This is a genomic window from Cobetia sp. Dlab-2-AX (assembly GCF_024124625.1).
GTDB lineage: Bacteria > Pseudomonadota > Gammaproteobacteria > Pseudomonadales > Halomonadaceae > Cobetia.
Genome location: NZ_JAMXRV010000011.1, coordinates 1 through 57,671 on the forward strand (window position 1 = coordinate 1; position 57,671 = coordinate 57,671).

Annotated in this window: 53 protein-coding genes and 1 tRNA gene (1 of these 54 running past the window's edge); 15 read left to right on the forward strand and 39 right to left on the reverse strand. The window is 61.6% G+C overall.

The features are described from left to right. Nucleotides 1–260: hypothetical protein (locus tag NH396_RS14955; RefSeq protein WP_253064734.1), on the forward strand; the 260-nt coding region annotated here is incomplete at its 5' end. Between the two features lie 85 nt (nt 261–345). Here NH396_RS14955 and pssA read toward each other — a convergent pair. Continuing rightward, nucleotides 346–1,197, reverse strand: coding sequence for a CDP-diacylglycerol--serine O-phosphatidyltransferase (gene pssA, locus NH396_RS14960; RefSeq protein WP_253064735.1), 852 nt, complete (start codon nt 1,195–1,197; stop codon nt 346–348). Nucleotides 1,198–1,405: 208 nt separating this feature from the next. Continuing rightward, nucleotides 1,406–2,422 carry a ketol-acid reductoisomerase gene (gene ilvC / locus NH396_RS14965; protein WP_043337232.1) on the reverse strand — a complete coding sequence of 339 codons (1,017 nt, stop codon included), beginning with the start codon at nt 2,420–2,422 and terminating at the stop codon, nt 1,406–1,408. A gap of 320 nt (nt 2,423–2,742) precedes the next feature. Here ilvC and ilvY point away from each other — a divergent pair, with 320 nt between their 5' ends. Further along, on the forward strand, nt 2,743–3,672 hold the full coding sequence (ilvY, locus tag NH396_RS14970; protein WP_176678127.1) for an HTH-type transcriptional activator IlvY: 930 nt from the start codon (nt 2,743–2,745) through the stop codon (nt 3,670–3,672). Between the two features lie 91 nt (nt 3,673–3,763). Here the strand turns inward: ilvY and ilvN are convergent, their stop codons facing one another. The 5 genes from ilvN to rluD all read right to left on the reverse strand — a co-directional run bounded on the left by ilvN (nt 3,764) and on the right by rluD (nt 11,281). Continuing rightward, the gene (gene ilvN / locus NH396_RS14975) at nt 3,764–4,255 is read right to left on the reverse strand and encodes an acetolactate synthase small subunit (RefSeq protein WP_176678128.1); all 492 of its coding nucleotides are present in this window, start codon (nt 4,253–4,255) and stop codon (nt 3,764–3,766) included. Beyond that, nucleotides 4,255–5,979: an acetolactate synthase 3 large subunit gene (locus NH396_RS14980; protein ID WP_176678129.1), complete on the reverse strand. Its 1,725-nt coding sequence runs from the start codon at nt 5,977–5,979 to the stop codon at nt 4,255–4,257. Before NH396_RS14980 ends, ilvN begins: the two co-directional genes overlap by 1 nt. Before the next feature lie 578 nt (nt 5,980–6,557). After that, nucleotides 6,558–9,206: an ATP-dependent chaperone ClpB gene (clpB, locus tag NH396_RS14985; protein ID WP_176678130.1), complete on the reverse strand. Its 2,649-nt coding sequence runs from the start codon at nt 9,204–9,206 to the stop codon at nt 6,558–6,560. Between the two features lie 305 nt (nt 9,207–9,511). Further along, the gene (gene pgeF / locus NH396_RS14990) at nt 9,512–10,288 is read right to left on the reverse strand and encodes a peptidoglycan editing factor PgeF (RefSeq protein WP_176678131.1); all 777 of its coding nucleotides are present in this window, start codon (nt 10,286–10,288) and stop codon (nt 9,512–9,514) included. A 39-nt stretch (nt 10,289–10,327) separates the two neighbouring features. Further along, complete coding sequence (gene rluD, locus NH396_RS14995; protein WP_054556942.1) at nt 10,328–11,281, reverse strand: 23S rRNA pseudouridine(1911/1915/1917) synthase RluD; 954 nt, start codon at nt 11,279–11,281, stop codon at nt 10,328–10,330. A 106-nt stretch (nt 11,282–11,387) separates the two neighbouring features. On the opposite strand from rluD, the gene NH396_RS15000 reads away from it, so the two are divergent. Beyond that, nucleotides 11,388–12,179: an outer membrane protein assembly factor BamD gene (locus tag NH396_RS15000; protein WP_107335861.1), complete on the forward strand. Its 792-nt coding sequence runs from the start codon at nt 11,388–11,390 to the stop codon at nt 12,177–12,179. A gap of 147 nt (nt 12,180–12,326) precedes the next feature. Here the strand turns inward: NH396_RS15000 and NH396_RS15005 are convergent, their stop codons facing one another. Then, nucleotides 12,327–13,961, reverse strand: coding sequence for an NAD+ synthase (locus tag NH396_RS15005; RefSeq protein WP_253064736.1), 1,635 nt, complete (start codon nt 13,959–13,961; stop codon nt 12,327–12,329). A 180-nt stretch (nt 13,962–14,141) separates the two neighbouring features. Between NH396_RS15005 and NH396_RS15010 the strand changes: the two genes are divergently transcribed. Next, nucleotides 14,142–14,405, forward strand: coding sequence for a PP0621 family protein (locus tag NH396_RS15010; protein ID WP_176678133.1), 264 nt, complete (start codon nt 14,142–14,144; stop codon nt 14,403–14,405). A 94-nt stretch (nt 14,406–14,499) separates the two neighbouring features. On the opposite strand, the gene thiO is transcribed toward NH396_RS15010, so the two are convergent. The 10 genes from thiO to NH396_RS15065 form a co-directional block, all read right to left on the reverse strand. After that, nucleotides 14,500–15,645 carry a glycine oxidase ThiO gene (gene thiO / locus NH396_RS15015; protein ID WP_176678134.1) on the reverse strand — a complete coding sequence of 382 codons (1,146 nt, stop codon included), beginning with the start codon at nt 15,643–15,645 and terminating at the stop codon, nt 14,500–14,502. Nucleotides 15,646–15,777: 132 nt separating this feature from the next. Continuing rightward, nucleotides 15,778–16,239: a type IV pilin protein gene (locus tag NH396_RS17105; RefSeq protein ID WP_290441809.1), complete on the reverse strand. Its 462-nt coding sequence runs from the start codon at nt 16,237–16,239 to the stop codon at nt 15,778–15,780. A gap of 83 nt (nt 16,240–16,322) precedes the next feature. Beyond that, a complete protein-coding gene (locus NH396_RS15030) occupies nt 16,323–19,760 on the reverse strand; it encodes a PilC/PilY family type IV pilus protein (RefSeq protein WP_253064737.1) in 3,438 nt (1,145 codons plus the stop codon). Nucleotides 19,761–19,771: 11 nt separating this feature from the next. Further along, nucleotides 19,772–20,293: a pilus assembly protein gene (locus tag NH396_RS15035; RefSeq protein WP_176678136.1), complete on the reverse strand. Its 522-nt coding sequence runs from the start codon at nt 20,291–20,293 to the stop codon at nt 19,772–19,774. Further along, nucleotides 20,290–21,246 carry a hypothetical protein gene (locus NH396_RS15040; protein ID WP_253064738.1) on the reverse strand — a complete coding sequence of 319 codons (957 nt, stop codon included), beginning with the start codon at nt 21,244–21,246 and terminating at the stop codon, nt 20,290–20,292. Before NH396_RS15040 ends, NH396_RS15035 begins: the two co-directional genes overlap by 4 nt. Further along, a complete protein-coding gene (pilV, locus tag NH396_RS15045) occupies nt 21,243–21,716 on the reverse strand; it encodes a type IV pilus modification protein PilV (protein WP_366071740.1) in 474 nt (157 codons plus the stop codon). The genes NH396_RS15040 and pilV (NH396_RS15045) overlap by 4 nt, the downstream gene beginning before the upstream one ends. Continuing rightward, a complete protein-coding gene (locus NH396_RS15050) occupies nt 21,709–22,287 on the reverse strand; it encodes a GspH/FimT family pseudopilin (RefSeq protein WP_176678139.1) in 579 nt (192 codons plus the stop codon). Before NH396_RS15050 ends, pilV (NH396_RS15045) begins: the two co-directional genes overlap by 8 nt. A 203-nt stretch (nt 22,288–22,490) precedes the next feature. Then, nucleotides 22,491–23,780, reverse strand: coding sequence for an ISL3-like element ISPpu12 family transposase (locus tag NH396_RS15055; RefSeq protein WP_004574636.1), 1,290 nt, complete (start codon nt 23,778–23,780; stop codon nt 22,491–22,493). Nucleotides 23,781–23,801: 21 nt separating this feature from the next. Continuing rightward, nucleotides 23,802–24,314 carry a signal peptidase II gene (lspA, locus tag NH396_RS15060; RefSeq protein ID WP_253064739.1) on the reverse strand — a complete coding sequence of 171 codons (513 nt, stop codon included), beginning with the start codon at nt 24,312–24,314 and terminating at the stop codon, nt 23,802–23,804. Nucleotides 24,315–24,317: 3 nt separating this feature from the next. After that, the gene (locus tag NH396_RS15065) at nt 24,318–25,214 is read right to left on the reverse strand and encodes a cation transporter (protein ID WP_004364974.1); all 897 of its coding nucleotides are present in this window, start codon (nt 25,212–25,214) and stop codon (nt 24,318–24,320) included. A 95-nt stretch (nt 25,215–25,309) separates the two neighbouring features. Between NH396_RS15065 and cadR the strand changes: the two genes are divergently transcribed. Beyond that, complete coding sequence (gene cadR / locus NH396_RS15070; protein WP_007148576.1) at nt 25,310–25,717, forward strand: Cd(II)/Pb(II)-responsive transcriptional regulator; 408 nt, start codon at nt 25,310–25,312, stop codon at nt 25,715–25,717. A 153-nt stretch (nt 25,718–25,870) separates the two neighbouring features. On the opposite strand, the gene NH396_RS15075 is transcribed toward cadR, so the two are convergent. The 19 genes from NH396_RS15075 to rplU all read right to left on the reverse strand — a co-directional run bounded on the left by NH396_RS15075 (nt 25,871) and on the right by rplU (nt 45,626). Next, nucleotides 25,871–26,356 (reverse strand): type IV pilin protein, encoded by a 486-nt coding sequence (locus tag NH396_RS15075; RefSeq protein WP_176678140.1) that lies wholly within the window; start codon nt 26,354–26,356, stop codon nt 25,871–25,873. Next, nucleotides 26,356–26,694, reverse strand: coding sequence for a hypothetical protein (locus NH396_RS15085; protein ID WP_176678141.1), 339 nt, complete (start codon nt 26,692–26,694; stop codon nt 26,356–26,358). The genes NH396_RS15075 and NH396_RS15085 overlap by 1 nt, the downstream gene beginning before the upstream one ends. A 10-nt stretch (nt 26,695–26,704) precedes the next feature. Then, on the reverse strand, nt 26,705–30,331 hold the full coding sequence (locus tag NH396_RS15090) for a PilC/PilY family type IV pilus protein (protein WP_176678142.1): 3,627 nt from the start codon (nt 30,329–30,331) through the stop codon (nt 26,705–26,707). A 13-nt stretch (nt 30,332–30,344) separates the two neighbouring features. Then, on the reverse strand, nt 30,345–30,923 hold the full coding sequence (locus NH396_RS15095) for a hypothetical protein (RefSeq protein ID WP_176678143.1): 579 nt from the start codon (nt 30,921–30,923) through the stop codon (nt 30,345–30,347). Continuing rightward, entirely contained in the window at nt 30,923–31,912 is a 990-nt protein-coding gene (locus tag NH396_RS15100; RefSeq protein WP_176678144.1) for a prepilin-type N-terminal cleavage/methylation domain-containing protein, read from the reverse strand. Before NH396_RS15100 ends, NH396_RS15095 begins: the two co-directional genes overlap by 1 nt. Continuing rightward, nucleotides 31,909–32,475 carry a type IV pilus modification protein PilV gene (gene pilV, locus NH396_RS15105; protein ID WP_176678145.1) on the reverse strand — a complete coding sequence of 189 codons (567 nt, stop codon included), beginning with the start codon at nt 32,473–32,475 and terminating at the stop codon, nt 31,909–31,911. The genes NH396_RS15100 and pilV (NH396_RS15105) overlap by 4 nt, the downstream gene beginning before the upstream one ends. Then, nucleotides 32,472–32,972, reverse strand: coding sequence for a GspH/FimT family protein (locus NH396_RS15110; RefSeq protein WP_176678500.1), 501 nt, complete (start codon nt 32,970–32,972; stop codon nt 32,472–32,474). Before NH396_RS15110 ends, pilV (NH396_RS15105) begins: the two co-directional genes overlap by 4 nt. Nucleotides 32,973–33,046: 74 nt before the next feature. Beyond that, nucleotides 33,047–33,535 (reverse strand): type IV pilin protein, encoded by a 489-nt coding sequence (locus NH396_RS17110; RefSeq protein ID WP_176678146.1) that lies wholly within the window; start codon nt 33,533–33,535, stop codon nt 33,047–33,049. Nucleotides 33,536–33,757: 222 nt separating this feature from the next. Continuing rightward, nucleotides 33,758–34,726, reverse strand: a complete 969-nt coding sequence (gene ispH / locus NH396_RS15125) for a 4-hydroxy-3-methylbut-2-enyl diphosphate reductase (RefSeq protein ID WP_176678147.1) — start codon at nt 34,724–34,726, stop codon at nt 33,758–33,760. 60 nt (nt 34,727–34,786) lie between these two features. After that, on the reverse strand, nt 34,787–35,230 hold the full coding sequence (fkpB, locus tag NH396_RS15130; RefSeq protein WP_176678148.1) for an FKBP-type peptidyl-prolyl cis-trans isomerase: 444 nt from the start codon (nt 35,228–35,230) through the stop codon (nt 34,787–34,789). 20 nt (nt 35,231–35,250) lie between these two features. Then, nucleotides 35,251–35,778, reverse strand: coding sequence for a signal peptidase II (lspA, locus tag NH396_RS15135; protein WP_054556926.1), 528 nt, complete (start codon nt 35,776–35,778; stop codon nt 35,251–35,253). 118 nt (nt 35,779–35,896) lie between these two features. Then, entirely contained in the window at nt 35,897–38,728 is a 2,832-nt protein-coding gene (gene ileS, locus NH396_RS15140) for an isoleucine--tRNA ligase (protein ID WP_176678149.1), read from the reverse strand. Between the two features lie 11 nt (nt 38,729–38,739). Then, entirely contained in the window at nt 38,740–39,873 is a 1,134-nt protein-coding gene (gene ribF / locus NH396_RS15145; RefSeq protein WP_176678150.1) for a bifunctional riboflavin kinase/FAD synthetase, read from the reverse strand. A gap of 134 nt (nt 39,874–40,007) precedes the next feature. Continuing rightward, entirely contained in the window at nt 40,008–41,546 is a 1,539-nt protein-coding gene (gene murJ / locus NH396_RS15150) for a murein biosynthesis integral membrane protein MurJ (RefSeq protein WP_366071744.1), read from the reverse strand. 237 nt (nt 41,547–41,783) lie between these two features. Beyond that, nucleotides 41,784–42,050, reverse strand: coding sequence for a 30S ribosomal protein S20 (rpsT, locus tag NH396_RS15155; RefSeq protein WP_077373420.1), 267 nt, complete (start codon nt 42,048–42,050; stop codon nt 41,784–41,786). A gap of 267 nt (nt 42,051–42,317) precedes the next feature. Then, a complete protein-coding gene (gene proB, locus NH396_RS15160) occupies nt 42,318–43,499 on the reverse strand; it encodes a glutamate 5-kinase (RefSeq protein ID WP_176678152.1) in 1,182 nt (393 codons plus the stop codon). Nucleotides 43,500–43,701: 202 nt separating this feature from the next. Continuing rightward, nucleotides 43,702–44,898: an Obg family GTPase CgtA gene (cgtA, locus tag NH396_RS15165; RefSeq protein WP_176678153.1), complete on the reverse strand. Its 1,197-nt coding sequence runs from the start codon at nt 44,896–44,898 to the stop codon at nt 43,702–43,704. Between the two features lie 125 nt (nt 44,899–45,023). Further along, nucleotides 45,024–45,281 (reverse strand): 50S ribosomal protein L27, encoded by a 258-nt coding sequence (rpmA, locus tag NH396_RS15170; RefSeq protein ID WP_043335969.1) that lies wholly within the window; start codon nt 45,279–45,281, stop codon nt 45,024–45,026. A 33-nt stretch (nt 45,282–45,314) separates the two neighbouring features. Then, complete coding sequence (gene rplU / locus NH396_RS15175; protein ID WP_043335971.1) at nt 45,315–45,626, reverse strand: 50S ribosomal protein L21; 312 nt, start codon at nt 45,624–45,626, stop codon at nt 45,315–45,317. 283 nt (nt 45,627–45,909) lie between these two features. Here rplU and ispB point away from each other — a divergent pair, with 283 nt between their 5' ends. The 3 genes from ispB (at nt 45,910) to NH396_RS15190 (ending at nt 47,559) form a co-directional block, all read left to right on the forward strand. Continuing rightward, entirely contained in the window at nt 45,910–46,899 is a 990-nt protein-coding gene (gene ispB, locus NH396_RS15180) for an octaprenyl diphosphate synthase (protein ID WP_107335841.1), read from the forward strand. Nucleotides 46,900–47,129: 230 nt separating this feature from the next. Next, nucleotides 47,130–47,206: transfer RNA gene (locus NH396_RS15185), tRNA-Pro, on the forward strand. A 122-nt stretch (nt 47,207–47,328) separates the two neighbouring features. After that, nucleotides 47,329–47,559 (forward strand): hypothetical protein, encoded by a 231-nt coding sequence (locus tag NH396_RS15190; RefSeq protein WP_077373415.1) that lies wholly within the window; start codon nt 47,329–47,331, stop codon nt 47,557–47,559. 14 nt (nt 47,560–47,573) lie between these two features. On the opposite strand, the gene NH396_RS15195 is transcribed toward NH396_RS15190, so the two are convergent. Next, the gene (locus NH396_RS15195; protein WP_176678154.1) at nt 47,574–47,834 is read right to left on the reverse strand and encodes a hypothetical protein; all 261 of its coding nucleotides are present in this window, start codon (nt 47,832–47,834) and stop codon (nt 47,574–47,576) included. 197 nt (nt 47,835–48,031) lie between these two features. Here NH396_RS15195 and NH396_RS15200 point away from each other — a divergent pair, with 197 nt between their 5' ends. The 3 genes from NH396_RS15200 to NH396_RS15210 all read left to right on the forward strand — a co-directional run bounded on the left by NH396_RS15200 (nt 48,032) and on the right by NH396_RS15210 (nt 52,964). After that, on the forward strand, nt 48,032–48,889 hold the full coding sequence (locus NH396_RS15200; protein WP_176678155.1) for a TlpA disulfide reductase family protein: 858 nt from the start codon (nt 48,032–48,034) through the stop codon (nt 48,887–48,889). A gap of 138 nt (nt 48,890–49,027) precedes the next feature. Beyond that, nucleotides 49,028–51,970 (forward strand): RNA polymerase-associated protein RapA, encoded by a 2,943-nt coding sequence (gene rapA, locus NH396_RS15205; RefSeq protein ID WP_176678156.1) that lies wholly within the window; start codon nt 49,028–49,030, stop codon nt 51,968–51,970. A 232-nt stretch (nt 51,971–52,202) separates the two neighbouring features. Continuing rightward, the gene (locus NH396_RS15210) at nt 52,203–52,964 is read left to right on the forward strand and encodes an RluA family pseudouridine synthase (RefSeq protein WP_176678157.1); all 762 of its coding nucleotides are present in this window, start codon (nt 52,203–52,205) and stop codon (nt 52,962–52,964) included. Nucleotides 52,965–52,984: 20 nt separating this feature from the next. On the opposite strand, the gene NH396_RS15215 is transcribed toward NH396_RS15210, so the two are convergent. Next, a complete protein-coding gene (locus NH396_RS15215; RefSeq protein ID WP_176678158.1) occupies nt 52,985–53,920 on the reverse strand; it encodes a TIGR01777 family oxidoreductase in 936 nt (311 codons plus the stop codon). A gap of 163 nt (nt 53,921–54,083) precedes the next feature. On the opposite strand from NH396_RS15215, the gene NH396_RS15220 reads away from it, so the two are divergent. The 4 genes from NH396_RS15220 to phrB all read left to right on the forward strand — a co-directional run. After that, complete coding sequence (locus NH396_RS15220; protein ID WP_176678159.1) at nt 54,084–55,298, forward strand: FAD-dependent oxidoreductase; 1,215 nt, start codon at nt 54,084–54,086, stop codon at nt 55,296–55,298. Nucleotides 55,299–55,337: 39 nt separating this feature from the next. Continuing rightward, nucleotides 55,338–55,724 carry a CbiX/SirB N-terminal domain-containing protein gene (locus NH396_RS15225; protein ID WP_175090323.1) on the forward strand — a complete coding sequence of 129 codons (387 nt, stop codon included), beginning with the start codon at nt 55,338–55,340 and terminating at the stop codon, nt 55,722–55,724. Nucleotides 55,725–55,990: 266 nt separating this feature from the next. Next, complete coding sequence (locus tag NH396_RS15230) at nt 55,991–56,902, forward strand: MerR family transcriptional regulator (protein WP_043335996.1); 912 nt, start codon at nt 55,991–55,993, stop codon at nt 56,900–56,902. A gap of 49 nt (nt 56,903–56,951) precedes the next feature. Beyond that, nucleotides 56,952–57,671 carry the beginning of a deoxyribodipyrimidine photo-lyase gene (gene phrB, locus NH396_RS15235; RefSeq protein ID WP_176678160.1) on the forward strand. The gene runs 777 nt beyond the window's last position, so only the first 720 of its 1,497 coding nucleotides appear in the window; it begins with the start codon at nt 56,952–56,954; its stop codon lies beyond the right edge, outside the window.

Sequence of the window (57,671 nt, forward strand, 5' to 3'; positions counted from 1 at the left end):
AATTGTCAATCGATGGTTTCGAAGCGGACTTCAAAAACATCAAGCAAAACAATCACCTGCAAACCTCTTTCACCGCTGGTGACGCCATGCGTCCCCGGCAGCGGATGCGTACTTTACGCAGGAATCGCCGTGAGGGCAAGGGCTTTTTGAAGAGATTGTCATTCTCGGGACATACGGGTGACATCTCTGAAATGCCTTTCTCTTCTCTCCTCATTCTGCTTCTCTTTTCTTCTTATCCTCGTCTTGCCGTTGCTTGCTGACATCTTCCCCCGGCCAGAAACACATTCGGCCCCGCCAGGAATGGCGGGGCCGAATATCGATCATCACACTGCTGACAGCTGACGCCTACTTGTTTCCGCGCAGCTTGCGACCCAGCGCCATGATCGGGCCACTGGCGACATAGCAACCGAACAGGCCCAGCAGCATCACGGACGGCTCCAGCGAGATGACCACGAAGGCCAGCACGATGGCGAGCAGCGCCACAAAGGGCACCGGCCCCTTGAGGTCGATCTCCTTGAAGCTGTAGTAGCGAATGTTCGACACCATGAGGATACCGGCAGCCGCAACCACGAAGACCATCAGCGACTTGAAGGCGAAGGTCTCGGCGTCGAAATTGTGCATGGTCCACACGCAGCCGGCCACAAGTGCCGCCGCTGCCGGGCTCGGCAGGCCGATGAACCACTTCTTGTCGGTGGAGCCGATCTGGACGTTGAAGCGTGCCAGACGCAGCGCAGCACCCGCCACGTAGACGAAGGCGGCGATCCAACCGATCTTGCCGACGTCCTGAAGAATCCAGCTGAAGGTGACCAGCGCCGGCGCTACACCGAAGGACAGCATGTCCGCGAGGCTGTCGTACTCGGCACCGAAGGCACTCTGGGTGTTGGTCAGGCGAGCTACACGACCGTCCAGACCGTCGAGCACCATCGAGACGAAGATGGCGATGGAGGCGTTGGCAAATTCCCCGTTCAGCGCACACACCACGGCGAAGAAGCCGGAGAACAGCGCCGAGGTAGTGAACAGGTTGGGCAGCAGGTAGATGCCACGCCGGCGAACGGGCTTGCCGTCCTCGATGGCCTCTTCCACGACTTCACTGTCGTCGGTGAACTCCTCCACCACCTTGTCCAGCACTGAGCTGCTACGGCGCGCCTCTGCTTCGGCGCCGCCTTCTACTCCGGGATGTCGATTTTCGTCAGTCATGGGATTCCTTGCATAATGCCTCATCGTGGCAGGGTAGCCACATTCTACACCTGCCAGTGAGCGCGAATAGTGGTGACACCCTAGCGACCTCACCGTCGACTGTCACTCCCTCCCCCATTCGATAGCGCTTATGAATCAGCAACGCAAGCGGGGCGCCCTCCTGATGGAGAGCGCCCCGCTCATTTCACGCCAGATCCAATAGGCAGGATCAGTTGCGCGACTTGTCGACCAGCTGGTTGGCCGTGATCCACGGCATCATGCCGCGCAGCTTCTCACCAGTCTGCTCGATCGGATGCTCGGCGTTCTGGCGACGACGGGCCGTCATGGACGGGTAGTTGGTGTTGCCTTCCTGGATGAACATCTTGGCGTATTCACCGCTCTGGATGCGCTTGAGTGCATTGCGCATGGCGACACGGGACTGCTCGTTGATGACTTCGGTACCGGTCACGTACTCGCCATACTCCGCATTGTTGGAGATGGAGTAGTTCATGTTGGCGATGCCGCCTTCGTACATCAGGTCGACGATCAGCTTGAGCTCGTGCAGACACTCGAAATAGGCCATTTCCGGTGCGTAGCCCGCTTCGGTCAGGGTCTCGAAGCCCATCTTGACCAGCTCGACCGCGCCACCACACAGGACAGCCTGCTCACCGAACAGATCGGTTTCGGTCTCGTCCTTGAAGGTGGTCTCGATGATGCCGGTACGACCGCCACCGACGCCTGCCGCGTAGGAGAGTGCGATGTCCTTGGCCTGGCCAGTCGCATCCTGATGGATGGCGATCAGGTCCGGGATACCGCCACCCTTCACGAACTCGGAACGCACGGTGTGACCCGGTGCCTTCGGCGCGATCATGATGACGTCGAGGTCAGCACGCGGCACGACCTGGTTGTAGTGGACGTTGAAGCCGTGAGCGAAGGCCAGGGTCGCGCCCTGCTTCAGGTTCGGTTCCACCTGGTTCTCGTAGATGGCCTTCTGGTTCTCGTCCGGCGCCAGGATCATGACCAGGTCAGCCGCCTTAACCGCTTCCTCGACTTCGGCAACCTTCAGGCCCGCCGCTTCGGCCTTGGCCCAGCTGGAGGAAGAACGACGCAGGGCGACAGTGACATCGACGCCGGATTCCTTCAGGTTGTTCGCGTGGGCGTGGCCCTGGGAACCGTAACCGAGGATGACCACTTTCTTGCCCTGGATGAGGGAGAGGTCACAATCCTTGTCGTAATAGAGTTTCATCGTCATTGCTCCTGGCGGCTCACCCCGTCAGCGGGATGGCGTGAGATCTTGAAAGAGTGTCTGTTGTTCTTGCGACCCCTCCCGCAAGGGAAAGGCGTATGACAGTGTCCAGCGCCGACGGCCATCTGTCTCGGCCGCTCTGCGTCCTGGGGAGGTCGTGCGCCTTGGATCAAGGTCTGCCGCCCTCCTCCTGCGCGGCGATGAGTCCACCTTACCTGCACCTCGACATTGCGTAAAATGCTATATTTGCACCATTATATGCCATATTGCGCAATACAAGGCATTTCCCTCTACAGCACTCACCGACAGTGGACTCCGGCATGGACAATCGCCAGCTCAAGCAATTCCTGACCCTCGCCGAAACGCTACATTTCGGGCGCGCCAGCACTGCCTGCCACCTGAGCGCCTCTGCCCTGTCACGAGCCATCCGGGCCATGGAGGAAGAGCTGGGCGTCAGCCTGTTCGAGCGCGACAACCGCAGCGTCGCGCTGACACCGGCGGGTGAACGCTTCCGTCGTCATGCTCGCGAACTCCTGAGTCAGTGGGATGACATTCGCCAGTCACTGCTGGAAGACAGTGATGAACTGCGTGGCGAGCTCTCCCTGTATTGCTCGGTGACTGCCAGCTACAGCTTTCTTTACGAGATTCTGGCCACCTTCCGCGCCCGCCACCCGCACGTGGAGCTCAAGCTGCATACCGGTGACCCTGCCGTGGCACTGGAGCGTGTGCTGATGGGCCATGAGGACCTGGCAATCGCCGCGCGTCCGGATGTGCTGCCTTCCCGCCTGGCCTTTACCGACTTCGCCGAATCGCCGCTACGCTTCATTGCGCCGCGACATGATGGCCCCGGCCAGCGGCTGGAAGGCATCGGGGAGGCCGATGATTCAGTGGCGGGCGACGGTCACATCGACTGGGCCCGCGTGCCGATGATCCTGTCGGAGACCGGCCTGGCACGTGAGCGCTTCGATGCCTGGTGCCACGAGCGCGGCATCAAGCCACGTCTGTATGCTCAGGTTGCCGGCAATGAGGCCATCGTCAGCATGGTCGGGCTGGGCTTCGGGATCGGTGTGGTGCCACAGATCGTGCTCGACAATTCGCCGCTGGCCGATCAGGTGCGCATCCTTGAGGTCGATCCTCCGCTGACCCCCTACAAGGTCGGCCTGTGCGTACAGGAAAAACGCCTGCGTCATCCGCTGGTGCGCGCGTTATGGGAGCAACTGCCCGGCTCGCCGCAGCGACCCGTTGATTGATGCCTGATAGCGAGCCAACAAGAATGGCGCAGCAACGAAAACGGCGCCCCGAGGGGCGCCGTTCTTGTGTTGCGATTCCACTACCACCGTCTTACAGGCTCAACACCTTTTCACCGCGTGCGATGCCGGAGACACCGGTACGTGCCACTTCCATCACGCCCACCGGCTGCATCGCCGCCAGGAAGGCATCCAGCTTGCCGCCGTCACCGGTGATCTGAATGGTATAGAGGCTCGGGGTGATATCGACGATCTGGGCACGGAAGATGTCCGCCGTGCGCTTGATCTCGTCACGCTGGGCGCCCAACGCCTTGACCTTGACCAGCATCAGCTCGCGCTCGATGTGGCTGCCCTCGGTGAGGTCCACCAGCTTGACCACATCCACCAGCTTGTTGAGCTGCTTGGTGATCTGCTCGATGACACGATCTTCACCGACCGTGGTGACGGTCAGACGGGACAGGGTCGCGTCTTCGGTCGGCGCCACGTTGAGGGTCTCGATGTTGAAGTTACGCTGTGAAAACAGGCCGACGACCCGTGACAGCGCGCCCGGTTCGTTTTCCATCAGAATGGAGATGATATGGCGCATCAGGTCCGCTCCGTCTTCGTAAGCAGCATGTCACGCATGGAGCCGAGAGGCACCTGCATCGGGTAGACGTGTTCACGCGGGTCGACATAGATGTCGAGGAACACCAGCTCGTCCTTGTTGCGGAAGGCGTCTTCCAGCGCAGGCTCGAGCTCCTCCACCGTGTGCACCTTGATGGCGCGGAAGCCATAGGCACCCGCCAGCTGCACGAAGTCAGGCAGCGACTCCATATAGGAATGCGAGTGACGGGACTTGTAGTTCAGGTCCTGCCACTGACGCACCATGCCCAGCGACTGGTTGTTGAGGTTGATGATCTTGACCCCGATCCCGTACTGCTTACAGGTCGAGAACTCCTGCATCATCATCTGGAAGCTGCCTTCACCGGTGAACAGCACCACATCGTCTTCCGGGTAGGACATCTTGATGCCCATGGCCGCCGGGAAGCCGAAGCCCATGGTGCCCAGACCACCGGAGGTGATCCAGCGGTTGGGGCGCTGGAACTTGTAGTACTGGGCAGCGAACATCTGGTGCTGACCGACATCGGTGGCGACGAAGGCTTCGCCACGCGTCGCACGGTGCACGGCTTCCACCACCTGCTGCGGCTTGAGCGGCTCACCCGGGGCGGACGGCTCGTACAGCTTGCCTTCACGCTCGGCACGCCAGCCATCGATCTGGGACCACCAGGCCTCCAGTGCATCGGGGTTGGCCAGCTCGCGGCCCTGCACGAGGCTGATCATCTCGTTGATCACGGCATCGGCCGGACCGACGATCGGCACATCGGCGCGCACGGTCTTGGAGACCGAGCTCGGGTCGATGTCGACGTGGATGATCTTGGCCGTCGGGCAGAACTTCGAGGTGTTGTTGGTCACGCGGTCATCGAAGCGCGCACCGATGCAGATGATCAGATCGGCGTGGTGCATGGCATTGTTCGACTCGTAGGAGCCGTGCATGCCGGGCCAGCCCAGACACTGCCGATCGCCCTGCGGGTAGGCACCGATGCCCATCAGCGAAGTGGTGATCGGGAAGTTGAGGCGGCGTACCAGGTCAGTCAGCGCTTCGCTGGCACGCCCGGACACCACACCGCCACCGGTGAAGAACAGCGGGCGACGTGCCTTGAGCATCAGCTCCACGGCTTTCTTGATCTGGCCACTGTGGCCACGGGTGACCGGGCTGTAGGAGCGCATGCGTACCTTCTTGGGGTAGCTGTACTCATAGCGTTCGGTCGGGGCGGTCATGTCCTTCGGGATATCGATGACGACCGGCCCCGGGCGACCACTGGAGGCCAGATAGAAGGCCTTCTTGATCACCTCGGGAATCTCGCTCGGGTGCTTGATCGAGAAGCTGTGCTTCACGATCGGGCGAGTCACGCCGACGATGTCGGTTTCCTGGAAGGCGTCTTCACCGATCAGGTGACTGGCGACCTGACCACACAGCACGACCATGGGAATCGAGTCCATGTAGGCCGTGGCGATACCAGTGACGGCATTGGTCGCGCCCGGGCCTGAGGTGACCAGCACCACACCCGGCTTGCCGGAGGCGCGCGCGTAACCATCGGCGGCGTGGGTCGCGGCCTGCTCGTGACGGACCAGAACGTGCTGGACCTTGTCCTGGCGGAACAGGGCGTCATAGATATGCAGCGCCGCTCCACCGGGATAGCCGTAAATATATTCCACGCCCTCGTCGTGCAGGGCGCGGGCGATCATGTCAGCGCCGGAAAGCAATTCCACTTGGTTATTCTCCCCTGGAGGTCTCGAGTGCGTCCGGCGGCAATGCGCAAGCCGGATCGAGTGCGACCTGAATGTCGCTACCGCAGAAATTGCGGCACCTGATGCCAAACCCTGGCGTCTGCGGCCCGGTTAGGGCCTGCACTCTTGTCGCATCGGTTGGATGCGGTCGGGGCTGATGGCCGGTCGGTACGGTTGGCGTACCCGGACCGGCGTATCCTTTGACAGGCGGACAGCGACTCAGCGTCTGTCCTTCACGCGGCGCTTCGAGGGTCGCCCGAATGGCCGCGCCCGCAATCAGGAATGGTCAAGAGTCCAACAGCCGCAAGGGGCTGTCAACTCAACCTTACGCCAGTGTGCGCCGCCTGCGCCAAATGCCACACCGATAACAACGAATCCGGCCATAAGCGTGCGTAAAACCTCACCAATGGCGATAAATTCGCAATTTTCTGCTTCGTGAATTTCAGCCTGCCTCACGCCGGGTTGTCTTTTTGCGCCCGGACGGCAGACACGAAAACGCCCCACCGCAAGCGGAAGGGCGTGCTTCCGTCACGGTGGGGCGTCACTCATGGGCGCGCGAATCAGCGCGTGAAGGTCAGTTCCCCGCCCTCTTCGTCGACACGGATCACATCACCGGGCACGAAGTCGCCACCCAGCAGCGCCTGGGCCAGCGGATTCTCGATACGACTCTGGATGGCGCGCTTGAGCGGACGAGCGCCATAGACCGGATCGAAGCCTGCCTTGGCCAGCAGCGCCATCGCGGCATCGGTGATATCGAAGCCGAGATCGCGATCGGCCAGGCGCGCCTTGAGACGTTCAAGCTGGATGCCCGCGATGGAAGCAATCTGCGCCTGCCCCAGCGCGTGGAACACGACCACTTCATCGATGCGGTTGATCAGCTCCGGTCGGAAGTGATTGCCGACGACTTCCATCACCGCCGTCTTCATGTCGTCGTACTGGAAGGCCGCCTTGCGCTCGGCACGCTCGTCGGCACTTTCCGTACTGCCATCGTCTTCCGCCAGCTCGCCATTGAGGCCGCTCATGCGCTGGATCATTTCCGAGCCCAGGTTGGAGGTCATCACGATCACGGTGTTGCGGAAATCGACGGTGCGCCCCTGACCATCGGTCAGGCGGCCATCTTCCAGCACCTGCAGCAGGATGTTGAAGACATCAGGGTGCGCCTTCTCGACCTCGTCGAGCAGCAGCACGGAGTATGGCTTGCGGCGCACGGCCTCGGTCAGATAGCCGCCCTCTTCATACCCGACATAGCCGGGAGGCGCGCCGATCAAGCGGGCCACGGAGTGCTTCTCCATGAACTCGGACATGTCGATGCGCACCATCGCCTCTTCGGTGTCGAACAGGAAGCTGGCCAGTGACTTGCAGAGCTCCGTCTTGCCGACGCCGGTCGGACCAAGGAACAGGAAAGAGCCGTTGGGACGATTCGGATCCGACAGCCCCGCGCGTGAGCGACGTACCGCATTGGACACCGCGATCACCGCCTCGTCCTGACCGATCACTTTCTCGTGCAGCGCCTCTTCCATGCGCAGCAGCTTGTCACGCTCGCCTTCGAGCATCTTGGCGACCGGAATGCCGGTCCAGCGCGAGACGACCTCGGCAATCTCCTCCTCGGTGACATTGGAGCGCAGCAGTACGTGGGCAGAGGTATCCGCCTCGCCTTCGCCGGCTTCGCTGATCTGCTTCTCGAGCCCCGGAATCACGCCGTACTGCAGTTCCGACATACGGCTGAGGTCACCGGCGCGGCGCGCCTGCTCCAGATCGATACGCGCCTGTTCCAGCTCCGCCTTGAACTGGGCCGCGCCCTGGATGCTGGACTTCTCGGCCTTCCAGACTTCATCGAGGTCGGCGTATTCACGCTCCAGCTCCGATATCTGGTCCTCAAGCGCGCCGAGGCGCTTGAGCGCCGCCTCATCAGTCTCCTTCTTGAGCGCTTCCCGCTCCATCTTGAGCTGGATCAGGCGGCGATCGAGGCGGTCCATCTCCTCAGGCTTGGAATCCAGCTCCATGCGGATGCGTGACGCGGCCTCGTCGATCAGGTCGATCGCCTTGTCCGGCAGCTGGCGGTCCGTGATGTAACGCGAGGACAGCCGTGCAGCGGCGATGATGGCACTGTCGGTGATGTCGACCCCGTGGTGTACCTCGTAGCGCTCCTTCAGGCCACGCAGGATGGCAATGGTGTCTTCCTCGCTGGGCTGGTCGACCTGCACCTTCTGGAAGCGGCGCTCGAGTGCGGCGTCCTTCTCGATGTACTGGCGATACTCGTCAAGCGTGGTGGCACCGACACAGTGCAGCTCGCCACGCGCCAGCGCCGGCTTGAGCATGTTGCCGGCGTCCATCGCGCCTTCGGCCTTGCCCGCGCCGACCATGGTGTGCAGCTCGTCGATGAACAGGATGACCTGGCCCTCTTCCTGCGCCAGCTCCTTGAGCACCGACTTGAGGCGCTCCTCGAATTCGCCGCGGAACTTGGCCCCCGCCAGCAGCGAGCCCATGTCGAGAGACAGCACGCGCTTGTTCTTGAGGCCTTCCGGCACCTCGCCATTGACGATACGGCTGGCCAGCCCCTCGACGATGGCGGTCTTGCCGACACCAGGTTCACCGATCAACACCGGGTTGTTCTTGGTGCGACGCTGCAGCACCTGGATCGTGCGCCGAATTTCCTCGTCACGCCCGATCACCGGGTCGAGCTTGCCATCCCGCGCGCGCTCGGTGAGATCCAGGGTGTACTTGTTGAGCGCCTCGCGATTGTTCTCGGCATCGGCATCGCCCACGGCTTCGCCACCGCGCAGTGCATCGATGGCGGAGGTCAGGGCGGGCTTCTTGATGCCCGAGGAGGTGAACAGCTTGCCGAGATCACCGCCCAGCTCCAGCGCGGCCAGCAGCGCGAGCTCGGAGGCGATGAATTGATCGCCGCGCTTCTGCGCTTCACGATCGGCCAGATTCAGAAGCTTGCCGAGGGCCTGCGAGGGCGCGACATTGCCGTCGAACTGGGACACGGTCGGCAGGTCATCCAGCTGGCGCTTGAGGCCACTCATCAGACTGGTGGCATCGCCGCCCGCCTTGTTGACCAGTGCCTTGAGACCGCCATCGCGGTCCTCCAGCAGCGCCAGCAGCAGATGCTGTGGGTGAATTTCATTGTGGCCTCGCCCGACGGCGAGCGACTGGGCATCCGCCAGAGCGTTCTGCAGCTTGCTGGTGAGTTTGTCGATGCGCATGGTGCTGTCTCCTGAGAGTCATGGCGGTACTCCTTTTCTCAGGAGCTTCGCCTGTAACTTTTCGTATCTGACTCTCAAGATGGGGACTGGTGCACGGCTTTCAAGGCAGGATTCGCCGCACTGCAGCATGTTGTGCCATTCGCCTGATCCAGGTCAGTTTCCCGCCCTGCCGGCCATCACCTTTGCCACACAGAAACGCTCCGCCGACCTGGAACATCAGGTCAACGGGGCATTTGTGGGTACTGAATGTCGAGCTTGTGGAATGCGCAGACCAGAACCCTGGACAGTGATTTCTGCTCAGCGCCTCAGCGCAGCCAGATCACCGTGGCGAGGCGCCCGGTCACGCCATCATCACGACGATGGGAGTAGAAACGCGACTCCGAGGCGGTGCAGAAGTGGCCGCCACTGACATGACCGACTCCGGCACGCTCGAGACGCAGACGTGCCAGCTTGTAGAGGTCGCACATGTAATGACCAAGCCGGTAGGGACTGGCCTCGAAGGCATCATCGGCCTCAGGCAGGTCCGCGATGAAGGCGTCACGTACCTCGGGGCCGACCTCGAACTGCGCATTGGAGATCGCAGGACCCAGCCAGGCCATCAGCTCGCCGGGGGCATCGCCGAGACGCTCGATGGTGGCTTCCAGCACGCCTTCGACCAGCCCGCGCCAACCCGCATGTGCCACACCGACACGCGTGCCCTGCCGATCACAGAACAGCACCGGCAGGCAGTCCGCCGTCATCACCACACAGGCCTGCCCGGTGCCGGTACTGATGCAGGCATCCGCCCGTGGCGGTGCACCCGGCCGGCCCTCGGCGTGGCAGACATCGAAGGCATCCACCACCTGAGTGCCATGCACCTGGTCCAGCCATGCCAGCGGACGCCCGTCATCGACCTCTGCCGCAAGCAGCTCACGCACCTGCGCTACCATCGCCGGGTCATCGCCGACGTGCAGCGCCGGATTGAAGCCAGCATACGGCCCCTGGCTGGGGCCGCTCTCACGCGTGGTCACGAAGGCCTGCACCGGGCTCGGCGCGGGCCAGTCCGGCAGTATCAGGGTCGGGCGTAGACTCTCGTCGTGCATAACCTCTCCTTGTGCGGCGTGTCGCGCGAGCCTGCCGCCTCAGCGAGCGATGTCTTCCTTGAGATAGTCGATCAACACCAGCATGTCGCCCGGCATCTCGGCGCGGAATTCGACTTCCTTGCCCGTGATCGGGTGGATGAAGGCGAGACGGCGGGCATGCAGTGCCTGACGCGGGAACTGGCGCAGCAGCTCCTTGAGCGGGTCACTGGCCCCAGGCGGCAGCTTCAGACGCCCGCCGTAGACCGGGTCTCCAACCAGCGGATAGCGCTGGTGCGCCATGTGCACGCGAATCTGGTGGGTACGCCCGGTTTCCAGCTTGCAGCGGATATGGGTGTGGCCTCGGAAACGCTCCACCACGCGGAAGTGGGTGACCGCCGGCTTGCCACTGTGAGTGACGGCCTGACGCTTGCGGTCCTTGGGGTGACGCCCGATGGGCGCATCCACGGTGGCACCGGAGGTCAGCACGCCCGTGACGACGGCATCATACTCCCGCGATACGGTACGGGCCTGCAGCTGCTCGACCAGGTCCGCCTGGGCGGTCAATGACTTGGCCACCACCATCAGTCCGCTGGTGTCCTTGTCGAGACGGTGCACGATACCGGCACGCGGCATCATGGAATTGCCCGGGCAATGATGCAGGATGGCGTTGAGCAGCGTGCCATCGTGGTTACCCGCGCCCGGGTGCACGACCATGCCGTGTTCCTTGTTGATGACCAGCACGTCGTCGTCTTCATAGACGATCTCGAGCTCGATATCTTCCGGCTCGTGGCTGACTTCCTCTTCAAGCTCGGCGGTCAGGGCCAGACGTTCACCGCCATAGACCTTCTCGCGGGGTTTGACGGCGGCACCGTCGAGGGTCAGCGCACCGGTCTTGATCCAGTGCTTGAGACGCTCGCGGGAATAGTCGGAGAAGATCTCGGCGCAGGCCTGATCAAGGCGCATGCCAATCATCGCCTCCGGGATCCGCTCTTCGCGGTTGATGGTGTCTGCCATATTGCTCTCTGAGGCCGTTTCGCACGAAAGGGCCTTTGCTTTATAGTGAGTGCGGATCGGCGGATTCTAGCATGCCCGCCATGGATTGCCCGAGATGAGGAAACCGATGCGCGCCCTTCCCTTGACTGCCCTCGCCCTGGCCAGCACCTTGCTGGCTGGCTGTGCGTCCAACGAGCCGGCACCGGATCTTCAGGAGCAGGACCTGTATCGTCAGGCCCAGGTTTCTCTGGATACCAGCCGCTTCAACTCCGCTGTGCAACAACTTGAAGCCCTGGATACTCGCTTCCCGTTCGGCAGCTACGCCGAACAGTCGCAGCTGGAGCTGATCTACGCCTATTACCAGGTCGACAACTGGGAGGCGGCACGCGCCGCGGCCAGCCGTTTCATTCGCCTGCACCCCGATCACCCGCAGGTCGATTATGCCTACTACATGCGTGGACTGGCAGCGTACAGCGCGGGCCGTTTCAGCCTGGAATCCCTCGATCTGATCGATATTTCCAAGCGTGACCTGGGCGCGACACGCGATGCCTACGTCGACTTCGGTGAGCTGGTACGTCGCTTCCCCAATAGCACCTACGCGGCAGATTCCCGTCAGCGCATCATCTATCTGCGCAACGTACTGGCACGCGGCGAGCTGCAGACAGCCGATTTCTACCTGCGCAAGCAGGCCTATCTGGCTGCCGTGAAGCGTGGCGAGTGGGTCATTGAGCACTACCCTAACACTCCTGCCACCCGCGATGCGCTGGCCGTGATGGTCGAGGGCTATCTGGGCCTCGGTCTGCGTGACCGTGCCAGCGAGACGCTCAAGGTGCTGATCCAGAATGATCCGGACAATGAACGTCTGGATGGCCGTACCTTCGAGCCGCGTTACGTGAAGGCTGACGACCTGACGGTCTGACGACCGGCAGGCGTCACCATCGAAAAGCCCGTGATCGATGATCACGGGCTTTTTCGTGCTGCCAGCATGGCCAGAATCGTCGGATTCAGGCGCTTTCAGCGTCTTGCGCAAAGAATCCGCAATCCCTGACACCGGACATGAGTTGCCTCAATCGCCGGCCACCCAGCCATTGACGATCGGGTAACGACGATCCCGCCCGAAGCCACGCGGCGTGACGCGCACTCCGACCGGTGCCTGACGACGCTTGTACTCGGTACGGTCGACCAGACGCACCACGCGATAGACATCCTCTTCCTCGAAGCCTGAGCGGATGATCGCCTCGGCGCTCATGTCACCCTCGATATAGTGGGTGAGAATCGCATCCAGGGTGTCGTAGTCGGGCAGCGAATCGCTGTCGAGCTGATCCTCGGCAAGCTCGGCGGACGGCGGGCGCGTGATGACGCGTTCCGGAATCGCCGGACCCATGGTGTTGCGCCAGTTGGCGAGGCGGAATACCCAGCTCTTGTAGACATCCTTGAGCGCGTTGTAGCCACCGACCATGTCGCCGTAGAGCGTGGCGTAACCCACCGCCATCTCGCTCTTGTTGCCGGTGGTCAGCACCATCAGGCCCTTCTTGTTGGAGATGGCCATCAGCAGCACGCCACGACAGCGTGACTGCAGATTCTCTTCGGTGGTATCGCGCTCGCTGCCCGCGAAGCTCTCCGCCAGCGTCTCGGTGAAGGCTTCGACCATCGGCGCGATGGGCATCACCTCGTAATTCACGCCCAGCAGTTTCGCTTGCTCGGCGGCGTCTTCCTTGGAGATGTCCGCAGTGTAGTGATACGGCATCATCACGGCATGCACTCGGTCCGCGCCCAGCGCATCGACGGCGATGGCCAGCGACAGGCCGGAATCGATGCCCCCGGAAAGCCCCAGCACCACCCCCTTGAAGCCGCTCTTGTTGACGTAGTCACGCAGCCCCGTGACCAGCGCGCAGTAGAGTGACTCCTCCGGCGACAGCAGCTCGGCGATCTCGCCACTCTGCGGCGCCCAGTTGCCACCCTCTGCCTTGAGGAACTGCACCGGCATCAGGCCGACATCCCACCACGGCGCCTGCACGCAGGTCTTGCCGTCGGCATCGATGGCGGCAGAGCCCCCATCGAAGACCAGCTCATCCTGACCGCCGATCTGATTGACGTAGACCAGCGGGCAGTTGACCTCGGCGGCCCGCTCGGCGAACAGTCGATTGCGCTCGGCCGGCTTCTCCAGGTGATAGGGCGAGGCATTGAGGCTGACGAGAATCTCGGCTCCGGCATCGCGCGCCTGACGGATCGGCGCGCCGTCCCACAGGTCTTCGCAGATGACGATGCCCAGACGGGCACCACGGCATTCCACCACACACGGCTCGCTGCCCGGCGTGAAATAGCGCTGCTCATCGAAGACCTGATAGTTGGGCAAGGCCTGCTTGGCATACTCGGCGATCCACTCACCATCCTTGAGCACGCCGGCCAGGTTGTAGCGCTTGCCGTCACGCATGCCGGGGTAGCCGACGATGACCATCACACCCGGCGCGACCTTCTTCGCCATCTGGGCCCGCGCCTCTTCCAGGCGGGATTCCATGGACTCGCGCAGCAGCAGGTCTTCCGGCGGGTAGCCGGTCAGACACAACTCGGGCAGCACTACGACATCGGCCTTGTGCTCAAGACTCGCTTCACGCACCGCTTCGATGGCACGTGCAGTGTTGCCGGGGATATCACCGACCAGCGGGTCGAGCTGGGCCATCACCAGAGTCAGATCTTGCATGCGGTAAGGATCTCTCGATTGGCGGTTCGATAAGGGGCCAGTACACTGTGGCCTGACATCTGGCTCAGATCACTGAGCCGTGCACCGGCCCACCTGTCATCATGTTGGCCGCCATTGTCCCGCAAGGTCGCGCCGCTGGCAAAAGCCACGCGCGCCGCCTCATCTGGGAGTCATATAGGAATGAGCCTGTTGATCATCCGTCTGCTGGTCTTCGCCGCCCTGTTCTGGGCCGGCCTGCGCCTTTACCGCATGTATCGCCAATGGAAGCTGAGCCAGGACGACTACGGCAACGGAAACCCCGCCGAACGCGAGGCGCAGAACATGGTGCGCTGCGCCTACTGCGACCTGCATCTGCCGGAAAATGACGCCATTCGCCACGAGGCGCTGCACTTCTGCTGCCAGGAACACCAGCAACACTTCCTCGACGAAGGGCCGCGCAAGTAACGGCTATCTCCCACCTTCGAGACGCAGGGTTTGAGGGTGGGAGATACAGGGCTTGAGGGTGGAGACGAAGAGGCTGGATGGGAGATGGCGAGGCTCAGGCCCAGCGGGTCTCGACGGCATCTGATGATGTATCCAGAGCAGCGATCTCGGTCAGCAGGGCCTCGGGCTGATAGGGGGCTGGGTCGATGATCGGTGTACGCCCGAGCAGTTGATCCGCCAGCAGCCGGGTCGAGGCCGGCGCCAGTACCAGCCCGTTGCGGTAATGGCCGGCATTGACGTGCAGGTGGCGGCGTTCAGGCACGGCACCGATGAAGGGCGTGCCGGTCGGCGAACCGGGGCGCAGTCCCGCCCAGTGGTGCTCGACCTCACACTGCGCCAACTCGGGGATGATCTCGCAGGCGCTCTTGATCAGTGACTCGCGCGCCTCAAGGGTGGTCGCCTTGTCGAAGCCGACCTCCTCCAGCGTCGAGCCGGCCACGATGCGACCATCGCCCCGCGGTATCACGTAGCGACCATTCTTGAGCACTACGCGCTCCACCAGCCCCTTGGGGGCCTTGAACAGCACCATCTGGCCGCGCACCGGCCGCACCGGCAGCGCAAGCCCCGCCTCACTCAGAATCTCTCGACTCCAGGCACCACCGCAGACCACGACCTGGCCAGCAGCCAGCACCGAATTGGCAGTCTGTACGCCAATGGCGGTGCCGTCCTGCAGCAGGATGCCCTGCACCGCGACATTCTCCAGCAGGCGCACGCGCGGGTGAGCGTCGAGCGCGGCGCGCAGTGACTTGCCCAGACGCGGATTGCGGATGCTGCCCAGCGTCGGCATCCACAGCGCCGACTCGCAACCGGACGCGACCGCCGGAGCCTTGTCATAGACGAAGTCGGCGTCCACGCGCGTCAGCGGCTTGGTATATTCCCGGGACCAGGCCAGTGCCTGCTCGGCATCCTCGACATTCAGATACAGCAGACCCTGCTGGCGATATTCGGGGTCGATGCCGGTGGTCTCGATCAGGCGCTCGGCCAGCGTGGGATAGAAGCCTTCCGACCAGGCAGACAGGCGCGAGATCGGCGCGCGATAACGCCACGGATACAACGGCGAGACGATACCGCCACCCGCCCATGACGCCTCACGCCCACACTGGCCTCGCTCGACCAGCGTAACCTCGGCACCGCCATCCGCCAGCTCCAGCGCAGTCAGCATGCCGATCACGCCACCGCCTACCACCACAAAGTCATTCACGCCTGTTCGCTCCTGCCATCAGCCCGGGAAAGGGGTCAAGAATACGCCGCCCGCAAGGCGGTGCAAGCGAGCCGCAGGCAATCCAGCATTGCGCCGAGTCTCCAGCATTGGCCACAGCCGAGCGATTCACGGCTACCAGCAGTCGCCGTCGCCTTCAGCCGTACGGCGCCCGGTACTACTCAAGCTCAAGGACTTGCACTCAGTATCGCGAGCTTGGACACCTGTCGCCGTCGCCTTGACAGTAAAAGCAGTTGCATTGCCATCAAGACCCAATGTGTAAAAGCCATCAGGCGACGTGGTCGCACGCCCCAAACCGTCATCATCACAGCTCGCGTCACCCCCGATACTGGATGAGTATTCACCACAGCGCGCCATGTAGCGCTCCTGCGCCTGTGCCAGCGACACCAGCGCGACATGAGCGTCCTCGCGGTGGGTACGTAGAACATGATTCTGGTAACTGGGATACGCGATGGCAGCCAGAATGCCGACGATGGCAACCACTATCATCAACTCGATCAGGCTGAAGCCTCGCCCTCTTGGATAAGCGCTTGACTGACTGTCCATGCGCTCATTGGCAATGACTTGTTCAATCATGGGCATGTCCTGTCGTGAAACAGCCACCGCGGCAAGTTGCGGTGGCTGACATAAGCAATAAAAGCACACGCTTTACCGAGGCCTCAGCGCAGCTGGTACCAGGAGACACGGCCAGAGGTCGCAGATGTCTGTACATTGAGTTCAAACGGAGTAACCGTACCGGAGGCGTTGCCACTGGCCCCTGTAGCGACAAAGACATGATTGCCGATGCTGGCCAGGCCGCCAGGTTCACCTGACAGCTTGATGCTGATGAAAACCTCATCTGCAGCGGTGCCGTCCTGCGAAGTGGCAAGCGGAATATCGCCTGAATCGAAGGCACCATCCTCATTGAGATCAAAGACCGGCACATAACTTGAGTTGCCACTGTCATAGGAGGGCAAGCCTGTCTGAGAATCTACCGCGATCAACCAACCACTGCTATTGGCTTCACAGAAGTTACTGCCGCCCCCGTCAGTGCGTGTTGCGACGACCAGCAGATTTCCCAGCAGACTGGCAGGCTGGACGACCTCCTCGCCATCATCGATGAGATCCAGATACCAGCCATAGCGGGAATCCTCGTCAACCAGTTGCTGCCCATAGTCGAAGCGCTTCCCATTCAACGTGCGCCCGATAATCTCACCCTCATGATATTCCAGCCCAGTGAACGCTCGCCGCTCAAGCTGTTCACGTCCCAGACCGAGATGCTTGCCATCATCCAGTACGGTATACAGACTCTGCTGGCTGGCCACGTCATCATCAATCGGGGTGTAGAGCTGCTCGCCCGTCCCGAATGAAATCAACAGATTGGGTTTGTCCATGGTATGCGTTGCGCCTGAAAGTCGACTCAATGTCGGCTTGACCGTGATCGGCTGGACACTTCCGTCAGCACAACTCCCACCAGCACTTGCATCACACTTCGCTGTGAAAAGCAGGCTAGCCTTCCATTTGGAAGGGTCTTTCTCACTGAGATTGAACTTCCATAACCGCCCATTCATATCGCCGCCGTAAGCGAAATCAATCGTCCCGTTACTGTCGATATCCGCCACCTGAATACTGGTCAACTCTCCAGCAGCAGTGCCTCCAGCAAGCTTGGCGATACCCATGCCACTCTTCAGGTCACGCAGGAAAAGTGTGGCTGGAGCCAGATCGTTGTCAGGCTTCAAGCCATTGGGCACCAATAACGCCTGCTGACCATTGTTGAGCTTTCCGATATGCACATCACCATACACATGGCCGATATCCTTGTCCTTCAAGCCGCTGCCGGCAACGTCAGGCCCCAGCTCCCAACCAGCCAGACCAGCGGCAGAGACCTCACGCCCCTTGACGACATCGGTGACATTGAGCACGAAGACCCCACGGCCACCACCACCCAACCCGGAGGCTAGCCAGGTATTACCCTCGGACAGGGTCGTCACACGCGGTACGGCATCAACATAATAACGATGCTGGTAACCGGTACTTGCCAGATAACCGAGTCCTTCTCCATCTTCCTGGCTGAACAACAGCTCAGGAATATACGCGAACTGCTCATCACCAGATTCGAGATCAAAGGCATGCAACATGCCGTCATTGGCTCCCACAAAGACACTGCCCTGATCATTTCTGCCCTCGCGAGTCACAACGACGGGCGAAGATCCAATGATATCTCCCAGCACACTACTCTGACGGGCACGCAGGCCCTTGCCCTCGAGTGCGCGACTCCCTTTGAGCCAGGCGACCACCGCCTCGCGTCCCTCACTATTGCTCAGATCATCGGGCGCATAACGCTCCAGATCCTTCTGCTGAGCACTGGTGAGGTTGTCCGCTGAAAACACGACTGTGGAACCGTTACCCGCGGTATAGACCTTGCGGCTGGCGATTCCTGACTTATTGAGATTGGCCGTCAGCCTGTCCGATGCATTCCATCCAGGGGCCTCCTGATTTGCCTCGAATGTTTCGCTATCCACTACCTCGGCATCGGAACCTCCCTGAGACACTGCCGATACCGCCGTGACTTCACCCGACCAGCTGGCCGGCGAATAACTGGCCTGAAGCACCATGCCACCAGCTTCCACCTGCGCGGTACTCAGATTGGTCGCCACACCGCTGACACTCTCACCACGTGCCACGATATCTCGTGATATGGCTGCCAGCGCATCAACCAGCGCCGCAGGATCTGCAGCATTGAAGTAGAGGCCACCTCCATCTTCCGCAGCTTGCTTGAGGTCATCGATGGTGCTGGAAGTCGATTCCTGCACATATCCAGGTATGTCGCTATTCAGTCGAGTATTCCACCTGTCATCATCAGCTTCGACACCAAATGCGACGGTATAGGTCGTCATCACCTGGTTTTCATAACTACCACTACCCAATGATTCCTTGAGGTCCTTGTTCGCGTAGTAATAGGCAACATCCGCTAATGTCGTTTTGCCTCCATATCCACCATTGGAGTAATACCAACGTCGCCCATCATTATTTGCATCTCCGATCGACTCAACACGAGTACGATCGCCACTGGTACTCTCGCGATTCCAGAAGCCATCCGTAACCAGGATAGTGAAATTTTGCTGACACATACCGCCCAAATCAGCACTCAAGATAGGTGAAGCATTACCGCTATAATATTCACCAGCACGGTAAAGTGCTTCACGTAATGGTGTGCCGCGGTAACTATTGATACTGCTAATTACACTGGTAGCAATGGCATCACGTATCTTGTCAAAGTGCGAATTGGTATTGACTGAAACTCCGCCCAGAAGCGAATTCAGCAGACCCCCGACCGTATTCAGAAGCCTGGTAACGATGTCATCAACAGCCACCTGCTGAGCTGTCCTGGCATCAGGGTTTATCGTCACGAAACCAGTACGATATTGTGTTCCTGTCAACAGTTCCAAGCTGGCAGCTTTACCCACACTCAAACGATCACGATAATAAGTAAACCAATTGGCATAATTATTCTGCTGCGAAGGTGTCAGATTCGCCACACGGTTTGCCACACTGCAGTCGCTACCCGAATAATAAGTGAAGCCTCGCTTGACATCTGTCAAGTCAACGCGATTGCTAGAGATGTTACCCTTTGCATAATCAATCAATGCCCTTTTCGGGTTAATCTGAGGTGCTCTTTCACCCTCCGATGTCAACTTCCAAGGCTCATACACCATATTTGGATTATAAGCCTGTGAGTTTTTCGAAGAGCAAAAATATTTTCCCGATAGCTTCTCGACATTCAGGTACCCATACCGACTGTAACTATAGTAATACTCATACTGTCCATATGAGACATATCTTTTACAACGTGTACGCCCACATAATCCTTCTGGCCTTGTACCATATAATTTGGTATAGCCTACTCCTGACTCCCCTCCCTCGAAGGTATCTTCAAAAGACATCGAGCCAGAATCGTCCAATAACAATAAGACATTGGGAGTCACGCCCACATTCTGGGTAATCGGAAGCTGAGAGAGAATGCGCGCATCATCCGCGGAAGCCGTGTCATTGGCTGTGGTGAAAAGCACCAGTCCATATACAGGCAACAGACAATAACGAAGGGAACGAGAGTCCATATAAAGCATCCTTACTGTGCCAGTACGATTTCGCTCTGCACGACTGACAGAGCCTGGCGATCACTACCGCTCCAACCTGCTGCAGTAATGCGATATCCATTTTCAGGCAAGGCATTGTTCATATTATCGGCATTGAGAATGCCCTGAACCGTACTGCCCAGGTACTCGATGATGTAATTCCCGTTCTCGTCATCCGTCAAATGACCGATACCGGCCCAGTCATCTGGAGCCAGCAGATCACTCGGCGCATCAACACCCGATACCGTCAGGTCGTAGAGTCCGTTGCTCTCTCCTGTCGAAAATTCGCCCAGTGAAATGCCACCACTTTCCAGCTGTTCCTCAGCCTCTTTCAACAATCCTTCAGCCCGTGCATAAGCAGTGTCATATTGCTGCACATTGACCGTCATACGGGTTTGCAACTGAGTATTTTCACTGCCCGACACAGCCATCATGCCCACGACTACCAGCATGACCAGGACCATCAGCAGCACCATACCACCTTGCTGGTGGGCCGAAGCATAACGAGGACTCATAAGCCAAGGTTCCGTGGGCTGAACGTCATGGAGAAGGTACGTTGCATGGTGCCACCAGCTTCGCCTTCAATCTGAAGTGAAGGCGGAGTGCTGAGCACCAGATCAAGGTGGATACGCCGAACTTGATCCCAACGGCCGGCGACTTCGCTGGCCGTCTGGTCAACGGCATAGCCGCTGCCTACGGCAAGGTCAAAACGAAGTTGTATCCCATTCACGTAACTGGCCAGCTCCTCTGCACATCCAGCTGCGGGACCATCACCTGATGCATTGTCCGAACTCAGGCAGAGCCGTTGCGGGTCGCTGCCGGTCGAGGCAAGCATTACCAGATACCAACGCTCGAAAGGGTAGACAAAAGGACGGGTTTGTTGATTGCCCCCATAGCCGTGTTGCAAGCCACTCGATAACGACAATTTGCCATCCTCACGACTACTGATAGTGTCAATGTCACCACTTTCGCAATCACTGATCATGACATAACTGCCCGGCGCCAGCTGATCGCCACTGAAGTTCTTCACGTCAAGGGAGCGATCTCCTTGGGCTGCCGAAGAAGACAACTGCCAACCACGTTGACCGTCACTGGCCAGAGCCAAGGCGGGAATCTGCATGGCAAGGCGATCATAGCTCATCCCGTCCTCAGTCACCGACTCAACGGCCAGTGGCTGAGCGTGAGTTCCCGTGTTGTCACTGACACTCGACCAGGGCGTACACCCCGAGAAGCCAATGTTACGCATGACTGGCTGCAGGCGATGTGAAACATGACGAGTACTTTCCTGAAGATAGGACAGTGCTTCTTGGGTCGTCGCGGTAGCGCGTGTGGTCAAGAAGTACTGAAGCGCCATACCAGTGATGAATAGTCCCAGCACCAACCCTAGCATCAACTCGACCAGGCCAATGCCTTGCTGGCGTCGGGGACTTCGCTGTCGGAACTGATGGTGACCGAATGATGGCTTCATGGGGTAACCCGGATCTGAAGTGTCTCAGTGAGTGTTTGGCTATCCCCACCTCCGGCACTCCCCTTGTCGGCTGCCGCTTGCCAGGAAAGGGAGAGATCAAGTTGGCCGCCACGTTCAGTGATAGTGCCTATGGATTCGGGTAAACGACTATTGGCAAGTCTTTGCTGCCACGACCAGACGTCATGGGCAGCCAGCGCATCATCGCTTGTCACGGCCTGCTGCTCCGTGGCGGTTTTCGTATTTCTCCCCGAATATTGGCCTTCAGGGTTCGCCTGAATGCGCTCAGCCATACCCACCAGCAAAATGCGCGCTTCAGTGCGAGCGAAGCTCTCATTATTCGCCTGCAGAGTTTCCATCTGCATCAATGCAAACCCGAGCAGTGCAAGCCCCATCAACAGCACGGCAATCAATGCCTCGATCAAACTAGCCCCGTGCTGGTTAGGACGTACTGGCCAGCATGCCTTATCCACAACTCATTCCTCCGGCGCCATACGCCTCTGGCACCAGGCGGCCGATGATAGACAACCCCAGCTGACGATGAGCTTGTGATGCTGCATGGCCGCATATCAGAAGACGTGTTGTGCTGTTCACCGCGCCCTGGCTATCAAAGGAAATGTTTTTGCTAGCGATCTGCACTGAAGCACTGCCGGCATGTTCGCGCAGAACCTCAACCTTGTCGGAGTTGAAGTTGCTCATTGCATCTGCGGGGCTCCCCAGTACCACTGCCCAGCCATTGTTCCACGCAGTCGTATCTTCACAGCGACTACCATCACCACTGAGCGGACACACGGAAACCTGGCGCCCTCGAGTCACGGCGGTGCTCCGCGCATAGTTGAGAGCAGTGGTGAGTGTCTCGGTCGTGCTTGCAACCTCCTGACGAGTAATGAATCCCTGCCAGGCAGGCACAGCGACGGTCGAGATGATGGCCAATACCGCAATGGTGACCATCAGCTCGACAAGGGTAAAGCCATGCATCGCACGGCCCCACTTGCCATAAAGTCCGGCAGCAGCCAAGAGGGGTTGCTTCGTTGACTCTTCCATTGGAATGATCCGAAAGATGACTAAAATGCAAACATTCGCAGTTAAGCAGTTGCGCATTCTCACTCAGTCGATACTTAACAACAAGATCAGGGGGCATGCACTCAAGAGTGCGTGCCCTGAAATACCATCACATGGTCAAAAAAAGGGGTATACGGATTTAATGGTTGATGGGGCACCTTCACCCCATCAATCTGATACCACCCTCAGATGGTTGATAGATCGACTCCGTAGTTGAGTTCCTCTGCGAAGTCCGGCAGTCCGTAACCGATGGTTTTCTTGTAGAAAGGAGAGACCTTCGCAGTCGGTGCCTTCTTCTTGTGCTTCGTGGTGTAGAGCATTCGTGCCCGCATCACCTCGAAGGAGTAACCGCGCCCTTCACGGTTCTTGTCCTTGGCCAGTCGGTTGATGGACTCCGTGTAAGCGTTGGTGACGGGCATGTCCGTCTCGAAGTAGGTCATGGTCTCTTCGCGCCAGTTTCCCACTGCCCTGACCAGATCGCTCCAGACTTCCTTTTGGCCCTTCGGGATGGTGGCTATCCACTCGTCCAGGGCGGCTTCTGCCTGGAGCCGTGTGGTGGCGTCCCAGATGCCGTAGAAGCGCTCCTTGTGCTCGTAGGCGGCCAGCAGTTGCGGGAACGCGCCTGTCCAGGTCTCCATGATGAGGCGCTCCCGGTCTGAGACTTCGTGAGCGCGTTTCAGCAGGATTTTCCGGTCTCCCTTGAGAGTCCGGCTCTGGGACGGTTTCAGCTCCTTTCTGAGGCCCTTGCGCACTCTCTCTAGGGCATCGTTGGCCATGCGCACCACATGGAACTTATCGACCACGATACGGGCCTGGGGCAGCACAGCCTTGACCGCTGCCCGGTAGGGGTTCCACATGTCCATGCTGACGATCTCGACCTTCTGCCGGTCTTTCAGCTTCATCAGGTAGTTGGTCACCACGTCCTGGCGGCGGGTGGCCAGCAGGTCGAGCAGGGTTCGCTCCTCAATGTTGGTCAGAATGCAGCGGTAGCGCTTGTTCAGGTATAGCTCGTCAATGCCCAGGATGCGGGGCGTCTCGAAGCGGTGCCAGCGCCCCAGGAACTCGGCGCGGGCGTTGAAGATGTCGCGCACCGTCTTCTCGTCCAGGCCGGTCTGTGCCGCCACAAAGGTGTAGGGGTGGTTGAAGGATTCCTTCTCCACGTACTCATGCAGCCGCAGTGTCATACGGAATCCGTCCACCATCTCCGGTAGCTGGGGCCTGAATGTTGTCTTGCAGGCCCGGCAGGTGTATCGGCGGCGGACCACCCAGAGAGTGACCCGCTTGCCGTGGATGGGCAGATCACGATAGGGAACGTCACGCTTGCCGAACCGTACGAACTCACCCTGCACGCCGCATTCCTCGCAGGCGATGGGATCGGGCACGTCCACCTGGAAGTGCATTTCGTCGTCGGTTGATTTGCAGCCCAGTACTTGGTATTGCGGCAGGTGAAGGATGTTGTCGGGAAGTTCGGTCATGGTGTTGTATAGGCGTAGGTGTCAGTCAGATCCATCCGACTCGGCATTGGTGTTTGCTTTTTTACCCAACAAGCTGCTGGAAACGAAAAGTAAGGCACCGAGGACAATTGCAATATCAGCCAGGTTGAAGGCCGGCCAATGCCAGTCTCGCCAATAGAAATCAAAGGAATCCACAACATAGCCGCGAAAGACCCGGTCAATCAGGTTGCCCATGGCGCCACCGAGGATAAGACTGTAAGCGATGGCTTCTCCTTTATGACGATTTTCAAGGATCAGCTTGATCAGAAAAATCGAGACCACTACCGCGATTCCGATAAAACAGTAGCGCTGCCAGCCTCCACCATTCGCAAAAAGACTGAATGCGGCACCGGTGTTCCATAGGTGCACCCAGTTAAAGAACGGGGTCACCGAAACATACTCGCCATAGGCCATTGATTGCTGCACCAGCCACTTTACAGCCTGATCAGACGCTGCCAGCAGGCCCGATATGGACAATAGGGCATACGGCGAGAGCTTTTTGCCAATAATGAGCATTATTTAACCCTTCAACGCCAAAATGCGTCTGGCACCGTTAAGTACAATGCCCCCCGCGATGGTGCCGATAATCAGATCCGGATAATTGGAACCGGTCCACGCGACCAGGGCGCCGGCGGTGATGACCCCCAGGTTGATCACCACGTCGTTGGCCGAGAATATCCAGCTTGCCTTCATGTGCGCCCCGCCTTCCCGATGTTTGGATATGAGCAGCAGACAACTGGTATTGGCAATCAATGCGACGAATGCGATAGCCATCATCACCAGCGATTCAGGCTCACTACCGAATACAAAGCGTCTCACCACCTCTACGAGCACGCCCACAGCCAAGATCAGTTGCAGTACACCAGCAAGATGCGCGGCACGTACCTGCATTTTCACGCTATGTCCAACCGCATAAAGGGCAAGCCCGTACACCGCCGCATCGGCAAAATTGTCCAGGGATTCTCCAATCAGGCCGGTGGACCGGGCGATCAGACCGGCAGTCATTTCCACCACGAACAGAAGTGCATTGATGCCGAGCAACCAGCGCAGGGTCCCGGATTCTTGCTTAGCAGAAGCTGCCGAAAACTCGGCGGCCTTGATGGTCTCCGGATTTGCAGCGACGGTTTCCTGAAGCGAGGCGCCTAGCCCCAAGGTCTTCAGTTTCGAGGTGACGGGCTCGACCTCGCCGTCATGCACGACCTTCAGCCGGCGGTTCGACAAGTCGAAGGACAGCGCCCGAATCTCCTCAAAGCCGTTCAGGGCTAGGCGAATCATTCGTTCTTCTGATGGACAGTCCATCTTCGGCACGGCATAAACACTGACCCATCTCCCTGGCGCCTCGGAGGAGGCCTGTATATCGGTATCCGCTGCGGACGTTGCATCACCGCCACAGGCGCCACCACAGGATTTGCTCATGATACGACTCCACTTGAACAATGTTGTGGTACCATTTAAAACTATAAAGCTACTATAAGGTCAATAGAGTAAAGAATCCGTTGGGGAGGAGGCTGATGCGCATTGGTCAGTTGGCGCAGTTGGTAGGGGTCGAAACACAGACGATCCGCTTCTATGAACAGCAGGGCTTGTTGCCGCCGCCTGATCGGCAGGACAACGGTTACCGTGTCTATACCGAGAAGCATGGTGAGGGGCTGGCCTTCATCCGTCGCTGCAGAATCCTGGGCCTGTCACTGGCTGAGATTCACGAACTACAGAGCTATCAGGACGACCCTCATCAGCCTTGTACCGCCGTCAACACCTTGCTCGATGATCACATCTCTCATGTGCGGTCGCAGATAACCGCTCTGCAAGCGCTTGAGAAACAACTCGTTTCACTGAGAGCGAGTTGCAACGATGACCGGGAAGTTGAGGCGTGTGGGGTTCTTGCTGGAATTAGCGAAGGAAACATGCACCAGCAGTAGGTGAAGCATCAACCAGATAATCCGATGAGATGCCGGTCTGTCTCACTCTCATGCAAAGGTAAGATCAACCATTTAATCCGCTTACCCAAAAAAAGCCCCGATCATCGAAGATCGGGGCTTTGGGGCTTGGAATGCAATGTCGGCTGTCAGTGCTTACCAGCAATCACTGCTGTCAGTGCCTTCCGAGTCGGCGAGAACTGCCGCGCCCTTCACTCCCAGCTCCGTGAGTGTAAAGGTGGCGCAGTCCTCATCATTGGCCTGACTGCCGGTAGCAGTGGCAGTCAGGGTATAGCTGTCTGCATCCCCTGCGACGGCGAGATTGTAGAAACCTTCCTCACTGACCGCATCTGCCTGACCCAATCCGATACCGCCACCACCGCCGCCGAGCGCATCTCCACAGCTGGTCGCCGCTGTCACGCTGGCCGTCGCGTATTCACCGCAGGTTGCCATGATGCGCTCCTGGGTCTGGGCAAGCGCCAGCAAGGCGGTGGTGGCATCGGTACGACGTGAACGCTCCACCTGGTCCTGATAGCTGGGATAGGCGATCGCCGCCAGAATGCCGATGATGGCCACCGCAATCATGAGCTCCAGCAGACCGAAGCCGCCTTGTGCTCGAGAACCTCCAGTTCGCCTGATCATCAGCGCCCCCTACGTAGTAGCGTGATCTCGATGACCTGCTTCGGCTCACCACGTGGGTCGAAGCGCACCTCGACCTCCTGCCCCGGCGTGAGGTGGAAGGCCTTCAGCTCGCGCCCATTGCGATTGAGTATCCGGCTCTCCGGCTGAAGCACGAACCCCATGTCGTCGACGAGCAGCTGATCCCCCTCTCGCTCGTCGATGACGCCGGTGACGCTCTGCTCCATGACCAGCGGAATCAGGGCATCTTCCGCCAGGGCCTGGGAGCTCCAGCTCGTGAAGAGCAAGCCCGCCGCCAGCATCAGTCCACTACCAGTCAGCTTGAGTCGTGATGTCTTCATGGTCTCTCTCCTAGCGCAGCTGATACCAGGCACTACGGCCTTCCAGCCCATCGATCCCGAAGTCCATGGCCATTTCGACCACCTGATTGGTGCCACCCTGACCGACATACTGGGTATCACCCAGGAATTTCGGTGAGGTGGGCTCGCCTTCTGTCTTGATCGAGAGTACGACCTGACTGTTGACGTTGTCGCTCGCGTTGACCTCGCCATCACCGTTGTAATCAAAGACCTGCTGCACATTGTTGTAACTGCGTACCGGCTGCAGACCGTTGCGCAAGCTGAGCGCATTCAGCCAACCACTGGCACCGCCAGTACAGGGGCCATTGGAGCCCGGGATGGTGGTATTGAAGACAATCAGATCACCACGGACAGCCGGGATGGTCACCAGACGCTCACCGGAGTCCGGTAGCTCCAGATACCAGCCGTACTGCATACCATTGTTGTTCTGATTGGAATAATCGACGCCTACCCCCGTGACCGTCCGCGCGTCACTCACGCCGCTGATATTGGAGAAGCTCTGCTTTTCCAGCTGGCCATGATGACGACGAGTCGAGGACCCTGTATGCAGCACGCTGTAGAAGGATTGCGTCGAGGTATCGACCGCATCCTGCAGCGTCAGCAATTGCCCGGTGCCCCAGTACACATTCAGGTACGGCGTATCGACGGTGCTGTTGAAGACACCGCTGCGTGCCACGGCTACCCGCGATGTGATGGGCTGACGGTAAGCCGCCGGACAGGTCGATGACGTGCTGTTCAAGGCAACGGCACATGACTGGAACAGACGCGACATCTCGCTGCTGCCGATGTTGCTCAGCGAGAACTCGCGCATGTCGAATACCCAAACATTGCCATGCAGATCGCCGGCATAGACCCAGTCGGTGATGCCATCGGCGTCGATGTCGGCCAGCTCAGGACTCGACATGCCATTGCAGTCACTGCTGGCAGAGGTGCAGGAACCACCAGCATTGCTGCCCTGTTGAGAATCAAGCAGCGCATAGTTGTCGGGGTCTTCCAGGTCCACGATGAACAACTTGGCACGTCCATCGCTGTCGGCGTTGTAGCCATTGCCGAAGATGGCATACCACTTGCCGTCATCCAGACGCGCTACCTGAATATCACTGAAGGTATAGCCGAGATCCTCGTGCGTGAATTCCCACTGCACTATCTCGGCCGGCGAGGTGCCGTCGGATTCACCCAATGATTCGAAGCCTTCAGGATCGGTGATATCCAGCATGTAGACCGCCTTGCCACCAGCGCCCAGCCCACCCAGCAGAACCGAGTGCCAACCGGGCGCATCCTCATCGCCCAACTGGACATGTACGTCACGCGCAACTGGCGTGGCATCGACATAGTACTGGTGGACATAGTTCTGATCAGCGAGCTGGCGAATACCACGCCCGTTCTCAATGCTGAAGGCGGCGTACGGCATGTAGGCGAACTTCTCTTCACCGGTCTCCATGTCGATGGCGTGCAGCATGCCGTCATTGGCACCGATGTAGATCATGTTCTGGCGGTCCTCATACAGCGTCTTGAAAGAGCGGTACGAAGACACTTCCATGTCATTGCGATAGCTGGCCGAAGGCGGACCGACGATCGCCGGCGAGGCATGCACGATATCCCCGAGATAGTTGTCGTCACGCTCGCGGAACAAGGTACCCTCGTAGGCATCGTCACCCTTGAGGTAGCCGATCAGATTCTCGAGATCCGACGTTCTGACGCCAAGATTGGCGCCATCCAGCTTCAGGAAAGTACCGGTAGTGTCCAGGACGCGCCCCGTCAGCTGAGTCACGCCACTGGCGACACCTCCTACCACTGAGCCGACACTGCCAAGAATGCCATCATCATCGTCGTCGTCATCGTCATCGTCGTCGTCGTCGTCGTCGTCGTCGTCATCATCCCGGACGGTTCTCCGCAGCGTTGCCAACAACGTGTCTGACAGAAGTGTTTCATCGAGGAAACCCACGAGGTCCAGTACCTGTTCGGCCTCCAGTGATCCGGCCTCCTCGATATTGAAGAAGAACGCCTTCTCATCCACCTCGGTGATACCCGGGTTGTAGGTGATCACCTTGCGGCTTGTGCTACGACTGGCATCCTCACGTAACCACTCCGCGACGGACCATTCCGAGGTCTGACTCAAGGTGCCATTGCTGCCAATCTTGCGTGCCACGACATCGCCCGACCAATCAGCGGGGTCATAGATGGTCTGAATCACGTATGCGCCGCTGGTCTGCCCCCCACTACTGATGTCCAGGCTACCGGTACTGGCCGCGCGCCCTGCGATGGACTGCGCGATATTGTTCAGCGCATCAATCAATGCCTGCGGATTGGCGGCGCTGAGATATTCACCACGTCCGTTCCAGGCCGCATGGCGCAGATCATCAATGGTGGTATTGGCATTGGCGGAAGGCTGCGGCCAGGTAAAGGCAGATTCAAGATCAGCAGGGTTCTCGGACAGCGAGCCATCCACACCAAAAGCGACGGTGTAGGTCACCATGTGCTGAGCGGAGTTTTCATCCACTCCCGGTATGGTAGGCACGCTGTTGATCAAGTCAGTCCGCAGGTCCTCGCGATAATATTTCATCGCGACATCGCCAAGCGTATTGGAATAGCTGTCACGATGACTGGCACTGATGAAGTCGCCACTGCCACCATCGACGTTTCCGACACTGGGGCTTGAACCATTCCAGTAGCCGTCAGTCATCAGGATGGAATAGTTCTGCTGGCACATGCCGCCTGCATCGGCACTCAGAATGGGGGCTGAACGACCAGTGCTGGAGTAATACTCACCGGCATTCTTGAGCGCGGTACGCAGAGGGGTGCCACCGGAGGGATAGGCGGTGAACAGCTCTTCCATCAGATCATCACGCTCATCTGAGTCCGTCATGTCCGCGACGTTGCGGTTGTTGCGACCCTGGATGGTGCGTAGCCCGACCCGGGACTCATTGGCATTGATTACACCGGCCATGGCGGATTTGGCAACCAGCATGCGGTCGCGATAGTAGGTGAACCAGTTGGCGAAGTTGACTTGCTGAGCCGCGGACAGGTCATCCACCTCTACGACATGATCGTCGTCCAGATACAGGCGCCCCGCACCATCCCGGTAGAGCCCGCATTCACCATAGTCATAGTCCCCATCGCCATTGTCGTCCCAGCGCACATAGTAGACATCGCTGTTCAGCCTGGCCCAGCTGGTAGGCTCGTAGGGGTCATCCCGGACGTACGACAGGCGCATGTTCTGATAGGCGATACCCGCCTTGTCCACTCCTGCCCAGGGGGTGTAGGTCAGCGCAGGATTGTAGGCCATGACATTGAAACCCATGCAGGCACCGACGGCCCCGCCAAGATCCGTATAGCTGAAGATACGATCATCGGCATCATGATTGTTTCTTACCGTGACAAGGCTCTTGGAATACACCCCGGTGTATCCCATCAGTGAGGAAGCCGGCTGGAGGCTCCAGTGTTCCACCCCCTTGTTGAGCGTATCCTCCCAGGCCATGCTGCCCGAATCATCCAGAATGAACAGGATATTTGGCTGAACCCCGGTCGCTTCCGTGACCGGGGCGCGGGCGATTTCCCCGGGGGCCGCCAGACAGGGCAAGGCGACAAGGCATAGGGCACCACTCAGCAGATAACGCATGTTCATGCTCCTCTCAGAAGTAAGGGCCCAGTTCCATCTCGCTTTGCACTACTGTCCAGGAGGCACCATTGCCGCCTCCTGTGCCCATCGCGTTGATACGGAAGGCATCCAGGCGCGTACCTACCGCATTCACTTCGTTGCTGGCATTCAGCGGCGGCTCGCCGACCTTGCCCAGATACTCGATCACATAGGCTCCGATGACCGCACCGGTATCATTGTCCAGCGTCTGGATGCCGTTGGCTTGCCAATCCGCTTCCGAGAGCGGGTTGATCGGCGGTGCATTCTCGGGCAGCGCCAGCATCAGCCCGGCGGAATCATCGAAACTGTTCAGGTTCCAGGTACCATCCTCCAGGCCTTCCTGCAGTGCGCGCTCGCCGATGCTCAGACTGGTTTCCGCGTTGTAATAGGACTGCTCGAAGTTGCGGCTGTTGACGGCCATACGTGTCTGCAGCTGACTGTCCTCGACTCCCGTGACGGCCAGCAGTCCGATCACGACCAGCATGATCAACACGATCAGCAAGGCGATACCTTGCTGACGTGCTGCCCCCCGAGTGACCGCGCAGACTCTGGACGTTGAAGACGATGTATTCATCAGCTGCCCCTCAGTTGCAGATTGCGCGGTGTGAACGTGAGATTGAAGGTTCGCGTCAAACGCCCATCATTATCCCCGCCCGGCACCACTCCCGGCAGGCTCTCGAGCGTCAGGGCGATCTCGATACGACGCACCTCATCCCAACGGCCCTCGCTGCGCACCGTGGCGGCCGGCACCTTGACGCGATCGACACTGCCATTGCCGGTGGTATCCAGGCTGAAACTGACATCGAATCCCTGTACGCCGGAGGCCAGTTCTTCCCGTGCGAAAGCAGCATCGATACGGTCGAGATACAGTGCACGCACCGAGGAATCGTTGGCCTGGTCATCCAGCCGCAGCTCCCAGGCCTGCACCGGGTAGAGATAGGCATTCGAGGACTGAGAGCTGCCATAGGAACGTGACAGGGTGTCGTTGGTTTCCACATTACCTTGGGTGGTGCCTGACACCCTGAAGACATCGGTGCTGCTGCAATCACTGACCAGCGCATACTCGTTGGTCACGAAGGCAGCTTCGCTACCGTTGCGCACGGACAGTGGACCACCCAGCGACGTCATGCTGCTGGTCAGCGTGGTTTCATCGCCGTCCTTGCTGGCAGCGACGAACGTCAGATTGAAATAGCTGAGGCCCCGCTGGGTACGCTGCTGCCCCCCGAAGGGCGCCGTGAGATCGTGAGAGGCATCCACTGAGCTGGCATTGGTGATATCGCGGCTATTGGCACAGCCTGCGTAGCCCACATTGCGCATCAGCGGCTGAAGCCGGAAGGACACGTAGCGGGCTGACTCCTGCAGATAGGAAAGCGCTTCCTGAGTACTCACCGTGCTGCGTGAGGTCGAGAACATCTGCACGGCCATGGCCGTGATCAGCAGTCCCAGTACCAGGCTGATCATCAGCTCGACAAGCCCGATACCCGCCTGGCGCTTCGGGCCATGAGGTCGGACGGTGTCGGGGGCGGCACGTCGGCGGGCCGCTGCAGGGGAACAGCGGTTCATGGCTCTACCTCGAAACGATAGGTCTGCTGGTCAACTCCCCCGCTGATGGGGTCACTCCACTGTACCTGGACACTGACGTCGTGAACGCCGATGCCGGCCCCGCCGACGACACGCTCGTCGACTTCCACGCTGCCGACGCCGCTGGTCAGCGTGGAGCCGATGATGGCGTCACGCCAATCAATGATGTCCTGGTCTGCCAGCTCTGCGGGCGCGCAGTCCGAGCTGCATCCATCCACCGGCGCATTGGCGGTGTCGGCATCGTCATATTGATCGATAGCCTCAAGGTTGGCGCGGATACGTTCAGCCATGTCCAGCGACAGCAGCTGTGCCACGGTATTGCTGTAGCTGACGCGCTGATGCTGCAGCGTCTGAACTTGCAACAACCCCAGCCCCAGCAGGGAAACCCCCAGCAGCATGACCGCGACCAGCGCCTCGATCAGGCCGACGCCGCGCTGAGAATGCCGAGCGGAACGGCGCCGTTGCAGGCGAGACAGCACTGTTTTCCTCAGCACTCTCGGCTGCAGGGCTTTCTTGAGGGATGTGGTCATCAACAATGCTGTCATGAGCAGTCCCCTCCTGATTCAAGGCGTACGCGACCCGAAGGTGCCACGACGACAGAGGTCGCATCGGAGGCCGCACAGAACACCAGCGTACTGTTGCCACTAGTCAACGTGCCGCGATCGTTGTAGGTGATCCTGGAGGCGCCCCCCGACTGGGCAACCGCATTGCTGTCCTGATGAATCCACAGGCGGTCGTCGAGGGTGAAATTGGAAGTACTTCCAACATAGACGACCCAGCCATTCGCCCAATCATCGTCGCAGGTCGTGGGATTGGGGGTGGCAACGCTCGGCGCATAGGGACAGACACTCACATCCACACCGCGCGTGGTGGCGGTGCTGCGCGCCATGCCGAGCGCATGGGTCAGTGCACGCACATCGGACTCCACCTGAGAGCGCTGCACCAGGCCTTGCCAGGCCGGCACCGCCCAGGTCGCGATGATGGCAATGATCGCCACCGTCACGACCAGCTCGATCAGGGTGAAACCACGGGATTGGCGCATGAGAGATACGTCTCCTTGCCGCTAAGGGTCGACCGGCCATGCCGGACTCGCGTCTGCCTTCTAGGGGCCCACCATCACCAGCACCGACCTCCTCCTTCGGCACCAGTATTCATGTCCTGGTCCATCCACAGTATGCCGCAGTCGTCATTGAGTTGTGCCCCTTGAGGCGTCGCCTGCAGGACGAAGGCCGAGGCAGACAGACTGCGATACGTGATCAGGTAGCGAAGATTGCCACCGCTGTCCTCTATACGGCTGACGCCATCCATCGGCTGGTCATCATCCCCCACGGGGGCCTCGGAGAAATTCTGGGAGTAGAAGCCACGCAGCTGTCTGGCCTGCTGCCCCAGCGCTTGCTGGGCATGCGAGCGCCAGCTGCGCTCCACATAACCCAGATAGGAGGGAATGGCGACCGCCGCCAGAATGCCGATGATCGCGACCACCATCATCATCTCGATCAGGGTGAAGCCCTGAGCCCGACGCCTGCCAGCTGCCCCGCGCCCCGGTTTCGGCTTGCGGCGTGCACCTGCACTGCTGACACCGATGACCGAGAACAGTCGTGGCATGGGAAAGTCTCCAGAATACGAACTATACCTCCATTATGTATCATTTTGGTAACTGGGTATTACATTTTTTTTCAATACACACCAGGTTGATCAACGATCGTGCTCAAGAATGCCATTGCTTATACAAGAAAATACTGAATTTAATGGCAAACCACGAAGGACGCGCACAAAAAAAGCCGCGACAGGGTCGCGGCTCCTTCACTGGCAGAAATTTACAAGGCGTTACAGCTCGCGGATCTGGTCCGAGGCGATCAAGCGCTCCTTGAGCTCCTTGGGCATGGAGAAGACGATATTCTCCTCCTGACCCTCAAGCTCTTCGGGTGCCGAGGCTCCCAGCGCCATCAGGCGATCGATCACGCCCTGCACCAGCACTTCGGGGGCGCTGGCCCCGGCGGTAATACCGATGCTGCCGATCCCCTCGAGCCAGCTGGCCTCGATCTGCTGCGCATCGTCGATCAACCAGGCGGGGGTCTGCATGCGCTCGGCCAGTTCGCGCAGGCGATTGGAGTTGGAGCTGTTGGGGCTGCCGACCACCAGCACCACATCGCAGGCTTCTGCCAGCATGCGCACGGCATCCTGACGATTCTGGGTCGCGTAGCAGATGTCATCCTTGCGCGGACCCTGAATCGCCGGGAAGCGTTCGCGCAGCGCATCGATCACGCGGGCCGTGTCATCCATGGACAATGTGGTCTGGGTGACGAAGGCCAGTTGCTCCGGGTCCTTGACCTCCAGACGCGCCACATCGGACTCGTCTTCCACCAGGTGGATGGTGCCACCCTGGGAAGCGTCATAGCGGCCCATGGTGCCCTCGACTTCCGGGTGACCCTCATGGCCGATCAACACGCAATCCTGGCCCTTGCGCGCATAGCGCAGGACTTCCATGTGCACCTTGGTGACCAGCGGACAGGTGGCATCGAAGACCTTGAGGTTGCGACGCTCGGCCTCTTCCTGCACGGCACGCGAGACACCGTGTGCCGAGAAGATGACGATGACGTCATCCGGCACTTCGTGCAGTTCCTCGACGAAGATGGCGCCGCGCTCCTTGAGGGAGTCGACCACGAAACGGTTGTGCACCACCTCATGACGCACATAGATCGGCGGCCCGAACACGTCGAGCGCTCCGTTGACGATATCGATGGCGCGATCCACTCCGGCGCAGAAACCGCGCGGGTTGGCCAACTTGATCTGCATGACAGGCTCCGCTTGATGGCGAGGTGCACTCACGGGGGAGCGCACCTCTGGAAAGAAGACTCAGTGCGTGGTCGCGGGGGCGACTGACAGCACCTCGACCTCGAAGGTCAGGGTACGCCCGGCCAGCGGGTGATTGAAGTCGACCTGGACGTCACGCTCATCGATCTCGCGGATGATGCCCGGCAGCTCCGAGCCCGACGGCTCGGCGAAGGACATCACCATGCCGACCTCGATCTCTTCATCGAAGCTCTTTCGTGCCACGGTCTGGACGTTCTGCGGATTGTGCTGACCGAAGGCATGCTCCGGCGTGATCGTGAAGCTGCCGGTCTCGCCCGCCGCCATGCCCATGATCGAACGCTCGAAGCCCGGCGGCAGATTGCCGTCACCCACCTGGAAGGTGGCCGGTGTCTTGTCGAAGGTGGAGTCCACCTCGGTGCCGTCTTCCAGACGCAGACGGAAATGGAGGCTGACCTCCATGTTATCGGCGATACGATGCTCGCTCATGCTGACCTCGCTTGTGGCGCTCATTCGGAGCGGCCACGGAAAGATTCAAGAATCAGTGCCACGGCTCCCAGGCTGATGGCGACGTCCGCCACGTTGAAGGCCGGGAAGAAGGCATTGCCCCAGTGGAAGGACAGGAAGTCCACCACGTAGCCATGCACGACACGATCATAGAGATTGCCAAGCGCGCCCCCCAGCACCAGCGCGATGCCCAGCGCGGTGAAGGTCTCGTGACGCTTGAGGCGCGCAAGCCAGATACTCAGGCCGATGGCTGCCACCACCGCAATACCCGCAAACAACCAGCGCTGCCAGCCATCATGGCCGGCCAGAAAACTGAACGCCGCGCCGGTGTTGTGGAGCAGCGTCAGATTGAAGATCGGCAGCACTTCGTTGGCCTGACCATAGACCAGCGAACTGCTGGCCAGCCACTTGGTGGCCAGGTCCAGCACCACGATCACCAGCGACAGCCACAGCCAGCGCAGCGGCGAGCGCATCGGCTCACTGCCGGCCGAGGGGGTATCCGTCGCGGGGCCTTGTGAAGAAGACGTCATGTTACCTTCCTGTCGTAAAATGAGTCTGCGACCGGCAAGACACGAACGCCGGGCCAGAGCCCGGCGTTCGATATCAGCGCTCAGCGGAGGCTGAACGATGCTGCGGTCGCATCAGCGATCAAGCGAAGTGACGCGTCTCGCCTTCGCCATCCGGCAGGTTGGTCACGCAGCGGCTGCACAGTGTCGGATGTTCCGGCAGGGTGCCGACTTCCGGACGGTGGTGCCAGCAACGCTCGCACTTGGCATTCTCGCTGACCTTGACCGCCACCTTGAGGCCGGACACTTCGGTCTCTTCTGCCTCACCGGCCGCCTCGAGAGGCGCCAGGGTCACGCCGCTGGTCAGCATCACGAAGCGCAGCTCGTCGCCGAGACTTGCCAGCAACGTATTGAGCTCGTCATTGACATAGAGCGTGACTTCCGCCGCCAGGCCATTCTTGACCAGACCGGCGTTGCGCGCGCCTTCCAGCGTCTTGTTGACCGCCTGCTTGACGTGTAGCACCTGCTCCCAGAACTCACGCCCCATGGGGGCATCATCCGCCAGGGTGGTCAGGCCGGTGTAGGCCGTCTCGAGGAAGATGGTGTCCTTGCGCGGGCCCGGAATGTTGGCGTAGATCTCTTCACCGGTGAAGGAGAGGATCGGCGCAATCCAGCGTGCCAGCGCCTCGATCACGTGGTACAGCGCCGTCTGGCAGCTACGACGCGCCCGCGAGTTCGGCTGAGTGGTGTACTGGCGGTCCTTGATGACATCCAGATAGAAGCCGCCCAGCTCACGCGAGCAGAAGGTCAGCACCTGCTGATAGATGTCGAGGAAGCGGTATTCCTCATAGGCCAGCTCGACACGCGCCTGCAGCTGGGCGGCGCGATCGACCACCCACTGGTCCAGCGCCAGCATGTCATCGAAGGCCAGTGCATCGCGTTCCGGCTCGAAACCGTTCAGGTTGGACAACAGGAAGCGCGAGGTGTTGCGGATACGACGATAGGCGTCGGCGGTCCGCTTGAGGATCTCGTCCGAGACGGCCATCTCGCCGGAGTAGTCGTTGGAGGACACCCACAGACGCAGGATGTCGGCGCCCAGCTTGTCCATCACCTGCTGCGGCGCAACCACATTGCCGACGGACTTGGACATCTTGCGACCCTGCGCATCCACGGTGAAACCGTGAGTCAGAAGCGCCTTGTAGGGCGCGTGGCCGTCGATGGCACAGCCGGTCAGCAGTGACGAGTGGAACCAGCCACGGTGCTGGTCGGAGCCTTCCAGGTACAGGTCGGCACGCGGGCCTTGCTCGTGACCATGCGGGTGCGAGCCACGCAGCACGTGCCAATGGGTCGTCCCGGAGTCGAACCACACGTCCAGCGTGTCGGTGACCTTCTCGTAGTTCTCTGCCTCATCGCCCAGCAGCTCCTGGCTGTCGAGTGACCACCAGGCATCGATGCCGTGCTCGGCAACGCGATCGGCGACCGCTTCCATCAGCGCCACGCTGTCGGGGTGCAGTTCCCCCGTCGCGCGATGCAGGAACAGCGGAATCGGCACGCCCCAGTTGCGCTGACGCGAGATGCACCAGTCCGGACGGTTGGCGATCATGCTCTTCAGACGCGCCTGACCCCAGGCCGGGATGAAGGCGGTGTCCTCGATGGCGGACAGCGCCTTGTCACGCAGGGTCACGCCATCGGTGCCGGGGAGGTCCATGCCGACGAACCACTGGGCCGTCGCACGATAGATGACCGGCGTCTTGTGGCGCCAGCAGTGCATGTAGCTGTGGGTGATCTTCTCGTGCGCCATCAGCGCGCCGAGCTCTTCCAGACGCGCGACGATGTTCGGGTTGGCCTTCCAGATGAACTGGCCACCGAATTCCGGCAGATCCGGCACGTACACGCCGTTGCCCTGCACCGGGCTTTCGATCTCGTCGAAGCTCATGCCGTAACGACGGCAGGTATGGAAGTCATCCTCGCCGTAGGCCGGGGCGGAGTGGACGATACCGGTACCGGCACCGGTCTCGACGTAGTCGGCCAGGTAGACCGGCGACAGACGCTCGTAGATCGGGTGACGGAAGTTGATCAGCTCCAGCGCCGCGCCGTTGACGGTCGCCAGCGTCTCACCGCTCAGACCGAAGCGCGCGAGGCTGTCCTCGACCAGCTCCTCGGCAAGCACCAGCAGGCGCTCGCCGGTGTCGACCAGCGAGTAGACGAAGTCCGGGTGAACGTTGAGCGCCTGGTTGGCCGGGATGGTCCACGGGGTGGTGGTCCAGATCACGATCGCCGCCGGCTTGCTCAATGACTCGAGGCCGAAGGCCTTGGCCAGTGCCGCGCTGTCGTCTGCCGCGAAGGCGACGTCGATGGCATCAGAGGTCTTGTCGGCGTACTCGACTTCCGCTTCCGCCAGCGCAGAGCCGCAGTCGAAGCACCAGTTGACCGGCTTCAAACCCTTGAAGACATAACCGCCCTTGACCATCTCGGCCAGCGCACGGATCTCACCGGCTTCATTGGCAAAGTCCATGGAGCGATACGGGTTGCCCCAGTCACCGACGATGCCGAGACGGATGAACTCGTGTTTCTGACCTTCCACCTGCACGCCAGCGTATTCACGGCAGAGATGACGCGCCTTCTCGGACTCGAGGTGCTTGCCGTGGGTCGTCTCGACCTTGTGCTCGATGGGCAGACCATGACAGTCCCAACCCGGCACGTAAGGCGCGTCGAAGCCCGCCATCGTCTTGGACTTGACGATGATGTCCTTGAGAATCTTGTTGACGGCATGACCGATGTGAATATTGCCGTTGGCATAGGGAGGGCCGTCGTGGAGCACGAAGCTCGGACGGCCCTTGCCTGCTTCACGCAGACGCGCATAGAGGTCAATCTCGTTCCAGCGCGCCAGTTGCTCCGGCTCACGCTTGGGGAGATTGCCGCGCATCGGGAAGTCGGTATCGGGCAGATTCAAAGTGTGCTTGTAGTCGCTCATAGCCTTTCGGGTCAGCCGTCGTGGGGGCGGGAAGCCTGAGCTTCCCGAGCTGTGGAATCAGACACCTCAGCAGTGCCGTGTAAGGGTGCCGTCGGCGCATCCGTCATCAGTGCGCTCAGCGGACGGCTGGCCAGCGGCAGGTCAGCCATCGAGGTCATGCAATCGAGCAACGCCTGCTCATCACCGGCAGGCGCCTCGCCCGCGGCCAGCGCGAAGAAGCGCTTCGCCAGGGCGATATCGGCGTAGATGGCGGCCTTGAGGGCTTCCAGGCCATCGAAGCGCTGTTCACCGCGCAGGAAGGCGCAGAAGCTGACGCGCATCGGCTGGCCATAGAGGTCTTCCGCGAAGTCCAGCAGATGGACCTCGAGCACCGGCCGCGGCGTGCCGACCGTCGGGCGCCAACCGATGTTGGCCACCGCCGGACAGTCGCGGCCGTCGGCAAGGTGCACCATCACCGCGTAGACGCCGGAGACCGCCAGCGGCGCATTCGGCAGCGGCAGGTTGGCAGTCGGCACGCCCAGCGTGCGACCCAGCTGGCGGTCCGCGACCACGCGCCCCTGCCAGTGGTGAGCACGCCCAAGCAACCGGGCGGCCAGCGCCATGTCACCGGCGGCCAGTACCTCGCGTACGCGAGTGCTGGAAACCCGCTCGTCGGCGATCTCGAAGGTGCGGGTATGTTCCACCGCAAATCCCTCGGTGGCGCCGATGCGCTCCAGCAGCGCGAAGTCTCCGGCGCGATCACAACCGAAGCGGAAGTCGTCACCGACCACCAGATGACGCACGCCGAGCCCATCGATCAGCACCTGCTCGATGAACTCACGTGCCGACAGCGAACGCAGCGTCTCATTGAAAGGCAGACACAGTACGCGCTCGGCGCCATGGCTGCCCAGCAGACGCACCTTGTCCGCCAGACGCGTCAGCCGCGGCGGCGCCTTGTCACCCGCGAAGAACTCACGCGGCTGCGGCTCGAACACCACCACCGTGGCGGGCAGACCATAAGCCGCCGCGCGCTCGCGAAGTTGCTCCAGAATCGCCTGGTGGCCGAGATGCACGCCATCGAAATTGCCGATGGTGGCCACACAGCCGCGACTGCCATCCTGCTTGCGCAGGCGGGCGAGATTGTGGAGTCCTCTGATCAAGTCCATGCGTGCATCACACAAGCCGCCGAAAGTGGTCGATTATAGCGAAGGGGCACGGCGCTGACAGCCACCGTTGCCCCACCAGGGAGAAAACAGCTGGAACCGGGGGCGCCAACCTGCGTGGCACCCGGGCAGCAGACTCAGCTCTGCATGCGGAAATGGCGCGGGCGGACACCGCACAGCCCCAACCACACCGCATAGGCCAGCACACCACCGACGACCAGCGCTCCCATCATCGCACAGCGCTCCCACAGCCCCCAACCAAGCCAGGTGGTCCAGTCCGGCGACAGCCACATCAAGCCGCCGCCCATCAGGGCGCAACCCCCGATCAGGGTCAGCGAATAGCGTCCCCAACCGGGCTGGAAGCGCAGCACGCCGTCACGATACAGGCCGCGTGCCAGCAGGCCCGCATTGAGGAAGGCCGACAGCGCCGTGGCCAGCGCGAGCCCGGCGTGCGCCAGCGGCACGATCAGCGCCAGGTTGAAGGCCATATTGGCGACCATCGCGATGATACCGATCTTGACCGGCGTTTTCGTGTCCTGACGCGCATAGAAGCCCGGTGCCAGCACCTTGATCAACATGAAGGCCAGCAGACCGAAGCTGTAGGCACGTAGGCTCTGGGCCGACATCACCACATCGTTGTCGGTCATCGCGCCGTAGTGGAACAGCGTGATCAATAGGGGTTCGGCCAGCACGCCGAGCGCCAGCGCCGCCGGCACCCCGATCAACAGTACCGAGCGCAGCGCCCAGTCGAGCATCTTCTGGAAGTGCTCCAGCGATTGCTCGGCGTGGCGCTTGGAGAGCGCCGGTAGAATCACCGTCCCGATGGCGATGCCGATGATGCCCAGCGGCAGCTCGACCAGACGGTCGGAGTAATAGAGCCACGACACGCTGCCGGTGACCAGAAACGAGGCCAGCACGGTATCCAGCAGCAGATTGATCTGCGACACCGAGACACCGAACAACGCCGGGGTCATCAACTTGAGAATGCGGCGCACGCCCTCATGGGCGAAATTCGGCCATGGCTTGGGCATCAGGCCAAGCCGCAGCAGGAACGGCACCTGGAACAGCAGCTGCACGCCACCGGCGATCAACACGCCCCAAGCCAGCGCCATGGCGGGTGTCTCGAAGCGAGGGGCCAGCAACAGCGCCGCGCCGATCAGGCTCAGATTGAGCAGCACCGGCGTGATGGCCGGCACCGCAAAGCGATTCCAGGTATTGAGCACGCTACCCGCAAAAGCGGTCAGCGAGATCAGCAGCAGATACGGGAAGGTCAGGCGCAGCATGTCACCGGTCAACGCCAGCTTGCCGGCATCGTCACCGAACCCGGGCGCGAAGACCCACACCAGCCAGGGCGCGCACAGCATCGCGACCGCGGTGATCAACGCAAGTACGATGCCAAGACTGCCGCTGACGGCATCCAGCAACTCACGGACCTCCTCCCGCGTCCGGCGAGTCGCATACTCCGACAGCACCGGGATGAAGGCCTGGTTGAAGGCACCCTCGGCAAACAGGCGGCGCATGAAGTTGGGGATCTTGAAGGCAACGAAGAAGGCATCCGCTCCGCTGCCGGCGCCCAGCAGTGATGCGATGGTCACATCGCGCGCCAGCCCAAGCACGCGCGACAGCATCGTCATCACGCTGACGATCAACCCCGAGCGCAACAGACCACCCCGCACCGGCAGACTGTCGCCCGAGCGGGTCTCGCCCTGGGCACTTGCTTGTGAAGCGGACTGCGCGGCGGCCTCGGCCCTGCCATCTTCTCCTCTGACTTCCTGCTCGCCTGTGGGCGACTCATCCTGCGGCTTGCTCACCCTGACACCCCTCTCGCTTCCCTGACCTGACACCGATGTCATCCACTCGACAGACAGACACAAAAAAACCGGCCGAAGCCGGTTTTTTCACACACATGCGTCTTAGACAGCCAGTGCCTTGACGCGTGCGTTCAGACGGCTCTTGACGCGAGCAGCCTTCTTCTTGGACAGGATGTCCTTGTCGGCGTAACGGTCGAGGACCTTCTGCGCGACATTGAAAGCGGCCATGGACGCAGCGTGGTCGCCAGTCTTGACGGCCTTCAGCACGTTCTTGACGCTGGTGCGCACGGCGGAACGCTGTGCGGAGTTGTGCTGACGACGGACTTCAGCCTGACGAGCGCGCTTGCGAGCTTGCTTGGAGTTTGCCACTTTGATGCTCCTTATGAGTCCACCCGTAGGCGCGTACTCATGAACTGGAATTTGGAAGACATTGTCGCTAGGCGACAGCGGGTCCCGTCATTTCTCGTGCTCGATACTTGACGCATGGAACCTCGAGAAATCAGCGACTTGGCGTGGAAGCCCCGCCAAACCTTCGCCATCGGAGCGGACCAGCATCCGACAGGACGGCAGAGTCTAGCACGACCCGCCCACATATCACCAGTCCGACACCTGCCCCGAAGGCAGCCCTCATGCGCCTTACAGCACGATGAGGTTATCGCGGTGGATCAGTTCCGGCGCCTCTATATAGCCCAGCGTCGCCTCGATCTGATGACTGGGCAGGCCGAGAATCCGTCCGGCATCTTCGGCGCTGTAATTCACCAGGCCCTTGGCGATGCGCTGGCCGGATTCATCGACACACTGCACCAGATCACCGCGCTTGAAGGCGCCATCGATCTTCCTGACGCCCACCGGCAACAGGCTGGAGCCACGCGTGGTCAACACATTGACGGCGCCGGCATCCAGCGTCAGGGTGCCGCGCACCTGCAACTGCCCCGCGATCCAGCGCTTGCGCGCCGCGATCGGCGCATGCTCCGGCAAGAGGAGCGTGCCGAAGCGCTCACCGGAAGCCAGCCGGGTGATGACCTCGGGCTGACGGCCAGAAGCGATCACGGTCAATGCGCCACTGCGCGCCGCGAGACGCGCCGCGCGCACCTTGGTCGCCATGCCGCCACGCCCGAGCAAACCGCCGCCGCCGGCCACCTTGACCAGTATCGGGTCATCGGCCTGGGCTTCCTCGATCAGGCTGGCCGCCGGGTCATGACGCGGATCGGCATCATAGAGGCCTTCCTGATCGGTGAGCAGCAACAGCGCATCGGCCTCGAGCAGGTTGGCGACCAGCGCGCCGAGGGTGTCGTTGTCGCCGAAGCGGATCTCATCAGTGACCACGGTGTCGTTCTCGTTGATCACCGGCACCACCCGCAGGTCGACCAGGGTGCGCAGCGCCGAACGTGCATTCAGGTAGCGCTTGCGGTTGGAGAGGTCGTCGTGGGTCAGCAGAATCTGCGCCGTGGTGAGGCCATGACGATGGAAATGCTCTTCATAACACTGGGTCAGGCCGTTCTGACCGACCGCCGCTGCCGCCTGCAGCTCATGCACGCCGCTGGGGCGAGCTGACCAGCCCAGCCGCGACATGCCGACGGCGATCGCCCCGGAGGACACCACGATCACCTCGACACCCCGCGCGTGCAGCGCCGCGATCTGATCGACCCAACGACCGATGCCGGCATCATCCAGCCCGCGGCCGTCGTCGGTCAGCAGCGCACTGCCGATCTTGACCACCACGCGTCGTGCACTGGCCAAGGCCTCGCGCCCCGTCTGACTGCCCAGCTCCGCCACTTCCGCCACCTTCTGCTCCGACACCGCGCTCTCTCCTGTCATGTCATCCCTCGCCGGCAGGCCCTGCCTCTCTGCTTGCCATTGTCTGCTCCCGCCAGCCCGCTGTCATCACTCCTCGCCGGCCCCGACAACGAAAACGCCCCGCCGCGAGACCATGAGGTTCGGGGCGGGGCGTGAATCGCGAAGCGGGTCGCTCGTCACTCGGTGGCTGCCGCTCAGGACAGCCACCGGACGAACTGAGACCTCAGGGCGCGTATTCGACTTCGACGTCGTAATCGTCGTCATTGAAGTCGTCATCGTCCTCTTCTTCGTCATCCTTCTTGCGCTTGCGACGTGTCAGGCGCTCTTCAGCGCGCTCCAGCGACTCGTTCTCCATGCGCGCCAGCAGGGCGGCATGTGCCTCGGCAGCTTCCGGATCTTCCACCAGCTGCAGGCGTTGCTCGCCCAGCCAGCGGTGCGCGGCCTGCACCAGCTCCTGGGTGCCGATACCGCTGGCCGCGGAGACGACGAACAGCTCGCCTTCCCAGCCCAGACGCTCAACGAGGTCCTTGACCATCGCGTCACGATCCTCTTCCGCCAGCAGGTCGACCTTGTTGATCACCAGCCAGCGGGGCAGCTCCGTCAGTGCCGAGGAGAAGTTCTCCAGCTCCTTGAGGATCGCCTCGACCGCATGCACCGGATCGCTCTCGTCGAAGGGAGCGATATCCACCACGTGCAGCAGCAGGCGCGTACGTGTCAGGTGCTTGAGGAAACGCAGGCCCAGGCCGGCACCATCCGCCGCGCCTTCGATCAGACCGGGAATATCGGCCATCACGAAGTGCTGGTGGCTACCGATCTTCACGACACCGAGGTTCGGCACCAGGGTGGTGAACGGGTAGTTGGCGACCTTGGGCTTGGCGGCGGAGACGGCGCGGATCAGCGTCGACTTGCCGGCATTCGGCATGCCGAGCAGACCGACGTCCGCCATCACCTTCATCTCGAGACGCAGGTTGCGGCGCTCGCCCCAGGTCCCCTTGGAAGTCTGACGCGGCGCGCGGTTGGTGGAAGACTTGAAGTGGATGTTGCCCAGTCCACGACGTCCACCCTGCGCGACCAGTACCAACTGGCCGATCTCCGTCACGTCGCCGATGATCTCGAGGGTTTCCTCGTCGATCACGGTGGTGCCGACCGGCACCTTGACGATCAGGTCCTCACCCGCCTTGCCTGCCATCTGGCGGCCTTGACCGGCATCGCCGCTCTCTGCCTGATAGTAGCGCTGGAACTTGAAGTCGATCAGGGTATTGAGGGAATCATCCCCGATCAGGTACACACTGCCGCCGTGCCCGCCGTCGCCCCCATCGGGACCACCGCGCGGCACGTATTTTTCACGGCGAAAACTCAGGCAACCATTGCCGCCACGTCCGGCCTCTACAATGATCGACGCTTCATCAAGGAACTGCATGCTGCTCTCTCCTGACGACGACCCGGGCCGTCATGCGACAAAAAAGCCCCGCCTGAGCGGGGCTTCCTTGCAGACCGTCCCACGATACCGGGGCATCGTCCAGTCTGCGTAAGCTGTCAGACGTTTCAGGCAGAAACGATGCTGACGAACTTGCGGTTCTTCGGACCCTTGGTCTCGAACTTCACGTGGCCGTCGGCCAGAGCGAAGAGAGTGTGGTCCTTGCCGATGCCGACGCCAGTACCAGCGTGGAAACGGGTGCCGCGCTGACGCACGATGATGTTGCCGGCGATAGCCGCTTGGCCACCGAACAGCTTCACACCAAGGCGCTTGGATTCAGAATCGCGACCGTTGCGGGTAGAGCCCGCCGCCTTCTTATGTGCCATTGGATAATTCTCCTATGGTGGGTAGCGCTGCAATTAAGCAGAGATACCAGTGATCTTGACTTCGGTGAACCACTGACGGTGGCCCGCACGACGCATGGAGTGCTTCCGGCGACGGAACTTGATGATGGTGACCTTGTCGCCACGGCCGTGAGACACGACCTCGGCAGAAACCTTGGCACCTTCCACCAGCGGAGCGCCGACCTTGATGTCGTCGCCTTCAGCGACCATCAGGACTTCGTCAAACTGGATAGCTTCGCCAGTCGCGACTTCAAGCTTCTCGAGCTTCAGGGTCTGGCCTTCCTGAACGCGGTACTGCTTGCCACCGCTCTTGATAACTGCGTACATGATTCTCTCCATCGGACTCATCAAGGGTGTGCTCTTGGGTGGCCTGCTGCGAGTGGCGCCCCTTCTGGAGCCATCTGACAGGGAGCGGGATGAGTCACGGCCGCGTATTATAGCGCCACGTGCCGCGACCGACAAGCAATGTCAAGGTTTACGCGACCAATCGGCCGCCAGCCAGCGTCCTTGCGCGGGTGCACGCCTTGACGGCCATAGGGGTGCCCCATAGCATTACCGCCAAACGGCACGCCACGGCGGCCTCACCTCTCGCTACGGGCACGACGATCTCATGCAAGCCGACGCATCGACCCTTCACGCGGCAGTGGCAGATGACTTCGCCGCCGTCGACCGCACTATCCTCGCGCAGCTCGAGTCGCGCGTGCCGCTGGTCCAGACCATCGGTCAGTACATCATCCAGAGTGGTGGCAAACGCCTGCGCCCGGTGCTGGTGCTGCTGGCAGCCCGCGCACTCGGCTATCAAGGCGAGAAACACGTTCATCTGGCCGCGCTGATCGAGTTCATGCACACCTCGACCCTGCTGCACGATGATGTCGTGGATGAATCCAGCCTGCGCCGCGGCCGTTCCACCGCCAATGACACCTGGGGCAATGCGCCGTCGGTGCTGGTCGGTGACTTCCTCTATTCGCGCTCCTTCCAGATGATGGTCGAAGTCGGCTCGATGGACGTGATGGCGATTCTCTCCGCCGCCACCTGCACCATCGCCGAAGGGGAAGTCCTGCAGCTGACCAATATCGGCAATGCCGACATTGATGAGGCCGCCTACTTCGAGACCATCCACGGCAAGACCGCCATGCTGTTCGAGGCGGCCGCCCATGCCGGCGCGATTCTGGCCAGGGAAACCGACGACACTGTCACGCCGGCACAGGTCAGCGCGCTGCAGAACTATGGCCGCTACCTGGGCCTCGCCTTCCAGCTGATCGATGATCTGCTCGACTATCAGGGCGATGCCGAGACCATGGGCAAGAACGTCGGTGATGACCTGGCCGAAGGCAAGCCGACCCTGCCGTTGATTCGCGCCATGCAGGTCGGAAGTCCGGCTCAGGCCAGCCTGGTGCGCGGCGCCATCGAGAAGGGTGGGCTGGAGCAGCTCGACGAGGTGCTGGAAGTGGTGCGCCTCACGGGCGGCCTCGACTATACCCGCAGCCGCGCTCAGGAAATGGCCGATAACGCCCTGAATGAGCTCAAGGCGCTGCCGGAGAGCGAATTCCGCGACAGCCTCGAGCGCATCGCGCTGTTGAGTGTCGGCCGCCAGGCCTGATATGCGCATGACGATGGCCTGCCTGGCAGGTCGTCGGTCAGTCGATCATGGCAGCAGAAGACCGCCGCCAACATGGCGAGAAGCGCCGGCAGGACGAGGTGAAGAGAAGCGTGCTTCTCGACAGCGGGATTGCCCCCTGAGACTCAGATAAAACTTTTTGACCTCAAGGGCTTGCAAAGCAAAGCTACCTGCGTATAATTCACCTCCGTCGAGACAAGCTCACGACGCATCGGAGTATAGCTCAGCTTGGTAGAGCGCTGCCTTCGGGAGGCAGAGGTCGTAGGTTCGAATCCTGCTACTCCGACCAGATATCTGAAAAAGCCGCTGATCACTGATCAGCGGCTTTTTTGATGCTGGAAGGTTTTCCTGCGGCTCATGCTGTCCAGTGACAAACTCCCCTCCAACGCCTTACATCCCTCAGGATGCCACATGCACACACTGCGCCTTGCCATGCTGTCCCTGCTGCTCACCTCTCTGCTCTCCGCCTGCGCCTCTACCCGTACCCAATGGGAGAAGCCCGGCGCCAACAGCACGGAGGCTCACAACACCTGGGCCGGCTGCCAGTACGAACTTGGCCTGACTGACAAGTCAGACAACGAGAAACAGACGCTGCTGAAGTACTGCATGGAGCGTGAAGGCTACCGACTGCAGAGCTACTGAGTCGCTCGCCTGCCTCAATCGGACATCCAGGTGTCACTCGCCTTGCGGGCCCGCTCGCGTCCAGCGCGCTCTCGGTCGCGGCGGGCCTTTTGCTTGAGGTAGTAACTGCGCAGGGCAAGGCCGAGACCGAAGGCCAGCATCAGGGCGAACACCAGCCCCTGCCAGGGGCGGGCGGCATCGCCAAGCCAGGTTTCCAGCACGACGATGGCGATCAGGCCAGTGGCCTGACTGGCAACGGCGATGGCACGGCTACGGTCATAATGATGTGACAGCATGGGGATATCCTTGGCGCGTCCTCGGCGGCAGAGCAATGCTCAGTGCGCGAGGCGTGGATGTCGAAGTCCGTCGATTATCGCATACTCGAGCCTCGCGACTGCAGCGCCTGCCCAGCGTTTGCCAAGCGCTTGCCACATACAGGCCGACAGACACTGCTGATTCGAACGCTCCCCGGACACCGCCAGAGGATAACCGCATGGATGCCATCGCCCTGGGCCCTGCCCTGATTTCCGTCGAACGCCTCTATGCCTTCGTGGCAGCCCTGGTGATGCTGATCGAGTTCTCGCTGCTGATTCGTCTGCTGGCACGCATGCACGCCAGAGGCACGACCGCGCCCGCTCACGATTCACCGCCGCTGAGCCCCTCGCGCTGGTTCAATCGCATGCTGGTCAGCTGGGTGATCGGTGCGCGCCTCACTCATGTCGCGCTGCACTGGGCAAGTTATCAGCAGGTACCGCTGGATATCCTCAAGCTGTGGCAACCGGGCTACCACCTGTTCGGCGGCATGCTGGCCGCGACCCTGGCCAGCCTGTGGCTGCTGCGCCGGCATGGCACGATTCGCCAGGTGATCGCGCTGGGCAGTCTGACCCTGGGCCTGACCGCCTTCCTTGGCCTCAAGCAACTCGACCCGCTGGGCAACGCCGCCGCCATCGAGGCGATGCCTGCCATCACCCTCAACCATCTGGATCGCCGCCCCGTCGCGCTGAATGACATCCAGGACGAGCGCGTGATCGTCAATCTATGGGCCACCTGGTGCCCGCCCTGCCGACGCGAGATGCCACTGCTGGCAGAGGCTGATCAGAGACCCGGCGTCACCGTGGTACTCGCCAATCAGGGCGAGCAGACACTGGCGGTGACCCGCTTTCTGAAAAGCGAACAGCTGACGCTCGAGTACGCGCTGCTCGACCCCGCCATGCAGCTGATGGCGCTGGCCGAGGCGCAGGGCCTGCCCGCGACCCTCGTCTTCGATGGCGACGGACAGCTGATCGAGCGTCATATCGGCGAGCTGAGCCGCGCCCAGCTGGACGCCCTGCTACCGGCGTCACGGCCATAGAACGACACACCGGTGGCCTCGTTCGATGCGACAAAGACGCTCGCCGCAAGAAAAGGCGCTTAAGCCACGGCGTCTGATCCGGTAAGATACCGCGCCCCTGTATTCCCGATTCCCGTCTTTGTCCTACCCCGAGGCTTCATGAGCGACTTCATTCCCGGTCAGCGCTGGATCAGTGACGGCGAGGCTGATCTCGGCCTTGGCACCATCCTCAATGTCGACTTCCGCACCGTCACCGTGCTCTTTGCTGCCAGCGAAGAAACCCGCACCTACAGTCTGCGCGAAGCGCCCCTTACCCGGGTGGCCTTCGGCAATGGCGACCGCATCCAGTCCGACGATGGCGAATGGCTGATCGTCGATGACTTCAAGGAAGTGCGCGGCCAGATCGTCTACATCTGTGAGCGCAGCGGCGAGCATGCCGGCGAGCTCATCGAGCTTCCCGAAGCCCGTCTGAACGACAAGATGCAGTTCAATCAGGCACGTGATCGCCTGCTGACTGGCCAGGTCGACCGCAATGACTGGTTCGACCTGCGCTATCGCACCCTGCGCCACTTCCACCGTGTCGAGCAGAGTCCGGCACTGGGCCTGTCCGGCCCCAAGGTCGATCTGGTGCCGCACCAGCTCTACATCGCCGATGAAGTCTCGCGCCGTCACGCGCCGCGCGTACTGCTGGCCGATGAAGTCGGCCTCGGCAAGACCATCGAAGCCGGCCTGATCCTTCACCGCCTGCTGCTCAGCGGCCGCGCCAGCCGTGCGCTGATCCTGGTACCGGCGAGCCTGACCCACCAGTGGCTGGTCGAGATGCTGCGCCGCTTCGCGCTGGATGTCTCGCTGCTCGACGAAGAGCAGTGCAAGGCCTACGGCACGCGCAACCCCTTCGAAGGCAACCAGATCATTCTGGCCAGCCAGGACTGGCTGTTCGCCAACCCGTCGCGTCAGGTCCAGGCTGCCGCCTGCGATTGGGACATGCTGATCGTCGATGAGGCCCACCACCTCGACTGGAGCGAAGACAAGGTCGGCCCGGGCTACGCCTGTGTCGAATCCCTCGCTCGCCAGATCGCCGGCGTGCTACTGCTGACCGCCACGCCGGAGCAGATGGGACTCGAGAGCCACTTCGCACGCCTGCGCCTGCTCGACCCGGAGCGTTACCACGACCTGGAGCGCTTCAAGGCCGAGGAACAGGGCTATGTGGCTGTCGCCAGCGCCATCGACGCCCTGGAAGCGCTGCCCGCGGACCAGAGCGGTCTCGACAGCCTCACCGAGGTGCTGGATGACGCTGACAGCCGCGCCCTGCTCGACACCCTGATGGACAGCGATGCCGATGATGCCCAGCGCGACAGCGTGCGTCGTCAGCTGCGTGACCAGCTGCTCGATCGCCACGGCACCGGCCGCGTGATGTTCCGCAACTCGCGCACCCATGTCGAAGGCTTCCCCGAGCGCCGTCTGCATGTCCACGAGCTGGAGCTGCCCTCCTCCTACCGTCGCGTGGTGCGCAAGCTGGAGCGCGACGAGGACTATCTCGATGACCTGCTGATCGAGACCGGCATGAACCACCCCGAGGTGGTGCTGTTCCTCGACGAGATGTATCGCGCCCTGCCCGATGACCGCATGAACGCCGAGCCCTGGTGGCAGATCGACCCGCGCGTCATGTGGCTGCTGGAAACCCTGACCGACCTCGGCAACGAGAAGGCGCTGGTGATCTGCCATACCGCCGATACCGCGCGTGAGCTGTCCGAAGGCCTGCGCGTGCTGGGCGGCGTGCATGCGCCGGTCTTCCACGAGGGCATGAGCCTGGTCGAGCGTGATCGCGCCGCCGCGGCCTTCGCCTCCGAAGAGGAAGGCGTGCAGCTGCTGGTGTGCTCGGAAATCGGCTCGGAAGGTCGCAACTTCCAGTTCTGCCACCACCTGGTGATGTTCGACCTGCCGGTACATCCGGACCAGCTCGAACAGCGCATCGGGCGCCTGGACCGCATCGGCCAGCAGTTCCCGATCGAGATCCACGTGCCGGTCTTCGAAGGCTCGCCGGGCGCCCAGCTGCTGCGCTGGTACCGCGATGGCATGGACGCCTTCAGCGCGCCGCACGGCATCGGCAGCGAGCTCTACACCCAGTTCGGCGACGAGCTGGAAGAGGCCCTGCTCGACAGCGAAGAGATCGACAGCATCATCGAGCAGACCCGCGAGCGCTTCGACGCCCTGCAGGAAGAGCGTCAGTCCGGCCGCAACCGCCTGCTGGAACTCAATGCCTGCCGTCACGAGCGCGCCGAGGAAGTCATCGCCGCCATCGAGACGCTGGACAACGACAAGGCGCTGCCCGGCTATCTGGAGCGCGCCTTCGACATCTTCGGCATCGAGAGCCGGGACCTCGGCGATGGCATCACCTATCTGGCGCCGGGCCCGCACATGCTCGACGGCCTGCCGGGGCTGGTGAAGGGCGAGGAAGGCTTCAGCGTCACCAGTGACCGCGCCACCGCGCTGTCACGCGAAGACGTGCAGCATCTGTCGTGGGAGCACCCGCTGGTCCGCGAGATGCTGGTCCGCATCCTGGACGGCTCGATGGGCAACACCGCGCTGGCGCTGCTCAAGCACCCGGCGATTCCCGGTGGCCGCCTGATGACGGAAGTGGTGTTCCGCACCCAGTCCACCGCGCCGCGCGGCCTGCGTCTGGGCCGCTTCCTGCCGCCGACCGCCATCCGTGTCCTGCTGGATGAAACCGGCAGCAACCTGTCCGACAAGGTGTCCTTCGGCGGACTGGCCAAGAACCTCAAGCCGGTCAAGAAGGCGGTCGCGCGTGACCTCATCAAGCAGAGCCACGCCACGCTGCGCAAGCTGATGAGCGATGCCGAGCAGGAAGCCGAGCGCGAACTGCCGACCATCGTCGAGCAGGCCCAGCAGCAGATGCGCGAGCAGCTCAGTGCCGAACTGGCGCGCCTGGAAGCCCTGGCCAGCCACAACCCGGCCGTGCGCGAGGAAGAGCTCGAAGCACTGCGTCAGGAGCGTGCCGCGCTGGACAGTGCCATCGAGACCACCCGTCTGCGTCTGGACAGCGTGCGCGTCATCGTCACCGTGGATGCCCACGAGCGTTGAGCTGACCGCAGGCGTCAGTGATGCACCTGAAACGCCCCACCTGCCATCGGCCGGTGGGGCGTTTTGCCGTGTGCGCCAGCGACAATGGCCCGCTGGACTTGCCAGATCGACCAGCGGCCGCGACGATGCCATCGCTTGCGTGTCACGATTCGCGGCCCATCACTTACGCCTCATCACTTGTGTTTCATCCCTTTCGTTTCATCCTATCGCTTCATTACTACAGAGCACCCCCATGGCGAGATCATATCCAGAGAGCGACGAGACAGCGTCAGGGCAGAGCTGGCAGGGAGAGCGCCTGGCCGAGGAAGGTGAGCGTGTCGCAAGGGTGGGGCTATCGCTGCTGGCGGCGGGCGATGACTGGTGGGCGATCGACAAGCCGGCCGAGCTGCCCTCCGTGCCGGGGCGTGATCCCTCGCGCTTCGACAGTGTCCATTCGCGCCTGTGCCAATTGAGCGACGATACCCGCGCCGTGCACCGCCTGGATGTGGCGACCTCCGGGGTGCTGCTGGTGGCGCGCAATGTCGAGGGCCAGCGGCGACTGTCGCGGCTATTCCAGTCGCGTACCATCGAGAAACGCTATGTGGCCGTGGTGGCAGGTCATCTCACGCCCGCCGAGGGCAGCATCGCCCTGCCGCTGCGCTGCGACTGGCCACGCCGCCCACGTCAGATCGTCGACTTCACGCATGGCAAGTCGGCACTGACGCACTATCGGGTCGAGCAGCATCTGACGCTCGCGGGCCAGCGCCCGGATGGTACGTCGCAGACCCTCGCCGCCAGCCGTGTTTCGCTGACGCCACATACCGGACGTTCACACCAGCTGCGCCTGCACATGCTGGCACTCGGCCACCCGATCATCGGTGATGGCTTCTATGCCCGCGGCGCGGCGCTGAATGCCAGCCCGCGCCTGTTGCTGCATGCGGCACGCCTGGTGATTCCGCCAGCCAGCGACAGCGATGCCCTACCACTGGTGCTGGAAGCGCCACTGCCCTTCTAGCATCGCCTTGCTGCCAAGACTCACTTGCGTGACAGGATATCGGCGAAGGCCACGTCGAGGGTCGGGTAATCGAAGGTGAAGCCGGCAGCCAGCAGACGCGCCGGCACCATGCGGGCGCCCTCCAGCAACAGGGTGCTCATTTCCCCCAGCCCCAGCTCAAGCGCCTTGGCCGGCAGCGGCAGGATCGCCGGGCGCCCCAGACCGCGAGCCAGAGCGTGGGTAAAGCCCATGTTGGTGACCGGATGCGGCGCGCTGGCATTGAAGGCACCGCTGAGACTGTCATCCGCCAGCAGGCGCTCGATGATGCGAATCATGTCGTGGCGGTGGATCCACGGCATGTAATGGCGTCCATCGCCCAGCCGCCCCCCGAGCCCGAGCTTGAAGGGCGTCAGCAGCTTGGCCAGTGTGCCGCCATCGGCCTCCATCACCAGGCCAGTGCGGATGATGGCCAGTCGCACGCCATATTCGGTGACGGGCATGGCGGCCGCTTCCCAGTCGCGACACAGGCGATGATTGAAATCGTCGTGGGGCGTCGCCTGTTCATCTATCTCGACATCGCCCGGCTCGCCCGCCTTGGGCTGTGCGCCGTAATAGCCCATCGCCGAACCGGACACCATCACCTGCGGCGGATGGCCTTCGGTGGCCAACTGCTGACACAGCATCACCAGGTGCTCGGTAGTCTCCAGCCGCGAACGGCGCAGCTCACGCTTGTGATCCTCGCTCCAACGCCGCCCGGCTATCGACTCCCCCGCCAGATTGACGATGCCTTCGGGCTGCCAATCCTTGAAGGCCAGCGACGAATCCGCCGCGACCACCGTCAGCCCCAGGTCGGCAAACTGGCGCTCAGCACGCTCCGGGCGGCGCGATACGACCGCCAGCGAGTGGCCCGCAGCGGCCAGTGACTGACACAGCGCCTGGCCGACGAACCCCGTTGCACCTGTTATCAATATTCGCATGTTGCCCTCCTCGGCGATGAAGCATCGAGTGTGCCGACTTCCGCCATAAATCTATACTTATATTGTACAATTATGCGCAAGAAGTTAACTTTAGCGTATCTGCTGTCGGGTCACATGACGACCCGTACCCCCAGAACACCGCCCGCGCAGGAGTCGCCTCCAGATGCCAGTATCGTCCATCGCCATCATCGGTGCCGGTATCGCCGGATTGTCTGCCGCCACCCGACTGACCGCGCAGGGCCATGCGGTAACGCTATTCGAGAAGGCGCGCGGCCCCGGCGGACGCCTGGCCAGTCGCCGCACTAGCGAAGGCCCCATCGACATCGGCGCGCAATACTTCACGGCGCGTGATCCACGCTTCCAGTCCGCGCTTGAGCAGTGGCGGGCCGCAGGCGTCGTCGCAACTTGGGGTGAGAGACTGTTGAGTCTCGGCAAGTCGGCGTCTGACGAGAGCCAATGGCAGCGGCTGCGCGATGATTCCACCCGCTACGTGGCCAGTCCGCGCATGAGCGCCCTGAGCCGCCACCTCAGTGAACAGCTGCCGGCCCATGCGAGCCTGCACAGCGAAACGCGCATCACGCGCCTGATCGCGGACGATGGCACGGCGTCAGACAAGCGCTGGCGGCTCGAGGACAGCGACGGTGATCAGCACGGCCCCTTCGATCACGTGGTGATCAGCGCGCCGGCGCCGCAGGCACGTGCCCTGTTGAGCACGGCCGGCACCGACGCCCAGGGGGCGGCGCTCTGCGAGGACTCGCTTGCCCCGGCACTGAGTCAGGCGCTGGCCCGAGTGGAGATGGCACCGACCTGGACACTGATGGCCACTCTGGAGACGCCGCTTCCCGCGCTGGGGGGCGACGATGATTGGCAAGGGTTGCTGGTCAGCCGCGGTGATGATGGCCCGCTGCGCTGCGTGATGCGCCAGCATTCGCGCCCCGGCCGCCAGACACCGTTACATGCCAAGGAGACCCTGAGCCTGCTGGCGACCGCTGGCTGGAGCCGGGCGAACCTGGAGAAGTCGCCACAGGAGGTCGCGACCTTGCTGTGGAAGGCCTTCGAGACACTGCCCGAGATCCGCGAGCTGGCGCCGGGCTGGAGCCGGGGCAAGGTCACCCTCACGGCGCATCGCTGGCGTTACGCCCATCCGACCCAGACACTGCCGCAGACCTCAGCGGCAGCCGGCCAGAATGGCGATGAACAGAAGGGCCATGTCCAGAAGGGACGTGACCAGAACGCCCAAGCCCACAATGTCTGCGGCCAGGGGGCATCCGGGCTATGGCTGGCCGGAGACGCCCTGCGTGGCCCACGCGTCGAGGACGCCTGGCTGTCAGGGCACGAGGTAGCCGAACAGCTGCTCAACACCCTCGTCGACAGCTGATACGCTGCCGCGACCCCTCATCGCCCACAGGATAGCTGCATGACTACATCCACAGATCACGACAACGCCTTGATTCTATTGGCCCATGGGTCACGTGACCCGCGCTGGCGCGAGCCCTTCGAGGCACTGGAAGCCACACTGGCTTCCCGCCTCAAGCGTCCGACGCGCCTGGCGTATATGGAACTGTGCGACCCGCTGCTGACCGACACCATCGATGCCCTGGCGGCAGACGGTGCCGCGCGTATCGACATCCTGCCGCTGTTCTTCGCAGCCGGCCGTCATCTGCGTGAAGACGTGCCCGCCATGCTGGAAGAATCGCAGCGCCAGCACCCCGACTGCCCCATCAGCCTGCTTGACCCGGTGGGAGCACATCCGGCCTTTGTCGAGGCCTTGATCCAGATTGTGGAGCAACAGGACAACGCCTAGACGGCCGATTTCATGACGGGACCTCCTGCGTCGAAGGCGCTGTGATGCACCTTCAAAACATGTGCACCGAGGATGCGACGCAGCTTGCCTCTTGTCAGGCTCTGGCGGCTGCGCCATCCTGATGCCCACATGTACAGCTAGTGCACAAGATGCATTGCCGGTATCCCACAGCGCCCCATGTGACGACACTTCAACTTTACCCTGTGTGTCGTCCTCACCTGTGCTTCACCCGGGATGCCTCGTCACCGCCAGAGGTAACACCATTCATGACTGACAAGGCCACGGAAACTGCCAGTTCGCCGCTGTTTCCGATCCGCGAAGTCTCTCGCCTGACCGGCGTCAATTCGGTCACGTTGAGAGCCTGGGAACGCCGCTACGGACTGATCGAGCCCCGCCGTACGCCCAAGGGGCATCGCCTGTATGCCCGCGAGGACATCGAGCGGATCGAACACATCCTGCAATGGCTCAACCGCGGAGTACCTGTCAGCCAGGTACGCGAGCTTCTCGACCAGCCGCAGCCGGAAAGCACGCCGATGCCGGACGAAGGCAGCTGGAGTGGCCAGCAGCAGCTGGCATTGGCCGCCATCGATGCCCAGGACGAGGCGCGTCTGGCCGAGCTGTACAACCAGAGTCTGGCGCTGTACCCGGTCAGCAGCGTGGTCGAGCGCCTGTGGCGTCCGCTGCTCGAACAGCTCGAGGAGCGTGGCACCGCCACCTTCGGCACCCGCCTGGCCCAGTGCTTCTTCGAGAGCTTCCTGCGCTCGCGCATCGGTGCCCGGCTGGTGTTTGCCAATCAGGAGCGTCACGCCCCGCACATCACGCTGACGCGCCTGCCGGAAGAACCGGGCCTCAGCTGGCTGCTGCTGTTCGCGCTGGTCGCCAGCGACGCCGGCTATCACGTCAGCCTGCTGGATGGCCCACTGCCGCTGGCGGAGCTGCCGCTGGCCGCAGAGCGCCTGCAGGCACAGGCCGTGGTACTGGTCGGCACCCAGGCAGAGCGCTCGGATGTCATGCGCCGTCAGTTGCCGCGGGTCGCAGAACAATTGAGCGTGCCGCTGGCCATCGCTGGCCCGGCCGCCCAGATTCGCCAGCAGGAGCTGGTAGACGGGCCCATCGAAGGCCTGGGAGCCGACCCGATTCAGGCGGTCGCTCGCCTGAGGTCCTTGATGGCACGTTGAACGCAGGCTCCTGCTCGGCATTGGTTTCACCGATCGCCAAGGAGCCCCGATGTCATCTGACTCACCATCCACCTCTTCCTCCGCCTCCGCGCCAGCGGGGGCTCCCCTGCAGCTGGTCTGGCTGCGCAGTGACCTGCGCGTACATGACAACACGGCTCTCTCGCAGGCCGCCGCACGCGGCCCGGTCGTGGCCGTCGTCGCCCCCTGCCTGGCGCAGTGGGTCGAGCACGGCCACGGAGCCAACAAGCTCGACTTCCTGCGTCGCGGCCTGCATGTCCTGCAACAGGCACTCGCCGGCTATCACATCCCGCTCAAGGTGCTCGACTGCGACACCTTCGCCGAGGTGCCCCAGGCGCTGGCCGCACTATGCGATCAGCTGGGCGTCCGGGCCCTGCATTTCAATGACGAATATGCCGTCAATGAGCGTGAGCGCGACCGACAGGTCCGTGAACTGCTTGCCGAGCGCGACGTCCGCCTGCATCGCTACACCGACATGCTGGCCTTCACGCCCGGCGAGCTGCTGACCGGCAAGGGCGATTACTACGGCGTCTTCACGCCCTTCTCCAAGCGCTGGCACAAGGAAGTCGATTCCCGACGTCTGGCGCTGAATGAGGCGCCTGAAGTGCAAGCCACGCCCCGCGATGCCAAGGGGCGCGAGATCCACGGCGACGCCATTCCGCCACTGCCCGAGACACTCAAGGGCAAGCCAGCGACAGCGCTGGACGCCGAGCTATGGCCGGCCGGCGAAGAGGCCGCACAGGAGCGCCTG

Bases quoted from the DNA above. Each gene is read 5' to 3' on its own strand.
- pssA (WP_253064735.1), bottom strand. From the start codon at position 1,197: ATGACTGACGAAAATCGACATCCCGGAGTAGAAGGCGGCGCCGAAGCA.
- ilvC (WP_043337232.1), bottom strand. From the start codon at position 2,422: ATGAAACTCTATTACGACAAGGATTGTGACCTCTCCCTCATCCAGGGC.
- ilvY (WP_176678127.1), top strand. From the start codon at position 2,743: ATGGACAATCGCCAGCTCAAGCAATTCCTGACCCTCGCCGAAACGCTA.
- ilvN (WP_176678128.1), bottom strand. From the start codon at position 4,255: ATGCGCCATATCATCTCCATTCTGATGGAAAACGAACCGGGCGCGCTG.
- clpB (WP_176678130.1), bottom strand. From the start codon at position 9,206: ATGCGCATCGACAAACTCACCAGCAAGCTGCAGAACGCTCTGGCGGAT.
- pgeF (WP_176678131.1), bottom strand. From the start codon at position 10,288: ATGCACGACGAGAGTCTACGCCCGACCCTGATACTGCCGGACTGGCCC.
- rluD (WP_054556942.1), bottom strand. From the start codon at position 11,281: ATGGCAGACACCATCAACCGCGAAGAGCGGATCCCGGAGGCGATGATT.
- NH396_RS15000 (WP_107335861.1), top strand. From the start codon at position 11,388: ATGCGCGCCCTTCCCTTGACTGCCCTCGCCCTGGCCAGCACCTTGCTG.
- NH396_RS15005 (WP_253064736.1), bottom strand. From the start codon at position 13,961: ATGCAAGATCTGACTCTGGTGATGGCCCAGCTCGACCCGCTGGTCGGT.
- NH396_RS15010 (WP_176678133.1), top strand. From the start codon at position 14,142: ATGAGCCTGTTGATCATCCGTCTGCTGGTCTTCGCCGCCCTGTTCTGG.
- NH396_RS17105 (WP_290441809.1), bottom strand. From the start codon at position 16,239: ATGATTGAACAAGTCATTGCCAATGAGCGCATGGACAGTCAGTCAAGC.
- NH396_RS15030 (WP_253064737.1), bottom strand. From the start codon at position 19,760: ATGGACTCTCGTTCCCTTCGTTATTGTCTGTTGCCTGTATATGGACTG.
- NH396_RS15035 (WP_176678136.1), bottom strand. From the start codon at position 20,293: ATGAGTCCTCGTTATGCTTCGGCCCACCAGCAAGGTGGTATGGTGCTG.
- NH396_RS15040 (WP_253064738.1), bottom strand. From the start codon at position 21,246: ATGAAGCCATCATTCGGTCACCATCAGTTCCGACAGCGAAGTCCCCGA.
- NH396_RS15050 (WP_176678139.1), bottom strand. From the start codon at position 22,287: ATGGAAGAGTCAACGAAGCAACCCCTCTTGGCTGCTGCCGGACTTTAT.
- NH396_RS15055 (WP_004574636.1), bottom strand. From the start codon at position 23,780: ATGACCGAACTTCCCGACAACATCCTTCACCTGCCGCAATACCAAGTA.
- lspA (WP_253064739.1), bottom strand. From the start codon at position 24,314: ATGCTCATTATTGGCAAAAAGCTCTCGCCGTATGCCCTATTGTCCATA.
- NH396_RS15065 (WP_004364974.1), bottom strand. From the start codon at position 25,214: ATGAGCAAATCCTGTGGTGGCGCCTGTGGCGGTGATGCAACGTCCGCA.
- cadR (WP_007148576.1), top strand. From the start codon at position 25,310: ATGCGCATTGGTCAGTTGGCGCAGTTGGTAGGGGTCGAAACACAGACG.
- NH396_RS15075 (WP_176678140.1), bottom strand. From the start codon at position 26,356: ATGATCAGGCGAACTGGAGGTTCTCGAGCACAAGGCGGCTTCGGTCTG.
- NH396_RS15085 (WP_176678141.1), bottom strand. From the start codon at position 26,694: ATGAAGACATCACGACTCAAGCTGACTGGTAGTGGACTGATGCTGGCG.
- NH396_RS15090 (WP_176678142.1), bottom strand. From the start codon at position 30,331: ATGCGTTATCTGCTGAGTGGTGCCCTATGCCTTGTCGCCTTGCCCTGT.
- NH396_RS15095 (WP_176678143.1), bottom strand. From the start codon at position 30,923: ATGAATACATCGTCTTCAACGTCCAGAGTCTGCGCGGTCACTCGGGGG.
- NH396_RS15100 (WP_176678144.1), bottom strand. From the start codon at position 31,912: ATGAACCGCTGTTCCCCTGCAGCGGCCCGCCGACGTGCCGCCCCCGAC.
- pilV (WP_176678145.1), bottom strand. From the start codon at position 32,475: ATGACAGCATTGTTGATGACCACATCCCTCAAGAAAGCCCTGCAGCCG.
- NH396_RS15110 (WP_176678500.1), bottom strand. From the start codon at position 32,972: ATGCGCCAATCCCGTGGTTTCACCCTGATCGAGCTGGTCGTGACGGTG.
- NH396_RS17110 (WP_176678146.1), bottom strand. From the start codon at position 33,535: ATGCCACGACTGTTCTCGGTCATCGGTGTCAGCAGTGCAGGTGCACGC.
- ispH (WP_176678147.1), bottom strand. From the start codon at position 34,726: ATGCAGATCAAGTTGGCCAACCCGCGCGGTTTCTGCGCCGGAGTGGAT.
- fkpB (WP_176678148.1), bottom strand. From the start codon at position 35,230: ATGAGCGAGCATCGTATCGCCGATAACATGGAGGTCAGCCTCCATTTC.
- lspA (WP_054556926.1), bottom strand. From the start codon at position 35,778: ATGACGTCTTCTTCACAAGGCCCCGCGACGGATACCCCCTCGGCCGGC.
- ileS (WP_176678149.1), bottom strand. From the start codon at position 38,728: ATGAGCGACTACAAGCACACTTTGAATCTGCCCGATACCGACTTCCCG.
- ribF (WP_176678150.1), bottom strand. From the start codon at position 39,873: ATGGACTTGATCAGAGGACTCCACAATCTCGCCCGCCTGCGCAAGCAG.
- proB (WP_176678152.1), bottom strand. From the start codon at position 43,499: ATGACAGGAGAGAGCGCGGTGTCGGAGCAGAAGGTGGCGGAAGTGGCG.
- cgtA (WP_176678153.1), bottom strand. From the start codon at position 44,898: ATGCAGTTCCTTGATGAAGCGTCGATCATTGTAGAGGCCGGACGTGGC.
- rpmA (WP_043335969.1), bottom strand. From the start codon at position 45,281: ATGGCACATAAGAAGGCGGCGGGCTCTACCCGCAACGGTCGCGATTCT.
- rplU (WP_043335971.1), bottom strand. From the start codon at position 45,626: ATGTACGCAGTTATCAAGAGCGGTGGCAAGCAGTACCGCGTTCAGGAA.
- ispB (WP_107335841.1), top strand. From the start codon at position 45,910: ATGCAAGCCGACGCATCGACCCTTCACGCGGCAGTGGCAGATGACTTC.
- NH396_RS15190 (WP_077373415.1), top strand. From the start codon at position 47,329: ATGCACACACTGCGCCTTGCCATGCTGTCCCTGCTGCTCACCTCTCTG.
- NH396_RS15195 (WP_176678154.1), bottom strand. From the start codon at position 47,834: ATGCTGTCACATCATTATGACCGTAGCCGTGCCATCGCCGTTGCCAGT.
- NH396_RS15200 (WP_176678155.1), top strand. From the start codon at position 48,032: ATGGATGCCATCGCCCTGGGCCCTGCCCTGATTTCCGTCGAACGCCTC.
- rapA (WP_176678156.1), top strand. From the start codon at position 49,028: ATGAGCGACTTCATTCCCGGTCAGCGCTGGATCAGTGACGGCGAGGCT.
- NH396_RS15210 (WP_176678157.1), top strand. From the start codon at position 52,203: ATGGCGAGATCATATCCAGAGAGCGACGAGACAGCGTCAGGGCAGAGC.
- NH396_RS15215 (WP_176678158.1), bottom strand. From the start codon at position 53,920: ATGCGAATATTGATAACAGGTGCAACGGGGTTCGTCGGCCAGGCGCTG.
- NH396_RS15220 (WP_176678159.1), top strand. From the start codon at position 54,084: ATGCCAGTATCGTCCATCGCCATCATCGGTGCCGGTATCGCCGGATTG.
- NH396_RS15225 (WP_175090323.1), top strand. From the start codon at position 55,338: ATGACTACATCCACAGATCACGACAACGCCTTGATTCTATTGGCCCAT.
- NH396_RS15230 (WP_043335996.1), top strand. From the start codon at position 55,991: ATGACTGACAAGGCCACGGAAACTGCCAGTTCGCCGCTGTTTCCGATC.